At 72.1% G+C, this 48,487-nt stretch carries 41 protein-coding genes and 1 pseudogene (1 of these 42 only partly in view); 24 read left to right on the top strand and 18 right to left on the bottom strand.

Translation table 11 applies throughout. The annotated features are described in order from the left end of the window. Positions 1 to 91: 91 nt before the first annotated feature. Positions 92 to 2,404, bottom strand: coding sequence for a glycoside hydrolase family 6 protein (locus ABZ444_RS30370; protein ID WP_358004048.1), 2,313 nt, complete (start codon positions 2,402 to 2,404; stop codon positions 92 to 94). A 309-nt stretch (positions 2,405 to 2,713) separates the two neighbouring features. Here ABZ444_RS30370 and ABZ444_RS30365 point away from each other — a divergent pair, with 309 nt between their 5' ends. From ABZ444_RS30365 to ABZ444_RS30355, 3 genes are all read left to right on the top strand, one after another. Beyond that, positions 2,714 to 5,659, top strand: coding sequence for a glycoside hydrolase family 48 protein (locus tag ABZ444_RS30365; protein ID WP_358004045.1), 2,946 nt, complete (start codon positions 2,714 to 2,716; stop codon positions 5,657 to 5,659). 11 nt (positions 5,660 to 5,670) lie between these two features. Then, on the top strand, positions 5,671 to 8,151 hold the full coding sequence (locus ABZ444_RS30360; protein WP_358004042.1) for a glycoside hydrolase family 9 protein: 2,481 nt from the start codon (positions 5,671 to 5,673) through the stop codon (positions 8,149 to 8,151). A 68-nt stretch (positions 8,152 to 8,219) separates the two neighbouring features. Continuing rightward, positions 8,220 to 9,812: a cellulase family glycosylhydrolase gene (locus ABZ444_RS30355; RefSeq protein ID WP_358004039.1), complete on the top strand. Its 1,593-nt coding sequence runs from the start codon at positions 8,220 to 8,222 to the stop codon at positions 9,810 to 9,812. A gap of 183 nt (positions 9,813 to 9,995) precedes the next feature. On the opposite strand, the gene ABZ444_RS30350 is transcribed toward ABZ444_RS30355, so the two are convergent. The 5 genes from ABZ444_RS30350 to ABZ444_RS30330 all read right to left on the bottom strand — a co-directional run bounded on the left by ABZ444_RS30350 (position 9,996) and on the right by ABZ444_RS30330 (position 16,513). Further along, the gene (locus ABZ444_RS30350; protein ID WP_358004036.1) at positions 9,996 to 10,517 is read right to left on the bottom strand and encodes a hypothetical protein; all 522 of its coding nucleotides are present in this window, start codon (positions 10,515 to 10,517) and stop codon (positions 9,996 to 9,998) included. After that, positions 10,514 to 11,575, bottom strand: coding sequence for a lytic polysaccharide monooxygenase (locus ABZ444_RS30345; RefSeq protein ID WP_358004033.1), 1,062 nt, complete (start codon positions 11,573 to 11,575; stop codon positions 10,514 to 10,516). The genes ABZ444_RS30350 and ABZ444_RS30345 overlap by 4 nt, the downstream gene beginning before the upstream one ends. Before the next feature lie 300 nt (positions 11,576 to 11,875). Beyond that, entirely contained in the window at positions 11,876 to 13,123 is a 1,248-nt protein-coding gene (locus ABZ444_RS30340) for a serine/threonine-protein kinase (RefSeq protein ID WP_358004030.1), read from the bottom strand. Next, positions 13,110 to 14,081 (bottom strand): LacI family DNA-binding transcriptional regulator, encoded by a 972-nt coding sequence (locus tag ABZ444_RS30335; RefSeq protein ID WP_352358712.1) that lies wholly within the window; start codon positions 14,079 to 14,081, stop codon positions 13,110 to 13,112. The genes ABZ444_RS30340 and ABZ444_RS30335 overlap by 14 nt, the downstream gene beginning before the upstream one ends. 227 nt (positions 14,082 to 14,308) lie before the next feature. Next, positions 14,309 to 16,513 carry a transglycosylase domain-containing protein gene (locus ABZ444_RS30330; RefSeq protein ID WP_358004027.1) on the bottom strand — a complete coding sequence of 735 codons (2,205 nt, stop codon included), beginning with the start codon at positions 16,511 to 16,513 and terminating at the stop codon, positions 14,309 to 14,311. 192 nt (positions 16,514 to 16,705) lie between these two features. On the opposite strand from ABZ444_RS30330, the gene ABZ444_RS30325 reads away from it, so the two are divergent. The 4 genes from ABZ444_RS30325 (at position 16,706) to ABZ444_RS30310 (ending at position 20,814) form a co-directional block, all read left to right on the top strand. Continuing rightward, positions 16,706 to 18,001 carry a cytochrome P450 gene (locus ABZ444_RS30325; RefSeq protein WP_358004024.1) on the top strand — a complete coding sequence of 432 codons (1,296 nt, stop codon included), beginning with the start codon at positions 16,706 to 16,708 and terminating at the stop codon, positions 17,999 to 18,001. A gap of 106 nt (positions 18,002 to 18,107) precedes the next feature. Beyond that, on the top strand, positions 18,108 to 19,277 hold the full coding sequence (locus tag ABZ444_RS30320; protein ID WP_358004021.1) for a hypothetical protein: 1,170 nt from the start codon (positions 18,108 to 18,110) through the stop codon (positions 19,275 to 19,277). Continuing rightward, the gene (locus ABZ444_RS30315; RefSeq protein WP_358004018.1) at positions 19,274 to 20,272 is read left to right on the top strand and encodes a hypothetical protein; all 999 of its coding nucleotides are present in this window, start codon (positions 19,274 to 19,276) and stop codon (positions 20,270 to 20,272) included. Before ABZ444_RS30320 ends, ABZ444_RS30315 begins: the two co-directional genes overlap by 4 nt. 131 nt (positions 20,273 to 20,403) lie before the next feature. Next, a complete protein-coding gene (locus ABZ444_RS30310) occupies positions 20,404 to 20,814 on the top strand; it encodes an STAS domain-containing protein (protein ID WP_358004015.1) in 411 nt (136 codons plus the stop codon). On the opposite strand, the gene ABZ444_RS30305 is transcribed toward ABZ444_RS30310, so the two are convergent. Beyond that, positions 20,802 to 22,208, bottom strand: coding sequence for an NAD(P)/FAD-dependent oxidoreductase (locus tag ABZ444_RS30305; protein WP_358004013.1), 1,407 nt, complete (start codon positions 22,206 to 22,208; stop codon positions 20,802 to 20,804). The genes ABZ444_RS30310 and ABZ444_RS30305 overlap by 13 nt on opposite strands. Before the next feature lie 164 nt (positions 22,209 to 22,372). Between ABZ444_RS30305 and ABZ444_RS30300 the strand changes: the two genes are divergently transcribed. The 4 genes from ABZ444_RS30300 to ABZ444_RS30285 all read left to right on the top strand — a co-directional run bounded on the left by ABZ444_RS30300 (position 22,373) and on the right by ABZ444_RS30285 (position 26,760). Then, positions 22,373 to 23,755, top strand: coding sequence for a hypothetical protein (locus ABZ444_RS30300; RefSeq protein ID WP_358004010.1), 1,383 nt, complete (start codon positions 22,373 to 22,375; stop codon positions 23,753 to 23,755). Beyond that, on the top strand, positions 23,752 to 24,846 hold the full coding sequence (locus tag ABZ444_RS30295; protein ID WP_358004008.1) for a sialidase family protein: 1,095 nt from the start codon (positions 23,752 to 23,754) through the stop codon (positions 24,844 to 24,846). The genes ABZ444_RS30300 and ABZ444_RS30295 overlap by 4 nt, the downstream gene beginning before the upstream one ends. Positions 24,847 to 24,987: 141 nt before the next feature. Then, positions 24,988 to 25,746, top strand: coding sequence for an IclR family transcriptional regulator (locus ABZ444_RS30290; RefSeq protein WP_358004006.1), 759 nt, complete (start codon positions 24,988 to 24,990; stop codon positions 25,744 to 25,746). A gap of 183 nt (positions 25,747 to 25,929) precedes the next feature. Next, on the top strand, positions 25,930 to 26,760 hold the full coding sequence (locus ABZ444_RS30285; RefSeq protein ID WP_358004004.1) for an SMP-30/gluconolactonase/LRE family protein: 831 nt from the start codon (positions 25,930 to 25,932) through the stop codon (positions 26,758 to 26,760). Here the strand turns inward: ABZ444_RS30285 and ABZ444_RS30280 are convergent. Genes ABZ444_RS30280 through ABZ444_RS30270 form a run of 3 tightly spaced genes read right to left on the bottom strand, consistent with a single transcriptional unit; the run spans position 26,750 to position 29,765 of the window. Next, positions 26,750 to 27,565 carry a carbohydrate ABC transporter permease gene (locus tag ABZ444_RS30280; RefSeq protein WP_358004003.1) on the bottom strand — a complete coding sequence of 272 codons (816 nt, stop codon included), beginning with the start codon at positions 27,563 to 27,565 and terminating at the stop codon, positions 26,750 to 26,752. The genes ABZ444_RS30285 and ABZ444_RS30280 overlap by 11 nt on opposite strands. Beyond that, a complete protein-coding gene (locus ABZ444_RS30275) occupies positions 27,562 to 28,482 on the bottom strand; it encodes a sugar ABC transporter permease (RefSeq protein WP_358004000.1) in 921 nt (306 codons plus the stop codon). The genes ABZ444_RS30280 and ABZ444_RS30275 overlap by 4 nt, the downstream gene beginning before the upstream one ends. Then, a complete protein-coding gene (locus tag ABZ444_RS30270; RefSeq protein ID WP_358003997.1) occupies positions 28,479 to 29,765 on the bottom strand; it encodes an ABC transporter substrate-binding protein in 1,287 nt (428 codons plus the stop codon). The genes ABZ444_RS30275 and ABZ444_RS30270 overlap by 4 nt, the downstream gene beginning before the upstream one ends. Before the next feature lie 159 nt (positions 29,766 to 29,924). Here ABZ444_RS30270 and ABZ444_RS30265 point away from each other — a divergent pair, with 159 nt between their 5' ends. The 3 genes from ABZ444_RS30265 to ABZ444_RS30255 all read left to right on the top strand — a co-directional run bounded on the left by ABZ444_RS30265 (position 29,925) and on the right by ABZ444_RS30255 (position 33,017). Continuing rightward, the gene (locus ABZ444_RS30265) at positions 29,925 to 30,893 is read left to right on the top strand and encodes an endo alpha-1,4 polygalactosaminidase (RefSeq protein ID WP_358003994.1); all 969 of its coding nucleotides are present in this window, start codon (positions 29,925 to 29,927) and stop codon (positions 30,891 to 30,893) included. Positions 30,894 to 31,128: 235 nt separating this feature from the next. Further along, on the top strand, positions 31,129 to 32,238 hold the full coding sequence (locus ABZ444_RS30260; RefSeq protein ID WP_358003991.1) for an alanine racemase: 1,110 nt from the start codon (positions 31,129 to 31,131) through the stop codon (positions 32,236 to 32,238). Between the two features lie 14 nt (positions 32,239 to 32,252). After that, on the top strand, positions 32,253 to 33,017 hold the full coding sequence (locus ABZ444_RS30255; protein WP_358003988.1) for an SDR family oxidoreductase: 765 nt from the start codon (positions 32,253 to 32,255) through the stop codon (positions 33,015 to 33,017). Here ABZ444_RS30255 and ABZ444_RS30250 read toward each other — a convergent pair. Both ABZ444_RS30250 and ABZ444_RS30245 read right to left on the bottom strand, forming a co-directional pair. Next, positions 33,003 to 34,085 (bottom strand): STAS domain-containing protein, encoded by a 1,083-nt coding sequence (locus ABZ444_RS30250; RefSeq protein WP_358003985.1) that lies wholly within the window; start codon positions 34,083 to 34,085, stop codon positions 33,003 to 33,005. The two genes, ABZ444_RS30255 and ABZ444_RS30250, sit on opposite strands and share 15 nt — an antisense overlap. Before the next feature lie 104 nt (positions 34,086 to 34,189). Further along, positions 34,190 to 35,791 carry an IucA/IucC family protein gene (locus ABZ444_RS30245; protein ID WP_358003982.1) on the bottom strand — a complete coding sequence of 534 codons (1,602 nt, stop codon included), beginning with the start codon at positions 35,789 to 35,791 and terminating at the stop codon, positions 34,190 to 34,192. A gap of 80 nt (positions 35,792 to 35,871) precedes the next feature. Here ABZ444_RS30245 and ABZ444_RS30240 point away from each other — a divergent pair, with 80 nt between their 5' ends. From ABZ444_RS30240 to ABZ444_RS30230, 3 genes are read left to right on the top strand one after another with little or no spacing between them, the layout of a single operon-like run. Next, positions 35,872 to 37,461: an IucA/IucC family C-terminal-domain containing protein gene (locus ABZ444_RS30240; RefSeq protein ID WP_358003979.1), complete on the top strand. Its 1,590-nt coding sequence runs from the start codon at positions 35,872 to 35,874 to the stop codon at positions 37,459 to 37,461. A 55-nt stretch (positions 37,462 to 37,516) separates the two neighbouring features. Next, the gene (locus ABZ444_RS30235; protein ID WP_358003976.1) at positions 37,517 to 38,365 is read left to right on the top strand and encodes an alpha/beta hydrolase; all 849 of its coding nucleotides are present in this window, start codon (positions 37,517 to 37,519) and stop codon (positions 38,363 to 38,365) included. A 39-nt stretch (positions 38,366 to 38,404) separates the two neighbouring features. Beyond that, positions 38,405 to 39,514: an L-dopachrome tautomerase-related protein gene (locus ABZ444_RS30230; protein WP_358003973.1), complete on the top strand. Its 1,110-nt coding sequence runs from the start codon at positions 38,405 to 38,407 to the stop codon at positions 39,512 to 39,514. On the opposite strand, the gene ABZ444_RS30225 is transcribed toward ABZ444_RS30230, so the two are convergent. Further along, positions 39,511 to 39,717, bottom strand: a complete 207-nt coding sequence (locus tag ABZ444_RS30225; protein WP_358003970.1) for a hypothetical protein — start codon at positions 39,715 to 39,717, stop codon at positions 39,511 to 39,513. The genes ABZ444_RS30230 and ABZ444_RS30225 overlap by 4 nt on opposite strands. A 167-nt stretch (positions 39,718 to 39,884) precedes the next feature. Between ABZ444_RS30225 and ABZ444_RS30220 the strand changes: the two genes are divergently transcribed. From ABZ444_RS30220 to ABZ444_RS30210, 3 genes are read left to right on the top strand one after another with little or no spacing between them, the layout of a single operon-like run. Next, positions 39,885 to 40,307, top strand: a complete 423-nt coding sequence (locus ABZ444_RS30220; protein WP_358003967.1) for a hypothetical protein — start codon at positions 39,885 to 39,887, stop codon at positions 40,305 to 40,307. Next, on the top strand, positions 40,295 to 41,188 hold the full coding sequence (locus tag ABZ444_RS30215) for a hypothetical protein (RefSeq protein WP_358003964.1): 894 nt from the start codon (positions 40,295 to 40,297) through the stop codon (positions 41,186 to 41,188). Before ABZ444_RS30220 ends, ABZ444_RS30215 begins: the two co-directional genes overlap by 13 nt. A 1-nt stretch (position 41,189) precedes the next feature. Beyond that, a complete protein-coding gene (locus ABZ444_RS30210) occupies positions 41,190 to 41,960 on the top strand; it encodes a hydrogenase maturation protease (RefSeq protein WP_357975069.1) in 771 nt (256 codons plus the stop codon). Here the strand turns inward: ABZ444_RS30210 and rfaE2 are convergent. Then, entirely contained in the window at positions 41,932 to 43,395 is a 1,464-nt protein-coding gene (gene rfaE2 / locus ABZ444_RS30205) for a D-glycero-beta-D-manno-heptose 1-phosphate adenylyltransferase (RefSeq protein WP_358003961.1), read from the bottom strand. The genes ABZ444_RS30210 and rfaE2 overlap by 29 nt on opposite strands. Positions 43,396 to 43,585: 190 nt before the next feature. On the opposite strand from rfaE2, the gene ABZ444_RS30200 reads away from it, so the two are divergent. The 4 genes from ABZ444_RS30200 to ABZ444_RS30185 are packed head-to-tail and all read left to right on the top strand — an operon-like array spanning position 43,586 to position 46,472. Continuing rightward, entirely contained in the window at positions 43,586 to 44,689 is a 1,104-nt protein-coding gene (locus tag ABZ444_RS30200; protein WP_358003958.1) for a glycosyltransferase family 9 protein, read from the top strand. Continuing rightward, positions 44,682 to 45,065 carry a hypothetical protein gene (locus ABZ444_RS30195; protein ID WP_358003955.1) on the top strand — a complete coding sequence of 128 codons (384 nt, stop codon included), beginning with the start codon at positions 44,682 to 44,684 and terminating at the stop codon, positions 45,063 to 45,065. Before ABZ444_RS30200 ends, ABZ444_RS30195 begins: the two co-directional genes overlap by 8 nt. Positions 45,066 to 45,116: 51 nt before the next feature. Further along, positions 45,117 to 45,695, top strand: coding sequence for a helix-turn-helix domain-containing protein (locus ABZ444_RS30190; protein WP_358003952.1), 579 nt, complete (start codon positions 45,117 to 45,119; stop codon positions 45,693 to 45,695). 42 nt (positions 45,696 to 45,737) lie between these two features. After that, positions 45,738 to 46,472 carry an SDR family oxidoreductase gene (locus ABZ444_RS30185; RefSeq protein WP_358003949.1) on the top strand — a complete coding sequence of 245 codons (735 nt, stop codon included), beginning with the start codon at positions 45,738 to 45,740 and terminating at the stop codon, positions 46,470 to 46,472. Position 46,473: 1 nt separating this feature from the next. On the opposite strand, the gene ABZ444_RS30180 is transcribed toward ABZ444_RS30185, so the two are convergent. From ABZ444_RS30180 to ABZ444_RS30165, 4 genes and pseudogenes are all read right to left on the bottom strand, one after another. Continuing rightward, complete coding sequence (locus ABZ444_RS30180) at positions 46,474 to 46,950, bottom strand: MFS transporter (RefSeq protein WP_358003946.1); 477 nt, start codon at positions 46,948 to 46,950, stop codon at positions 46,474 to 46,476. Between the two features lie 102 nt (positions 46,951 to 47,052). Further along, positions 47,053 to 47,512 (bottom strand): annotated as a pseudogene (locus ABZ444_RS30175) (MFS transporter); the annotation flags it as partial. 119 nt (positions 47,513 to 47,631) lie between these two features. Continuing rightward, positions 47,632 to 48,021 carry a D-ribose pyranase gene (gene rbsD, locus ABZ444_RS30170; protein ID WP_358003943.1) on the bottom strand — a complete coding sequence of 130 codons (390 nt, stop codon included), beginning with the start codon at positions 48,019 to 48,021 and terminating at the stop codon, positions 47,632 to 47,634. Continuing rightward, positions 48,018 to 48,487: the 3' end of a substrate-binding domain-containing protein gene (locus ABZ444_RS30165; protein ID WP_352358764.1), read on the bottom strand. It continues 475 nt past the right edge of the window; only the last 470 of its 945 coding nucleotides appear in the window; its start codon lies beyond the right edge, outside the window — the gene reads right to left on this strand; the stop codon is at positions 48,018 to 48,020. Before ABZ444_RS30165 ends, rbsD begins: the two co-directional genes overlap by 4 nt.

The following is a 48,487-nucleotide window of genomic DNA, read 5'->3' as shown; positions in this document are numbered from 1 at the left end:
AACGCCCGCGCGCAACCGAAGACCAGCTTCGCCGCCAGCTCACCCATCCGAAGCTGGACCAGTTACCCGGTCAACGTTGCGTGACGGGCCACTAGCTGACCGGCGGGTAGGCGTTCCTGACCAGCTCCCGGAACTGGGCGGAGAACCACTGGCCGGACAGCGGGGCGCCGGCGAGGGCGCCCGACATGTTGTTGCCGTTGAGGTTGTTGCCGGTGTAGGTCGGGTCGCACATCCGGTCGAACTTCTTGCCCTCGTCGTTCGGGATGTCGGTGCTGGCGCCGTCGGACTCGCCCGGCGGCTTGATCCAGACGTAGGCGTCGAAACCGGCCTCGGGGCTGGCCGTCGGCCGGGCGCCGAGGCCCGCGCCGCTCTGGTTGCACCAGTTGCCGGCGTGGATGCGGCGGTCGACGCGTGACTGGTTGACGAAGGTGTTCACGTCCGTCGAGGTGCTCGCGCCGCCCGGACGGGCGGTGCCGCCCCAGCCGTTGCGCGAGGTGTCGACCAGCATGCCGAGCCCCGACTTGAAGCCCTTGTTGACCAGCGCGGTGCGCAGAGCCGTGGCGAAGGTGGACTCGTCCACGTAGTAGTTCCAGTCGACCCACTTGGACTGGCGGACGGACTGGCCGTTCACCATGGTGTTGATCGTGAAGTACGGCTCCTTGGTGGCGGAGTAGTTGGCGGTGTTGACGATGAAGCCGTCCACGCTGTCCACGCCGGCCGTGGTGCCCGCGGCCATGTTGTAGAAGAGGTTCACGGCGGGGCCGAAGTTCGAGTCCCAGCCGAGCCAGGCGTGGTGGGCGGCGTCCACGTAGGTGTAGACGTTGGTGATGGCGTGCAGCTTGTCGAGCGCGTACCGGACGCCGTCGACGTAGCCGCCGGGCCCGTTGGCCTCGGCGCACTTCGGGAAGTTGTTGATGTTGGTGATCAGGTTGGGCAGCGAGTCGGGCTCGATGATCGTGACGATGCGCAGGCCGGCGTACTTGGGGTCGCGCAGGATGTTCGCGATCACGTCGATGTACTCGGCCTTGTAGCGGTTGAAGCCGTTCTCCGCCATCAGCAGCTCGCCGTTGGAGGCCAGCGCCGAGCAGTCGCGGTTGGGCAGGTCGTAGATGACGAACTGCACGGTCAGCGGGGCCGAGCCGTTGAGTGCGTCCTGGGCCACGGCCTCGTCCAGGTGGGCCTGGAGGCCCATGGCGGAGGAGGAGCCGGCGATCGCCGCGATGCGGTCCATCCACACGGCGGTGGAGGTGTTGGCGACGGCGCTGCCGCCGGGCTCGGCCGCGGCCTTGGCCTTCCACTGCGGGTTCACGTAGCCGGTGGCGCCGGCGTACGGGTTCTCGACGTGGCCGGTGGGCGGCTGGCCGTCGTCGTCGGCCTCGGTGGCGGTGACCGTCTTGCCGGTCAGGCCGGTGGCGGCGACCGTGAAGGGACGGGTGCCGTTGGTCGTGTCGGCGTCCTGGGCGGCGGCCAGGGTCACCGTCTGGGCGGTGTTCCAGTTGGCCGTCGTGAAGGTGAGGCTGCCGCCGCCGGAGACGGTCAGGTCGGCGTCCCCGCTGCCCGCCGTCGAGGTGACGGTCACGTTCGCGGACGGCTGCGCGGCCAGCTTGACCGTGTACGCCGCCGTCCCGCCCTCGGGCACGGTCACCGACGTGGGCGTCACGAGCAGCGCCTGCTCCACGACCGCGTCGTCGTCCACCTCGGTCGCGTTGACGGTGGCCGAGGTGACGCCGGTGCCGCCGACGGAGAAGGCCGCCGTGCCCGCGGTGGTGTCGGCGTCCTGGGCGGCGGCCAGGGTGACCGTCTGGGCGGTGTTCCAGTTGGCGGGCGTGAAGGTGAGCGAGCCGCCGGCGCTGACGCTCAGGTCGCTGTCACCGCTGGTCCGCTGGGTGGTGACGGTGACGTTCGAGGAGGGGGCGGCGGACAGCTTGGCGGTGAAGGTGGCGGTGCCGCCCTCATTGACCGCCACCGAGCTGGCGGAGGTGACCACCGAGGGGGTGGTGGGGGTGACGCCGCCGCAGGTCACGCCGTTCACCGTGAAGGAGGTGGGCGGGTTGTTGGTGCCCGTCCAGGTGCCGTTGAAGCCCATGGTGGTGGAGGCGCCGGTGGCCAGGCTGCCGTTGTAGGGCATGTTCGTCGCGGTGACGTGCGTGCCCGACTGCGTCCAGTTGGCGCTCCAGCCGGTCGGGGTGTACTTCTGGCCGGTGCCGGGGAAGTCGAAGCCCAGCGTCCACGAGGTGATCGGGTCGCCGGTGTTCTTCAACGTGATGTTCGCGGTGAAACCGCCCTGACCGGGGCTGCTCGTCCACGAGTTGGCGGAGTAGGTCACGTCGCAGTTCACCGCGGCGCTGGCGGCCGTGGTCTGGCCGACGACGAGCCCGAGGGCCGCGACGCTCGCGGCGGTCATGGTCACGGCCCATCGGCGTGGGCCGCTGTGGAGTCTCACTAGCGATCATCTCCAGAACGTCAGTTTGCTGGGAGCGCTCCCATAGTGAGACGCCCTCCCGGCCCTGTAAATGAGGGCGGCTGTGCGGCGGGCGTTCCCGGGCCGCATGCTCGCCGAATGCCCCGGAAGGTGGATGAAACTTTCATCATCGGCAGCCTGGTGAGAGGAAACGCGGGGGCCGGCGGACGGGCGATCCGTTGACATACGCCGCCGGTCACCCACAATCCCCCTTGGGAGCGCTCCCACACCCCCTACTCCCATGGAGATCCCTTGAAGCACAGACCTCCTTCCCGTCTTGCCCGCCTGTCGAGGCGGCTCGCCGGAGCCGCGACGCTCGTCCTCGCGGCGGGCACGACCACGACCCTCGCGGCGCTGCCCGCGCACGCGGCCGTCGCCTGCGACGTGACGTACACCGCCAACCAGTGGACGAGCGGCCCCGGCCAGGGCGGGTTCACCGCCAACCTGACCCTGAAGAACACCGGCGACCCCATCACCTCGTGGACGCTCGGCTTCGACTTCCCGACCGCGGGCCAGAAGTACACGCCCACCGGCTGGAGCGCCAACTGGACGCAGTCGGGCACGCACGTCACCGCGACCAACATGCCGTGGAACGGCAGCCTGGCCACCGGCGCCTCGACGACGCTCGGCTTCAACGGCACCTGGACGGGCAGCAACCCGAGCCCGACCGCGTTCACCGTGAACGGCGTGCCCTGCGGCGGCGCCAACACCCCGCCCACCGTCGCGCTGACCTCGCCCACCGCCGGCCAGACGTACACCGCCCCGGCCACCGTGGCCATCGCCGCGAACGCCGCCGACGCCGACGGCACGGTCTCCAAGGTCGACTTCTACCAGGGCTCCACGCTGCTCGGCACCGACACCTCGGCGCCGTACGGCTACACCTGGCAGAACGTGGCCGCGGGCAGCTACTCGATCACCGCGAAGGCCACCGACAACGCAGGCGCGAGCACGACCTCGGCCCCCGTCGGGATCACCGTCTCGCCGAACACCGGGCCCGCCCTCGTGGTGAGCCCGGCCACGATCTCCGTGCCGGAGAAGGGCACCGCGGGCTTCGGCGTGAAGCTCTCGCAGGCGCCCGCCGCGAACGTGACCGTCAGCACCGCCCGCACCAGCGGCGACGCCGACCTGACCGTCGGCTCGGGCGGCTCGCTGACCTTCACGCCGGCCAACTGGAACACCGTCCAGAACGTCACCCTGGCGGCGGCGGACGACGCCGACACCACCAGCGGCACCGCCGAGTTCACGGTGAGCGCGACCGGCTACACCCCGGTCAAGGTCACCGCGAGCGAGGCGGACGACGACCTCGGCGGCGACAACGAGTACGTCAAGCGGTTCGTCGAGATGTACAACGAGCTGCACGACCCGGCCAACGGGTACTTCTCGCCCGAGGGCGTGCCGTACCACTCGGTGGAGACGTTCATGGTCGAGGCGCCCGACCACGGGCACGAGACCACGTCCGAGGCCTACAGCTACTACCTGTGGCTGGAGGCGACCTACGGGCAGGTGACCGGCGACTGGGCGAAGTTCAACAACGCGTGGGCCTCGATGGAGAAGTACATCATCCCCTCGACCGCCGACCAGCCGACGAACTCCTTCTACAACCCCTCGAAGCCGGCCACGTACGCGGCCGAGTACAACGACATCAAGCAGTACCCGACGCAGATCGACTCCGGCGTCTCCGTGGGCTCCGACCCGCTGGCCAATGAGCTGAAGAGCGCGTACGGCACCGGCGACGTCTACGGCATGCACTGGCTGCTCGACGTCGACAACACCTACGGCTTCGGCCGCTGCGGCGACGGCACCACCAGGCCCGCCTACATCAACACCTACCAGCGCGGGCCGGAGGAATCGGTCTTCGAGACGATCCCGCAGCCGTCCTGCGACACCTTCAAGCACGGCGGCCCGAACGGCTACCTGGACCTGTTCATCAAGGACGGTTCGTACGCCAAGCAGTGGAAGTACACCAACGCCCCCGACGCCGACGCCAGGGCCGTGCAGGCCGCGTACTGGGCGCAGACGTGGGCCAAGCAGCAGGGCAAGGAGTCGCAGATCTCGGCGTCGGTCGCCAAGGCCGCGAAGATGGGCGACTACCTGCGCTACGCGATGTACGACAAGTACTTCAAGAAGCCCGGCTGCACCAGCACCTCGTGCGCCCCGGGCACCGGCAAGGACGCCTCCAACTACCTGCTGTCCTGGTACTACGCCTGGGGCGGGGCGACCGACTCCAGCGCGGGCTGGGCCTGGCGCATCGGCTCCAGCCACAACCACTCCGGCTACCAGAACCCGCTGGCGGCCTGGGCGCTGGCCAACGTGGCCGAGCTGAAGCCCAAGAGCGGCACCGGCGCGGCCGACTGGAGCACCAGCCTGACCCGGCAGCTGCAGTTCTACACGTGGCTGCAGTCGGCCGAGGGCGCCATCGCGGGCGGCGCGACCAACAGCTGGGAGGGCCACTACGCCACCCCGCCGGCCGGCCTGCCGAAGTTCCACGGCATGACCTACGACTGGCAGCCCGTCTACCACGACCCGCCGTCCAACCAGTGGTTCGGGTTCCAGGCGTGGACCATGGAGCGGGTGGCCGAGCTCTACTACGCCTCGGGCAACGCCGACGCCAAGGCGCTGCTGGACAAGTGGGTCACCTGGGCGATGGCCAACACCACGATCAACGCGGACGGCACGTACCAGATGCCGTCGACGCTGAAGTGGACCGGCCAGCCCGTCGGTGACTTCAGCGCCACGAGCGGCATGCCGCCGGCCAACCCCGGCCTGCACGTGACGGTCGCCGACTACACCAACGACGTCGGCGTGGCCGGCTCGTACGCCAAGACCCTGATGTACTACGCGGCCAAGGCGAACAACGCCGCGGCCAGGACCATGGCCAAGGCGTTGCTGGACGGCGTGTGGAAGAACCGCGACGCCAAGGGCGTGTCGGTGTCGGAGACCAAGACCGACTACAAGCGGCTGAACGACCCGGTCTACGTGCCCGCGGGCTGGACCGGCAAGATGCCGAACGGCGACACGGTCAACTCCAGCTCGACGTTCATGTCGATCAGGTCCTTCTACAAGAACGACCCCGACTGGCCCGAGGTGAACGCCTACCTCCAGGGCACCGGCCCCGCGCCGACGTTCAACTACCACCGCTTCTGGGCGCAGGTGGACGTGGCCGTGGCCCTGGCCGAGTACGGGCGGCTCTTCCCGTGAGAAAGGCGGCGATGATCGCCGCGGCGTCGCTGGTCCTGCCCCTGCTCGCAGGGGTGGGGCCGGTGGCCCACGCGGCCGCGCCCGCCTTCGCCTACGGTGAGGCGCTGCAGAAGTCGCTGTGGTTCTACGAGGCCCAGCAGTCGGGCGACCTGCCCGCCTGGAACCGCGTCTCCTGGCGCGGCGACTCGGGCCTGAACGACGGCAAGGACGCCGGGCTGGACCTGACCGGAGGCTGGTACGACGCGGGCGACCACGTCAAGTTCGGCTTCCCGATGGCCTTCTCGGCCACGATGCTGGCCTGGGGCGGCGTGGAGTACCGCGACGCCTACGCGGGCTCCGGCCAGCTCACCCACCTGCTGAACAACCTGAGGTTCGTCAACGACTACTTCGTCAAGGCCCATCCGTCGGCCGGTGTGCTGTACGGGCAGGTCGGCAACGGCGGCGCCGACCACGCCTGGTGGGGCCCGGCCGAGGCCATGCAGATGAACCGGCCCGCCTACCGGATCGACGCGTCCTGCGGCGGCTCGGACCTGGCGGGGGAGACGGCGGCGGCGATGGCGGCCTCGTCGATCGTCTTCCGTCCGACCGATCCGGCATATGCCGACAAGCTGGTGACGCACGCCAAGCAGCTCTACTCCTTCGCCGACACGGTCAGGAAGAAGTACAGCGACTGCATCAGCGACGCCCAGGGCTACTACAACTCCTGGAGCGGCTACAACGACGAGCTGGTCTGGGGGGCGATCTGGCTCTACCGCGCCACGGACGACGCCGCCTACCTGGCCAAGGCCGAGGCTGGTTACGACAACCTGGGCAACGAACCGCAGACCACGACGAAGTCGTACAAGTGGACGATCGCCTGGGACGACAAGTCGTACGGCGCCTACGTGCTGCTGCACAAGCTCACCGGCAAGCAGAAGTACCTGGACGACGCCGACCGCTGGCTCGACTGGTGGACGGTCGGCGTCAACGGCTCCAAGGTCAGGTACTCGCCGGGCGGCCAGGCCGTGCTGGACCGGTGGGGGTCGCTGCGGTACGCGGCCAACACCTCGTTCGTCGCGCTCGTGCACAGCGACTCGATCACCGACCCGGTACGCAAGGCCCGCTACCACGACTTCGCGGTCCGGCAGATCGACTACGCGCTCGGCGACAACCCGCGCAACTCCTCGTACCTGATCGGGTTCGGGGCCAACCCGCCGAAGAACCCGCACCACCGTACGGCGCACGGCTCGTGGACCGACCAGATCACCAACCCGGTCGCCGGCCGCCACACCCTCTACGGCGCGCTGGTGGGCGGCCCGCCCGACCCCGACGACGTCTACGCCGACAAACGCGACGACTACGTCATGAACGAGGTCGCGACCGACTACAACGCCGGCTTCACCAGCGCCCTGGCCCGGCTCTACAAGGAGTACGGGGGAGCGCCCGCGGCGAACTTCCCGCCCGCCGAGACGCCGGACGGCCCGGAGATCTTCGTCGAGGCCGGTGTGAACGCCTCCGGCACGAACTTCACCGAGATCAAGGCCATCGTGCGCAACCAGTCGGCCTGGCCCGCCCGGGTCCTGTCGGACGGCTCGTTCCGCTACTACTTCACCCTCGACGGCTCGACGACCGCCTCGCAGATCAGCGTGTCGTCGGCTTACACGCAGTGCAAGGCCCCCACGCTCGGCTCGGCCGGCGGGAGCGTGCTCTACGTGAACATCGACTGCTCCGGACAGGCCATCGCCCCGGCCGGGCAGTCGCAGCACCGCAGGGAGGTGCAGTTCAGGATCGCCAGCGCGGGCACCTGGAACCCGGCCGACGACTGGTCGTACCAGGGCATACCGGCCACGCCGGGCGCGACGCCGGTGCGGACGAAGAACGTCACCCTCTACAGCGGCGCCACCAGGATCTGGGGTGAGCCCCCGGGGCCGGAGGAGCAGGACACGACAGCGCCCGGCAAGCCGGGCAGGCCCGCGGTCTCCGCGATCACGGGCACGGCGGCGAAGCTGAGCTGGACGGCCTCCACGGACAACGTGGGAGTGACCGGCTACGACGTCTACCTGGGGTCCACCAAGGCAGGCACGGCCACCGGCACCTCCTTCGACCTGAGCGGGCTCACCCCGGCGACGGCGTACACCGTCTCGGTGGTGGCCAGGGACGCGGCGGGCAACAGCTCGGCGGCCTCCGACGGCACGGCGTTCACCACCGCGAACACGCCGACCGGCGGCTGCGCGGCCACGTTCAAGGTCACCAGCTCCTGGGGCGGCGCGTACCAGGCCGAGGTGACCGTCAAGAACGCCGGCTCCGCGGCCATCACGGGCTGGACGGCCGCCTGGACGTCCGCGAACCAGATCACCCAGCTCTGGGGCGGCAGGCTCACCCAGACCGGCTCGTCCGTGTCGGTCAGGAACGAGGCGTGGAACGGCGGGCTCGCCGCCGGCGCCACGACCACGTTCGGCTTCATCGCCAACGGCACCCCGTCCACCCCCGACCTCACCTGCACCCCCGCCTGAGCCGAGCCCCCGCACCCGCCGCGAAGACGGCGGGGGGCGGGGTTCCCCGGCCCAGTGAAAGGCAGCCCATGCGATCACTGTTCACCGCGCCGGCCCTCGCCGCCGCGCTCGTGGCCGCTTCGTCGATCCTGCCGGGCGCCGCGGCGCAGGCCGCCACCGGCATCCACGTGAGCGGCACGAAGATCCTGGAGGGCAACGGCCAGGAGTTCGTGATGCGCGGCACCAGCCACGCCCACACCTGGTACCCGGCCCAGACCAAGGCGTTCGCCGACATCAAGTCGCTGAAGGCCAACACCGTGCGCGTCGTGCTCAGCGGCGGCCGGTGGAGCGCCAACTCCGCCTCCGACGTGGCCAATGTGGTCTCCCTGTGCAAGCGGAACAAGCTCATCTGCGTGCTGGAGGACCACGACACCACCGGGTACGGCGAGCAGAGCGGCGCGTACACGCTCGACCAGGCCGCCGACTACTGGATCAGCGTCAAGAGCGCCCTGGCCGGACAGGAGGACTACGTCGTCGTCAACATCGGCAACGAGCCGATCGGCAACAACGCCACCACGCCCGGCTGGGCCGAGGCCACCAGGGCCGCGATCTCCAAGCTGCGCGCCAACGGCATCCACCACGCGCTGATGGTGGACGCCCCCGCCTGGGGCCAGGACTGGCAGAACGTCATGCGGGACAACGCCGCCTCCGTCTTCGCCGCCGACCCCGACAAGAACACGATCTTCTCGGTGCACATGTACGGCGTCTACGACACCGCCGCCGAGATCACGTCGTACCTGGACGCGTTCCGGACGGCCGGGCTGCCGCTGGTCGTCGGCGAGTTCGGGTTCAACCACTCCGACGGCGACCCCGACGAGGACACGATCATGGCCCAGGCCGTGAGCCGCGGCCTCGGCTACCTCGGCTGGTCGTGGAGCGGCAACGGCGGCGGCGTCGAGTACCTCGACCAGGTCACCGGCTTCGACGTCACCCGGCTCACCTCGTGGGGGCAGCGGCTGTTCAACGGCGTCAACGGCATCGCCGCGACGGCCAGGCCGGCCTCCGTCTACGGCGGCGGCACCACCGACCCGACCCCGCCGAGCGCCCCCGGCACCCCGGCGGCCTCGAACGTCACCTCGTCCGGCGCCACCCTGACCTGGCCGGCCGCCACCGACGACGTGGGCGTGACCGGGTACGACGTCTACACCTCGGCCGGCGTCCCGCTCGGGACGACGGCCACCACCTCGATCACCCTGACCGGCCTGTCGCCCTCGACCGCCTACCAGGTGCACGTCAAGGCCAGGGACGCCGCGGGGAACCAGTCGGCCGCCTCGCCCACGGCCTCCTTCACCACCCTGGCCGGCGGCGGCGACGGCGGCTGCACGGCCGTGGGGGCCGTCCAGAGCGAGTGGGGCAACGGGTACGTCCTGCAGCCCGTCACGGTGACCAACACCGGCACGACCGCCAGGAACGGCTGGACGGTGACGTTCACGCTGCCCGCGGGCCACACCGTGACCGGCTTCTGGAACGCCGCGGTGACGGTCGGCGGGCGGACCGTGACCGCGCGGAACCTGAGCTACAACGGCACGCTCGCGCCCGGCGCGGCCGCCGCTTTCGGGGTCCAGGCCGGCCGTCCGAACGGCGACACGTCCGTTCCGTCCGGCTACACCTGCGCCGGCTAGCGAAGGAGGAGGTGAGGCCGATCAACTGATCCTGCCCGCGACACCATCCCGCCCGGATGGGACGGACGCGGCCGGCGAACCCCCAGCCGGCCGCGTCCGTTTGCGCCGCCCACCGGCCGTCCCGGCGCGGCCCCGGTCGGCTGTCCACGGTCCGTCGCGGTCCCTGCCCGCCCATCCCGGTCGTCAGCGTGGGTCCTGGGCGTGGGAGAAACGTTCGCGGGCCGCGTCGATGGCCGCCTCGTCCGAGAAGTCGGCGAACGCCTCGTCGTGGTAGCGGGCGGGGATCAGCGCCCGGACCCGCTCCGGATATCCGGCCCCGGCGGCAGGCACCTTCACCTGCGGCGGCACGCCCAGCCGGACGGCGATGGGCCCCGAGGCCCGGACGGACATCGCCCAGTCGCGGCTCTCGCCGACGATCGCGCACAGGTGCCGGGCGTAGACCCAGCGCACCTCGGCCAGACCGGCGGCGTCGGGTGGGTCCGTGCCGAACGGCTCCACCGCGCACACCACCCGCGACCCGAACCCGTGCCCGTGGTCGTGGTGCTCCTCGGGCGTGGCCCGTTCGAGGATCAGCGTCACCTGGGCGGCGAGCTCCTGGTCGAGCCGCGCCGACTCCTGGTGGGCGGCGAACAGCGTCGCCCCGGCCAGCGCCAGGCCGGCCAGGGCGACGCCTGCCGCGATCTTCCCGCGACGTGTTCCGGTCACGGGCTCGTGCAGGTCAGCGCGGGTGCGGGGCTCGGGATCGAGCCGGTGGCGTTGAAGCCGAACGTGGTGGACGCGTTCGGCGCGAGCTGACCGTTGTAGGAGGCGTTCCGGACGGAGACGTTCGGCGGCTGGGCGGACAGCACGCCGTTCCAGGGCGCGCCGTCGAAGCCCTGGCCGCCGGAGTAGGTCCACTTGACCGTCCAGCCGTTCAGTGACGCCGTGCCGGTGTTCTTCACCGTCACCTCGCCCTGGAAGTGACCGGCCCAGCCGGTGTCGGTGGCCTTCCAGGTGGCGGTGCAGCCGCCGGGAGGCGGGGTGACCGTCGGGGTGGAGGTGGGCGTGCCGGAAGGCGTGCCGCCGCCGGGGCCGACGCCGGTGACCTGGCCGTTGCCGCCGTCGAAGACGACGTCGGAGCAGCTGTAGAAGTTCTCGTTGCTGTCGGAGCGGATCCAGTGGGTGTAGATGATGTGCCGTCCGGTCTTGCCGGAGGGGAGCTGGGCGTTCCAGTAGTAGTAGTTGAGCCCGCCGGGGCCGCCGCTGGCGGGCGGGTTGGTGACGCTGCCGAACGACTCCAGGTCCGACCACTTGAGCGGGCCGTCGGGGTTCCAGCCGTTCTTGGTGACGTAGTAGACGAACGTGCCGGGGTGCTGGGCCCAGTTGCTGTGCCGCATCTGGATGCTCGCGCCCGAGGTCAGGTGGGTCTGCGGCCAGTCGGAGCGGACGGCGTTGTAGGCGGTGAAGTCGTAGGGGCCGCCGGTGCCGCCGCTGCAGAGCTGGCCGTCGGGGATGAAGCCGCTGGTACGCCCGGCGCCGTCGGAACGCAGCACGGCGAACCAGTTGTACAGCGGGGTCGCGCCGCTCTGGGCGACGGCCGCCGCGCAGGCCGGGTTGTAGGACTGGATCTGGCCGTTCTCGCGCAGGCCGTCCTGCCAGCACAGGAAGGTCCTGGCGCCGGGGAACATGGACACGCCGTGGGCCCGCGCCTGCGGCGGCGCGATCAGGACGGTGGCCAGCAGGACCAGGGCGGCGGTGAGCGCCGCCGTTCGAAAGTGTTTCATGGGGATTCCTTCGCGCAGGGGAACACAGGAATCTGCCCACGATCAGCCCGCCCGGCCAGCGCATTGAACCATGGGGAGCACCGTCCCGACAACGCGGTGTGAAACTTTCAGCCGATCTTGGTCACGGTTCCCCTGATGGCCCGGCACCGGGCCGGCGGGCGCGGGGCCGGCCGCTTGCCGTACGAGGGGCGACGCCGGAAGTCTGACGGGCCGGCCGGCCCGACGGCGACACCCGGGTGCCCTCGGGGTACGCCTGCGCCTGACCCGGCGGTCGTGAGGGGTGCGGTCCCGCCATACCCCTCAGCCGGGTTCCATGGCCCGGTCGATCACCTTGAGCCTGGCCTCCAGCTCCGCCCGGCAGGCGGGGGCCAGGCGGCCCTCCCTGGCCCGGTCGGCGACCTTGCGCCGCACCTCGGCCGTGCCGGTGACCGCGGGGCCGCGGACCAGCGAGTCGAGCACCTGCTTGAGGTCGAGCACCACGTCCGCGTCGGTTGCGTCACACGGTTCGCCGCCTTCCAGCGAGTCGTGGAAGCCGTCCACGGCCTGCTCCACGGTTACCGACGTGGCCCGGGAGGCCGGCGGCGCGGAAGACGGCGTCGGGGGCCGCACCGAGGAGGGTGTGACCTGCGGCGACAGCACCGGCTCCGGCTCGGACCGCTGGAACCACAGCAGCACGGTGAGCGCCAGCAGCGCCGACCCCGCCACCGTGAGCCCGCGCCGCACCTGCCGGGCGATCCCGGCCGTGCCGAGCGCCGAGGTGAGCGCGGCGACGATCTCCTCGGCCGTGGGCCGCTCCTCGGGCAGGTGCGCCAGGCAGCTCTGGCAGAGCGAGGCGACGCCGTGCGGCACGCCGGTCACCCGGGGCGGGGGATCGGTCCGGCGCGCCGCCTCGATCTCCTCCCACGTCGTCTCCGGGTACGGGGTGCGCCCGGTGAGCATGGCGAACAGCAGCACGCCCAGGGCGTACACGTCCACGGCCGGGTGGGTGGGGGCGCCGAGGAGGCGTTCGGGCGCGACGTAGGGCGGGGTGCCGCGGTCGTCGTCTGGGTCGCCGGCCCAGGCCGCGATGCCGAAGTCGAGCAGCTTCGGGCCGTCGGCGGTGAGCAGCACGTTCTCGGCGGTGACGTCCCGGTGGACCAGGCCGCGGGCGTGCCCGGCCATCAGCACGCGGGCCAGCCGCAGGGCGATGGCCGCCGCCTCGGTCCACGGCAGCGGCCCCTCGGCGATGCGCTCGGCCAGCGGGGTGCCGTCGAGCAGGGGCATCACCACGTACGCGGCCACGCCACCCTTCGCGGTGACGGTCTCGCCGTAGTCGTAGATCTCGATCGAGTCCCGGTGGATGAACCGGGCCGCGGCGCGGGCCTCGCTGCGCACCCGGACGCGTTCGCCGTGGTCGGTGTGGAGCGAGGCGGTCAGCACCTTGACCGCGACCAGCCGTTGCAACGACTGGTCGAAGGCACGCCAGATGACCGACATGCCGCCGTGGGCCAGCGGGTCCAGCAGCAGGTACCGCCGGGCCAGCACGTCCCCCGGCTCAAGCTGACTCACGGATGACCAGTTCCGTGGGGAGGACGGGGTCGATCCCCGTCGCTCCGGTCAGGAGCAGGCGGGTGGCGACCGTGGCGAGCTCCTCGACGGGCTGGCGGATGGTGGTCAGCGCCGGGACGGTGTGCCGGGCCACGGGGGCGTCGTCGAAGCCGATCACGGCGACGTCCGCGGGCACCTTGCGGCCGGCCCGGCGCAGGGCCTGGATCGCGCCGGCCGCCATCAGGTCGGAGGCGACGAAGACGGCGTCGAGGCCGGGCGCGTGGCGTAACAGCCACTGCATGGCGTGCGTGCCCGAGGCCGCGGTGAAGTCGCCGTAGGCCACGGGCACGTCGGGGGCGCCGGCCGACTGCAGGGTGCGGACGAGCCCTTCGAGCCGGTCGCGGGCGGCGGGCAGGGAGGGCGGCCCGCCGATGGCCGCCACGTTCCTGCGGCCCTGTAACAGCAGGTGCTCGGCCGCCTGCCGGCCGCCGTCGAGGTTGTCCACGTCGGCGTAGGGGAGCTTGAGGTCGTGGGGCGGCCGGCCGATGTTGCGGACCGGGATGCCGGCGGTGGACAGCTTGATGGCCAGCGGATGGCGCTCTCGCGCGCCGACGATGAGGACGGCGCCCGACAGCGCGGGGAGCGTGGAGGAGGTGGGCGTCACGGTCGTCACCATGAGGTGGGTGCCGTGCTCGGCGATCACCGCTCCGGCGGCGGACAGGAGCCTGGCGTAGTAGGGCTCGGAGAACAGGCGGGGAAGATGGTCGCAGATCACCGCCGTGACGCCGTCGGTCAGCGTCTTGGCGGCGCTGCCCCTGGGCGCGCGTTGTCGGACGTAGCCCATGCGGGAGACGGCGTCGTAGACTTGCCGGCGGGTCGAGGTACTGACCCGCACCGAGCCCGTGAGGACTCGAGATGCGGTCGCGGGGGAAACCCCTGCAGCGGCCGCCACCTGTGCCAGTGTGGGCTGCTCGGTCATGGAGCACCTCGCGGAAAGATCCTGGGAGCGCTCCCACGTTACCAATGTTTCGCCGCTGTTAATAGGGCCTTTGCAGGGGGTGCGTCCGCGTGTGCGGACGCCCGCCGAATCTGCTCAGGTGGGGGCGGTGATCACCGCCGGAGGTTTTCCCGCCGCAGGTCGATCACGACATATTGACCATCCGTTAGGGGTATCCGGGACGCGCCGGATACCCCTGTCGCCTGTCTCTAGCGCCTGCCCCGCCCGCGGCCGTGACCGTTGCCGTCGCCGTTCTGGTAACCCTGGCCGGGGCCGAAGTCGCCGTCGGGGTTGGGGTTGACGTCGGTGAGGCCCTGGTCCCTGTCGTCGGGCTCCTGCCTGCGAGGGGCGCAGCCCTGGCCGCAGCCGCCGAAGCGGGAGGAGTCGACCGGGGTGAAGGCCGTCGCCGGGGTGCCCTTGAGCGCGGCCTTCATGGTGGCGTTCCAGATCGGGCCGGGGATCGAGGCGCCGAAGACCGAGGAGTAGTACTGGCCGCCGATGGTGATGCCGTTCAGCTTGTGGGTCGTCGAGCCGCGCGGGTCGCCGATGCTGACCGCGCCGGCCAGATCGGGGGTGAACCCGGCGAACCAGGCGGTGGCCTGGTCGTCGGTGGTGCCGGTCTTGCCCGCCGCCGGACGGCCGATGCCGCCGACCGCGCGCATCGTGCCCTTGGTGAAGACGCCGGACAGGATGTTCGCCGCCGCGTCGGCGACCTCGGGGTCGAACGCCTGCGTGCACTTGGGCTTGTACTCGGTCACCTTGCCGTTGCGGTCGGTGATCTGGGTGATGGCCGTCGGCGGGCAGTACTTGCCGCGCGCGCCGATCGCCGCGTAGGCCGTGGCCACGGTCACCGGGTCCATCTCGTTGATGCCGAGCGTGAACGTCTCGAACTCCTGGAGCTTGCCGCCGTCGGAGCGCTTGATGCCGAGCGACTTGGCGGTCTCGACCACCTTGCAGAGGCCGACCTTCTGCTCCAGCGTCATGAAGAACGTGTTCACCGAGCCCCAGGTGCCGGTGGCCAGCGACTTGAAGCCGCCGCCGCCCTCGTCGTTGGTGACGGTGTGGCTCGGGTCGCCGACGTTCTGGCCCTTGCAGTTCTTGAACGCCCAGTAGTTGGGCGCGGTGTAGCCGCTGCCCACGTTGAAGCCGTCGTTGATCTTCATGCCCTGCTTGAGTGCGGTGAGCAGGGTGAACGTCTTGAACGTCGAGCCGGCCTGGAAGCCGACGCCGCCGCCGTGCACCGCGTCGGCCACCACGTTGTACGACATCTCGTGCTTGCGCTTGGAGTTGCCGTACTTGCGGCTGGCGGCCATGGCCTTGATCTCGCCGGTGCCCGGCTTGACCAGCGCCTCGGAGGCGACCGGGTTGTCGGAGGCGTAGACGTGCTTCTTGATGGCCTCCTCGGCGGCCTTCTGCATCTTCGGGTCGATCGTGGTCTTGATCTCCAGGCCGCCCCGGTTGAGGAACTGGGTGCGGGCCTTCTTGGTCTTGCCGAAGGCCGGGTTGCTCAGGATCTCGTTGCGCACGTACATGCAGAAGTACGGGTACTGGCTGGCGCCGCAGCCGCCGGGCAGCGGGGTGCCCTTGTAGCCGAGCTTCTTGGACCTGGCCTCCTTGTGCTGCTCAGGCGTGATCTTCTTGAGCTCCAGCATCCTGTCGAGCACCACGTTGCGCCGGTTGAGCAGTTGCGCGCGGGAGTCCTTGCCCAGGTTGGGGTCGGTCCGATTGGGGTCCTGGACCGCGCCGGCCAGCGTGGCCGCCTGGGACAGCGTCAGCTCGGCCGCCGACACGCCGAAGAAACGCTTGGCCGCCGCCTCGACGCCGTACGCGCCGGCGCCGAAGTAGGCGATGTTGAGGTACTTGCCGAGGATCTCGTTCTTGCTGTACTTCTCCTCGACCGCCATCGCGTAGCGCAGCTCCTTGAGCTTGCGGGCGTAGCTGGCTTCGAGGGCCGCGTTCTTCTCCTTCTCGGTGGTGGCCGAGTTGAGCAGCACCTGCTTGACGTACTGCTGGGTGATGGAGGAGCCACCCTGGGCGATGCCGCCCCTGCTGAGGTTCTTGGCGAGGGCGCGCACGGTGCCCTCGATGTCGATCGCGCCGTGCTCGTAGAAGCGGTAGTCCTCGATGGAGATGATGGCCGTCTTCATGATGTCGGCCACCTGGTCGAGCGAGACGTTCTCGCGGTACTCCTCGTAGAACTGGGCGATCTGGTTGCCCTTGGCGTCGAGGACCGTCGTCTTCTCGGCGAGCGGCGGTTCTTTGAGGTCTTCCGGCTTGATGTTCAGTTCCTCGGACGCCGAGACGAACATCGCTCCGGTGCCGCCGACCGCCGGCAATGCGATGGCCGCGGCCACCACTCCCGCGGCCATCGCAGCCCCGGTCAGGCGCACGATGCTCGACATTCGGGAACCCATGCGGAAAAACCTCCCCATCTCGGCTTTTGGGTGCATCCTAAACCCGCCCATGACCTGCTCTCTGTAAAAAGACGAAGCGCGCGCCGGCGGTGGATGCTTCTACCCCGGGTGAGACGCCGAAGCACGGGATTTGGTTCGCCGTGTTTCCCGTCGGATTCGTTTCCTGTGGGTCTGCGGGGATAGGGCGTGGTCATGACTTCGCACCGAGTGTTGCCACGCGAGCAGGCGCGGGTCCGTGAGCCGGTCACCGCTCCCCGCCGGAGACCGGTCCTGGACGACACCCTGACCCTGCTGCTCGACCCGTACCGCTTCATCGGCGACCGGGCGCGGCGGCTCGGCTCCGACGTCTTCGAGACGCGGCTCCTGCTCCAGCCGACCATCTGCATGACCGGCGCCCAGGCCGCCGAGGTCTTCTACGACTCCGAGCTGTTCGTCCGGGACGGCGCCGCCCCCCGGCGGCTCCAGGCGACGCTGTTCGGCAGGAACGGCGTGCAGGCGCTCGACGGCGAGGCCCACCGGGCGCGCAAGGCCATGTTCATGTCGCTGATGGGCCGGGAGGGCCGCGACCGGCTGGCCGAGCTGGCCGGCCGGCGCTGGCGCGAGCGCATCCGCGCCTGGGAGGGCATGCCGCGGGTCGTCCTGTACGAGGAGGTCAGCAGGCTGCTGTGCCAGGCGGTCTGCGACTGGACGGGCGTGCCGCTGCCGCCCGCCCGGGTGCCCGAGGTCACCGCCACTCTCCAGGCGGCCATCGAGGGCGCCGGCGGGCTCGGCGCCCGCTACCTGCGCGGCCGGTACGCCAGGATCAAGGGCGACCTGTGGTTGTCCGGCCTGATCCGCTTCGCCCGCGACGACCCCGGCCGCTTCGCCGGCACGGTGACCGGCCTGATCGCGGGCTACCGCGACCCCGACGGCACCCTGCTGCCGGCCAGGACCGCGGCCGTCGAGCTGCACAACGTGCTGCGGCCCACGGTGGCGGTGGCCAGGTTCGTGACGTTCGCGGCCATGGCCCTGCACGCCCACCCGGAGTACTACGAGCGCGTCCGCGAGGGCGACGAGCAGTTCGTCGAGCACTTCGTCCAGGAGGTACGCCGGTTCTACCCATTCTTCCCGTTCGTCGCCGCCAAGGTGGCCAAGCCCTTCACCTGGAACGGCGAGCACTTCCCCGAGGGCCGGCGGACGCTGCTCGACCTGTACGGCATCGACCACGACCCGCGCCTGTGGGACCGCCCCGGCGAGTTCCGCCCGGAACGGTTCGCCGAATGGGACGGCGGCGAGTACGACTTCGTCCCCCAGGGCGGCGGCAACCATTACGAAGGGCACCGGTGCCCCGGCGAGTGGATCACCGTGGACCTGATGAAGCTGGCGGTGACCGCGCTGACCCGCTGGATGACGTACGGCGTGCCGGCCCAGGACCTGCGCATGCCGTCGTGGCGCGCCCCGGCCGTCCCCAACAGCCGTTTCGTCATCGAGCAGGTCGAGGCCGTCTGAGATTCGGGCAGCGCCGGGCAAAGAAGCGTGTTGCCGCGCGGGTGCGCGCGCGAGGGTCTGGCAACGTTCACCAGGGCGATTCTTCCTGGCCTTGGTGGAGGGTTTCATGCGTCGTGTCGTGGACGACGAGGAGCAGGTCGATCAATTGGTCGCGGCCGCCAGGGCGTACTGGGGGGACAGCGCGGGCGACACGGGTTGCGTGGTGGCCGAGGCGTTCGACGAGGACGTCCGGGTGGTGGTGCGCACCGTTCTGGTCGCGAAGGCCGTGTGCGGGCTGCTGTCGGCCCGGCTGGTCGTGCTCACCGACCCGCGGTGGCGGCCGCTGGCCGAGGCGTTCGGGGCCGCCGCCGATCTGGGGCCGCCCGACGCGCTCGTCACCAGCCGGATCGACCCGGGCGTGCGCACCGACATCCCGGTCCTGCACGTGCACGGCACGGGGTCGCTGCAGGCGTACGCGCTGTTCCCGGGTCAGACCCCCGTCTCCTTCGGCGAGGAGCTGCCCGGCCGGGTCGCGGAGTTCTTCGAGCGCCAGGTCTGGCCCAACAGGGAGGCGATCCGGCCGAGCGCCGAGCGTACGGCCTGGCGGGTCAAGGAGGGCTACCAGGTCCGCACCGACACCGAACGCCGCCAGCTCCGCCTCTACGGCTGCTCCAGGCTGCGCCTCGACCCCGGCCGGCCCACGGTCACGGTGTTCGGCCACATGCCGGGCCGCGACACCGAGCTGTTCGAGGAGACCGAGCGGTACGCGGAGGCCGAGGAGTCGGCCAACTGGCTGTTCCTCGACCGCCTGCGCTCCGGCCTGCTGTCGCCGAACATCCTGTGGAGCATGACCGACGTCGCCGTCACGTTCGGCGGCAGCGACCTGCCCGCCTTCGGCGTCCCCGTCATCCAGGCCGGCTGGTCGGAGGGCGCCGCCTGCGGGGCCACCCACCTCGCGCGCACGCCGGAGGAGCTGCGCGACCGGCTCGGCGAGGCCGTCGCCGTACACGGCAAGGCGGAGACGATCCTCGGCCCGGAGCAGCGCGAGCGCGCCCGCCTGTGGTTGTGGCTGCGCCGCTGCGGCGCCGACGTGCCGACCCAGATCCTGCCGCGCTGGGAGCTCGGCCCCGACTATCCGCGGGCCCTGGCGGTCGCCCTGCGGCACGCGGAGCGCGACGGCGACCCGCTCTTCGACGCGGTGCGCCGCATGTGGGAGCGCCGCGACCCCGTACTCACCCGATTCGACTTCCAGGACCTGGCCAAGGCCACACTGACCCCCGCGAGGAGCGCCCGATGACCGGAACAGGACCCATCACAGAGCTCGACCCGGTGATCCTGCCCGCGATCCCGCCCGTCCACGTGACCAGCGGGCGGTTCCCCGCGCTGCAGGTGATCGACCGGCTGCACCGGGGCAGCCAGATCGTGGGCAGGTTCGAGACGTCCGGGCTGGTCGGCTTCAAGGTGTCCGCGCAGGGACGGCCGCTGCGGGTGCAGATGTCGCTGTCCATGGACGAGCGGTCGGTCAGCGGCTGGCACACCGGCACGACGGGCCCCGACTTCACGACGCCCCGGTGTGTCCAGATCCGCTCCCAGGGACGCCTGCGCCAGTGCGTGCTGCTGCGCGGCCGCAACCCGCACGCCCGCGTGGCCTTCGACCTGACCCCCGAGGAGATCCCGGACGACGGCCTGATCTGCGTCGAGGCCCTGGACATCATGGAGGGCGACGGCGTCGGCGACGAGGTGCGCACGTTCCTGTCCGGCCGGGTCCAGGCCGACGGGGCGGCCGGGCTGCGGCTGGACAAGATCGTGTTCGAGGAGCCGCCCGCCGTCGACTACGACCCCGACACGCTCGACGGCTCCCGCTGCGAGCTGTCCTCGCTGATCAGCGGCGGTGGCCTGGCCAACGTCAACCGGCAGGGCGTGCGCGTCCTGCGGTCGGGCATGTTCGTGGTCAACCCGGTGCTGCGCGACACGTTCGGGGCCAGCGGGCGGATCACGCTGCGGCTGGGCACGAAGGCGGAGGCGGCCAGCATGATCCCGGCGACCTGGCGGCGGGTCAACAGCGAGCTGCGCTGGCTGCGGCACGCGACCAGGAAGCTCCTCGGCACGGCGGCCCCCACGGTGGAACGCGTCTACAGCCTCAGGGACGGCGTGGCCGGGCCCTTCGGGCAGACCGTCCACGGGAACGTCACCGAGCTCGTCCTGCCGAGCCCGACGGTCTCGCCGTTCCTCGTGGTGATCGAGCGGGTGCCGGGTGTCCTGCCGACGCTGGAGTCCGGCACCTCGGACTAGCGGGAGCTCCGGATCCCTCGACCCGCGTGACCTGCGACAGCCGGGGAAAGTCCGCCGTTTGGCGGGAAAACTGGCGATCACCTGTGATAACGCCGCTCTGAGGGCAGTTGTCATGGGTGGGCGGGAACGGTTTGAGCATCGAGACGATCCGGCATCAGCAGTGCACGGTCATGCGCGCCACGGGTGAGCTCGACCACGCGGGACGGGTCCGGTTCAGCGCCCACATCAACACGGTGTGGGACTGGTCGCCCGGTCCCGTCCTCGTCTTCGATCTGGCCGACCTGGTCTTCTACGACTCCTCCGCCATCGGCGTGCTGGCCACGGCGATGCAGCGGATGGAGGCGGAGCCGGGCGGCCGGATCATCGTGGTCAGCCCGTCCGACCACCTGCTGTCGGTGCTGCGGCTGACGGACCTGCTCTCCCACGTCGAGCTGCGCGGCAGCGTCGACGAGACCGTGGCGGAGCTGACGGTGGGCACCATCGCGCCGCCCGTCCCCCCGCCCTGGCCAGGGGGGACGTCGGACGTCGCCTACAACCCGTAGGTCTCCAGCAGCCGCAGCCAGATCTCGCTCACGGTCGGGAACGACGGCACGGCGTGCCAGAGCCGGTCGAGCGGCACCTCGCCGGTGACCGCGATCGTGGCGGCGTGCAGCAGCTCGCCGACGCCGGGACCGGCGAAGGTGACGCCGAGCAGCACCTTCCTGTCCTCGTCCACCACGGCCTTGGCGCGGCCCCGGTAGCCGTCGCCCAGCAGGTACGCGCCCGAGACCGAGCCGAGGTCGTACTCGACCGCGCGCACCCGGAAGCCGGCCTTCCTGGCCTCGGCCTCCGTACGGCCGACCGCGCAGACCTGCGGGTCGGTGAAGACCACCTGCGGCACGCCGAAGCCGTCGGCGAGGTCGCGCATGGCGGGCAGGTCGTCGCCGTGCGCCCGCGCCGCGATCACGTCGCCGCAGATCCTGGCCTGGTACTTGCCGATGTGGGTGAGCAGCGCGCGGCCGTTGACGTCGCCGACGGCGTAGAGCCAGCCGCCCGGCACGCCGGTGGCCCGCATGCTGTCGTCGACCTCGACGGGCGCGTCGTCGGGCAGGCCGACCGTGTCCAGCCCGATCCCGCGCGTGGCGACCTTGCGGCCGGTGGCCACCAGCAGCTCGTCGGCCTCCAGCGGCGGCCCCTCGGACAGGTGCACGGTCACCTTGCCGCCCGGCTCGGGCCGCTCGACCCTGACCACGTCGGTGTGCAGGCGCACGTCGATGCCCGCCTCGCCGAACGACCGCGCGACCAGCTCGCCCGCGAACGGCTCGATCCGGCCGAGCAGCCCGCCGCCGCGCACCAGCACGGTCGTCTGCCGCGCGCCGAGCCCGTGCATGGCCTGCGCCATCTCGCAGGCGACCACGCCGCCGCCGATCACCACCAGGCGTTCGGGCACCTTCGTCGCGGCGGTGACCTCGTGGCTGGTCCACGGCTTCGCCTCGGCCATGCCCGGCACCGGCGGGACCGCCGCCGTGCTGCCGGTGGCGAGCACGACCGCCTGCCTGGCCGTGAGCACCCGCTCGCCGCCGTCGGGGGTGGTGACGACCACCCGCCGCTCGCCGTCGAGCCGCCCCCTGCCGCGGACGAACTCCGCCGGCACGCCCTCGACCCAGCTCACCTGCCCGGAGTCGTCGTAACGCGAGACCGCCTCGTCGCGCCGGGCGAGCACCGCGGCCACGTCGATCGGCCCGAGCGAGAGCCCGGGCACCCGGGACACCTCGCCGGCCAGGTCGACCGGGCGCAGCAGCGCCTTGCTCGGGATGCACGCCCAGTAGGAGCACTCGCCGCCGGCCAGCCGCTCCTCGACGATCGCGGCGCTCAGCCCGCCGCGCACCGCCCGCGCGACGACGTTCTCGCCCGCCGGACCGGCCCCGATCACGATGACGTCGAACTCCTCAGCCACGCTGCCTCCCCACACTCGTCCTCGATTCGCACTCTTTCATGCCCTGCTCGCGCCAGCCGAGGTGGCCACGGGCATGAACCCTTTCGGCCCGCGACGGAGAGACCGGGTAGATGCCCGCGCCGTCCGGGGGAGCCCGCTCGGCACCCTCATGAAGGAGCTTCCCCATGCCGGCGCCGTCTCCTGTGTTCGTGCTGCCCGGAAACGCCCTGGGGCGGCATCGGGCGCTGCTGGTCGCGCTGGTGCCCGCCGTCGCGCTGCGGCTGCTCGCGATGGCGGGGTACCGGCCCGCGCTGTGGTTCTGGGCGGACTCGTTCTCCTATCTGGAGGCCGCGGCCGACCCCGTGCCCGGGACGTTCCGGCCGCTCGGGTACTCGCTCTTCCTGGCCGCGCTCGGGCCCGGGAAGAGCCTGGCGCTGGTGGCCGCCGTGCAGCACGCGTTCGGGCCGGCGCTCGCCGTGGCCGTCTACGCCCTGTTGCGGCGGCGCGGCCTGCCCGGCTGGGGCGCGACGGCCGCCGTCGCGCCGCTGCTGTACGACGAGTTCCTGATCCTGCTGGAACACATGATCATGGCGGACGCGCTGTTCACCGTGCTGGTCACGGCCGGGATCCTGGCGCTGTCGTGCCGGCTCGCCCGGGTCACGGCGGCCGCCGGCGGCGTGCTGCTCGGCCTGGCCGCCGTCACCCGCACGATCGGGGTGGCCGTCCTCGTGGTGGCCGCCGCCTGCCTGCTGCTGCGCCGTCCCGGGCCGCGCGCGCTGCTCTGTCTGGTCCTGGCGGGCGCGGCGCCGCTGCTCGGGTACGCCTCCTGGATGTGGGCCACCAGCGGCACCTTCGGCCTGACCAAGGCCGACGGCCTGTTCCTGTGGGCCCGCACGATGACCTTCGCCGACTGCACGGTCATCAAGCCGGAGCCCGAGCTGGCCCCCCTCTGCCCGAGGACGCCGGTGGCCGGGCGGCCCTCTCCCGCCCACTGGATGTGGGGGCCCACCCTGGCCGCCGTCCCCGGCGACCGGAACGCGCTGGCCGGCCGCTTCGCCCGCGAGGCCGTCCTCGCCCAGCCCGGCGACTACCTGGCCGCCGTCGGGCGCGACCTGCGGTGGCTGCTGCGCTGGGAGCGCGCCACGGCCAGGAAGGTGTCGGCCGGGAAGACCAATCCGTACTGGTTCCCCTACGAGGAGCGTCCGCTGCGCGCGTCCGTACGGCGGATCGCCGGGGCGTACGAGGGCGGGCCGGCGGACACGCGGATCGTCGAGCCCTACGCGGGCTGGCTGCGGGCCTACCAGCGCTTCGGCTACCTGCCGTACCCGGTGCTCATGGCGCTGCTCGGGGGCGCGCTCGCGGTGGCGGCCGTACGGCGGCGGCCGGACGCGCTGCTGCCAGGTGTGACCGCCGCCGTGCTGGTCGTGGCGCCGTCCTTCCTCAACGGGTACGACGTGCGGTATGTCGTACCGGCTCTCCCGCTGGCCTGCCTGGCCACCGGGCTGGCATCGGGACGTCCGCCGGAGGTCGGGAGACGTTCACCTGCGGGGCCTAGCGTTCGCGCATGACTCCTCACCCCACGTCCGTGGTGTACCGGGCGGCGTCCGAGGGTTATCACACCTTCCGCATCCCGGCCGCCGTCGTGACGGCGGCGGGGACCGTCCTGGCCTTCGCCGAGGGGCGGCGGGGGTCGGCCGGGGACTCGGGGCACATCGACCTGGTGCTCAGGCGGTCGTCCGACGGCGGCCTGACGTGGGGCCCGCTCCAGGTGGTCGCCACGGAACCGAACCGCGGCACGGTCGGCAACCCCGCGCCCGTGGTGCTGGACGACGGCCGGATCCTGCTCGTCACCGTCCGGCAGGGCCCGTCGGCGACGGAGGAGAAGATCAGGCGCGGCCAGGTGCCGGCGGCCGCGGGGCGGCGGGTGTTCGTCCAGGTCAGCGCGGACGACGGGGTCACCTGGCCGGCTCCGCGCGAGATCACCGCCCAGGTCAAGCGCCCCGAGTGGCGCTGGTACGCCACCGGCCCCGGGCACGCCGTCCGGCTCCGGAGCGGGCGCGTCGTGGTGCCGGGCAACCACTCCCTGCCCCCGTCCGGCCCGGACGACGGCACCGAGGGCCGGTACAACGGCGGCCACGCGCTGCTCAGCGACGACGGCGGCCGTACCTGGCGCATCGGCTACGTGGACGACAACCCCGACGGGTACGTCAACGTCAACGAGACCACCGCGACCGAATTGCCCGACGGCCGCCTCTACCTCAACGCCAGGACGGACTCCGCCGCGCCGGGCACCCGCGCCGACGCCCGCTCCTCCGACGGCGGACAGCGGCTCGACCTGCCCTTCCGTCCGCAGGCCGGGCTGGTGGGGCCGGTGGTGGAGGGCAGCGTGCTGTGGTGCGAGCCGCCCGGCGTGCTGCTGTTCTCCGGCCCGGCCGCGCCCGACGCGCGGGCCCTGATGACGGTACGGGCGAGCATCGACGCCGGGGTCACCTGGCATCCCGTGCACACCGTGTCGGGCCTGCCCGCCGCCTACTCCGACCTGGTCAGGGTGGACGACGACACGGTGGGGCTGCTGTTCGAGACCGGCGACTTCGGGCCGTACGAGAGCATCGCCTTCCGGCGCCTCCCGGTCGCCGAGCTCGACCCCCGCCGGGCGTAGCCGCCCGTTCCTTTCCTGAGCGCTGTGCTGACACAGGGCTGTGCTGACTACGCTGAGACAACCACTGTGCGACCGCGTGTGCGGAGTGTTCCGCATTACGCGCTAGCATTCCGATCAGCGGAACAGGCGAGGGAGAGTTCAGTGGCTGAGACCCAGTCCCCTGTGGGGAGCGTCGATCGTGCCCTGCTGATCCTGCAGGAGATCGGGAGGCACAGCAGGGGAGTGACGCTCGACGAGCTGGCCACCAGGCTGCGGCTGCCGAAGAGCTCGCTCCACCGCCTGCTCGGGGCGTTGAAGCACCGGGGCTTCGCGGCCCAGCCGGAGCCGAGCGGGCCGTACTTCCTCGGCACCGAGATGCTGGCCACGGCCTTCCGGTTCTACGAGACGATGGACCTGCGCACGCTCGTCCGGCCGCTGCTGCTGCGGCTGAGCGAGGAGTTCTCCGAGACCGTGCACATGGCCATGCTCGACGGCGGCGAGGTCGTCTACCTGGACAAGGTCGAGGCGGTGCGGTCGATCACCATGACCTCGGTGGTCGGCGGGCGCAACGCGGCCCACTGCACCGGGGTGGGCAAGGCGCTGCTGGCCTGGACGTACCCGACGGACGAGGCGGTCAAGGCGTGGGCCGAGCGCTACGGGCCGCTGTCCACCAGGACCAGGAGCACCATCACGAACCCCGCCAAGCTGGCCATCCACCTCGACCAGGTCAGGCAGCGGGGGTACGCGCTCGACCTGGAGGAGAACGAGCCGGGCGTGCGGTGCGTGGCGGCACCGGTCTTCCTGGGCAAGACCGCGCCGGTGGCGGCGGTGAGCGTGACCGCGATCAAGGACCGCATGTCGGTCGCCCGCCTCGAAGAGGTCGGCCACGGCCTCCGCCGCGCCATCTCGGCCCAGGTCTGACCCCACCCGCAAGACGCCCACCCCCGCACCCGCGACGCTGCCCCCCGGTAACGCCGGGCTTCCGGCCTCCGCGTCGGACGGTGGCGCCGGCTCGTCCCCCTCTCCCCAAAGGGACCTCGACCGGCTACGGTCGGAACGAACGCGGAACTGCATTCCGTATCACGGACCAGAAGGACACAGGGCATGAAGCTGGAGAAGGTCCCCGTCCCCCGTGCCACCCTCGCGGAGGGCCCGAGGTGGGACGCCGCCACGGGCACCCTGCTGTGGGTCGACATCCCCGCCGGCCACGTGCACCGGCTGGACCCGGCCGGCGACGAGCGGGAGACGATCGAGCTGGGGCAGCCGGTCGGCGTCGCCGTGCCCCATGCCTCCGGCGGCCTCATGCTGGCCCTGAGGGACGGCTTCGCCCGGCACGCGGACGGCCGCACCGAGCTCGTCGCCCGGCCGCCCGAGCCCGAGGGCAACCGGATGAACGACGGCGCCTGCGACCGCGCGGGCCGCTTCTTCGCCGGCACCAAGGCCGAGGACGACACCCCCGGCGCGGGCTCGCTCTACCGCCTGGCCCAGGACCGTACGTGCGACAAGGTGCTGGCCGGCGTCACGATCTCGAACGGCATCGGCTGGAGCCCCGACGAGCGCCTGATGTACTACGTGGACACCGCGACCGACCGGATCGACGTCCTCGACTACGACCCGGCGACCGGCACGCTCGACGGCCGCCGGGAGTTCGCCGCCCTCCCGGGCCCCGACGGCCTGACGGTGGACGCCGCCGGCCACGTGTGGGTCGCGCTGTGGGGCGGCGCGACGGTCGTCCGGCTGCGGCCGGACGGGCGTACGGACCTCACCGTGGAGGTCCCCGCGGCCAACGTGACGAGCTGCGCCTTCGGCGGCCCCGACCTCGACGTGCTCTACGTGACCACCGCCTGGGACGGCGGCGCCGGCGGGGAGCTGTGGCGCTGCCGCACGCCCCACACCGGCCTGCCCGCCAACCCCTACCGCGGCCTCACCCCTTGACCGCCCCGGTCAGCGCCTGCACGAACCGGCGCTGGCCGAACAGGAACACGGCCAGCACCGGCAGCGTGGTCAGCACCGTGCCCGCCATGATCGCGGGCCAGTCGGCCCGGTGCTGGCCCTGGAACGTGGTCAGCCCCGCCTGCACGGTGTAGTTCGCCTCGGAGTTGATCACCACCAGCGGCCAGAAGAGATCGTTCCAGGCCGTGATGAACGTGATCACGGCGAGCGCCGCCAGCGCCGGCTTGGCGACCGGCAGCACCACCCGGAAGAACAGCGCGACCCGCGAGCATCCGTCGATCCGCGCCGCCTCCTCCAGCTCCCTCGGGAAGGACTGGAAGAACGACGTCATCAGGTAGATCCCGACCGACGAGCTGAGCTGCGGGATGACCAGCGCCCCCAGAGTGTCCACCAGCCCGGCCTGGCTGAACATCAGGAACGTCGGGATCACGGTGAGCTGGAACGGGATCAGCGCGGTCGCGATGATCAGGACCAGCGTCAGCCGGGAGCCGATGAACCGGATCCGGGCGAAGGCGTACCCGGCCATGCTGCAGAGCACGACCTGGGCCGCCACGATGGCGCTCGACACCAGCACGCTGTTGAGGAACCAGCGGGGGAAGTCGGAGCGCTCCATGACCGTGCGGTAGCCGCCGAGGTCGATGCCCTCCGGCAGGATCGGCGGCGGGAACCTGTTCAGCTCGGCCTGCGTCATGACCGAGCTGAGCACCAGCCACACGAACGGCAGCAGCGTCACCACCGACATCGGCGCGAGCACCAGGTGCCACTTGCTGGGCAGGCGTCGCCTCATCGCACGGCCCCTCTCCGCCGCGCGACCACCAGGCCCACGACGATCAGCAGCAGCGTCCCGGCGAACAGCGTGTACGCCACGGCCGCGCCGTACCCGGCGGCCGAGTAGCGGAAGGCGAGTTGCCAGACGTAGTAGACGATGGTCACGGTCGCGCTGGCCGGGCCGCCCTGGGTCGTCGTCATGACCAGGTCGAAGAACTGCAGCGCGTCGATCACGCCCCAGACCGCGAGGAAGACCGTGATCGGCCGTACGGACGGGACGATGATGTGCCGGAACGTGGCCCACCGCCCCGCGCCGTCGATGGAGGCCGCCTCCAGCACCGCCTTGTCGATCTCCTGGATGGCCGCCAGGTAGATCACCACGGCGAAGCCGAACCTGGTCCAGAAGAAGATCAGCGTGAGCACGTACATGGCCTGTGACGGGCTGCTCAGGAAGCCCTGGAGCGGCAGGCCGAGCCGGCCGAGCACGCCGTTCATCAGGCCGAAGTCGCGGTCGAAGATGTAGCCCATGAGCAGGCCGGCCGAGGTGGCCGAGGCCACGTACGGCACCAGGAAGGCGGTCCGGTAGAACCCGATGCCGCGCACCTTCCTGTTCAGCAGCACCGCCACCACCAGGCCGAAGACCAGCGAGGCGGGGATGTAGAGCACCAGCAGCAGCCCGGTGTTGCGGACCGCCTGGAAGAACACCGGGTCCTGGAACAGCGCCCGGTAATTGTCCAGGCCGACGTTCTCGGGCGTCTTCATCAGGTCGGAGTCGGTGAACGACAGCGCCAGCGCCCATGCCATCGGCACCAGCGCGAACCCGAGGATGATCAGCGTGGCGGGGCCCGCGAACGACCAGCCCGCGACGTGGTCGCCGAGCCCGCGGCTCTTCCTGGCGTGCCGGGCGGCGGGCGCGCCGACGGCGGCGCTGCTCATGAGCCCGGCACCGCCAGCACCGCGTCGGACTTGGCCGCGGCCTCGTCCAGGGCGGTCTTGGCGTCGGCCTTGCCCAGCAGCGCCTGCGCGATGGCCTCGGCGACGAAGGACGACACACGGGGGTACTTGGTGGAGGGCGGCCTGACCCGCTTGGCGTTGGCCAGGTTCTCGGAGATCACCTCGATGCCCGGGTATTTCTGCAGATAGTCCCGGTAGCCGGGCAGCTTGGTGATCGACTCCCTGATGGGCAGCGAGCCCGTGTCGCTCATCCACACGAGCTGCTGCTCGGCGGCCGTCAACCAGCTCAGGAACGCGGTCGCCGCCTTCACGCGGCGCTCGTCGTGCTCGAACACCACCCAGTTGTCCGGGCCGGAGACGGTCTCGTGGTTGCCGTTGGTGCCGGGCAGCCGCGCGACGCCGTAGTCGACCTTGGCCGCCTGGAGGTCGGGCAGGACCCAGGGGCCGGAGAGGAACATGGCCAGCCGTCCGGACTCGAACAGCTTCTGGCCCTTCTCGGCGGGGCTGGAGTCGAGGTAGACCGACTTGTCGTCCACGGCCATGCCCCGGACCAGGCCGAGCGCCTGCTGCCCGGCGGCGGAGTTGAACGCCGCCTTCTTGTGGTCGGGGGTGAGGATGTCGCCGCCCGCCTGCCACAGCAGCGGCCAGAGCCCCCAGACGGCCTCCTCGCCACCGCTGATCGCCCAGGTGGTGCCGAAGACGCCCTGCCGCGCGTCGGTGGTCTTCCTGGCGATGTCGCGGAAGTCGTCCCAGGTCCAGTCGGGGCCGGGGGCCTTGACGCCCGCCTTGGCCAGCAGCTTCCTGTTGTAGAGGACGACCATGTTGTCCACCACGGCGGGGAAGCCGATGACCTTGCCCTGGACGGTGACCGCCTCGCGCTCGTTGGCCCAGAAGTCGTCCCAGCCGACGGTCGGGTCCTTGACGTGGGAGGTGAGGTCGGCGGTCTTGGGGTTCCTGGCCACGTTGGGGGCCCAGGAGCCGTACAGGTAGGCGATGTCGGGGTAGGCGTCGGAGGCGAGCGCGGCAGTGATCTTGGGTAGCATGCCGTCTGCGGTCGCGCCGCCGGACTCGGTGCTGACCTTGATGTCGGGGTGACTCTGGTTGAACCGGGCGACCAGTTTCTCGATCGACTTCGCCGAGGTGTCCTCCTGGCCGTGCCAGATGGTGATCTCGACCGGGCCGTCCGCCCGTTCCTGTCCTCCGCCGCCGCAGCTCGCCGCGGCCAGAGCCAGGGCGACGACGGCCAGGGTCGTACGGGGCCTCATCGGGCGGTCTCACGGATGTGGTGAATGGGTCGTGCCATGGGGTTCCCTCCACAGAGCACGGCGGGCGTGGCGGCCCGCTGCGTGCGGCGAGTATAGTCACGCATCCACGATGCAGACTAGAGTTCCATCAGACGGAATGAGGACGCGAACGTGCGAACCTTGACCCTTTTAGCCCGGCTGGCCGCGGTCGCGGCCCTGAGCTGCGCGACGCTCGCGGCGCTCGCCGCCCCGGCCACGGCCCAGACGGCCGGGGCGGCGGAGACGGCGCAGGCGGCGCAGGCGGGGCCGTGGCAGCCGCCGCTGCAGAGCCGCTGGCAGTACCAGCTCCAGGGCAACGCCAAGTACGCCGCCACCGGCGGCGTCAACGTCGACATCTGCGCGGCCCCCCAGTCGGGCGGCGCCTGCGTCAGGCCGGCGGTGTTCGACATCGACCTCTACGCCGACGGCGACGTGGTGGGCAACAACACCACGCTCAACACCGCGGCGGTGAAGGCCATCCACGCCCGCGGCGCGAAGGCCGTCTGCTACGTCGACGCCGGCTCGATCGAGGAGTACCGGCCCGACTACCAGCAGTTCGTCGCCTGGCACAAGAGCCATGGCAACTCCCTGCTCGGCAAGCCGTTCAGCGCCGAGTTCCCCAACGAGCGCTGGGCCAACGTCAACAACGACCAGGGCCAGCGGGACTTCCTGCTGAAGATGATGGAGGCCCGGGTCGACAAGTGCGCCCAGGCCGGCTTCGACGGGGTCGAGTTCGACGTCGTCAACGCCCACGAAGAGGGCAAGTCGGTCACCGGCTGGACCGTCAGCCCCGCCACCCAGCTCGTCTACAACAAGGCGCTGGCCGACCTGGCCCACCGCAAGGGCCTGTCCGCGGCGCTCAAGAACGACCTCAGTCAGGCGGCCGAGCTGGTGTCCAGCTTCGACTACGCCGTCAACGAGGAGTGTTTCCAGTACGACGAGTGCGGCCGGCTGAGCGTCTTCGTCAAGGCGGGCAAGCCGGTGTTCCAGGTCGAGTACGAGACGGCGCCGTCGTCCTTCTGCCCGAAGGCGGCCAAGCTCGGCATCAACGCGATCAAGAAGGCCGTGGACTACTCGCTGAAGGACACGCCGTACAAGCCGTGCAGGTAACAGGAGCCCCGCCGGTCACGGGCTGAGCGGGGCCCTTGGGGGGTGTCGCGGCCGTTCGTCAGGCCGTGACGCCCTCGACGCTCTGGACGCCCTCCTGCTCCTCGTCGCGCATCGGGCCGAGCCTGATGCGGACTCTTTCCTCGTCACAGAATGCAGTTCCGAAAACCCCGCCATAGCCCCCTAGTTCCGTGTAGCGGAATGGTAGTGCGGGATACGGAACCAATGCTATTTTCTGATGACCTTCGAGAGGGGCGAACCACGCATGTACCCCGAGATCGACACCCCGGCACTGGTCATCGACCTCGACGTGGTCAGGCACAACGTCACCGAGATGGCCAAGGCCGCCGCACGGCACGGCGTCCGCCTGCGTCCGCACGTCAAGACCCACAAGATGCCCGAGCTGGCGTTGCTGCAGCTCGAAGCCGGGGCGACCGGCATCACCTGCGCCAAGCTGGGCGAGGCCGAGATCATGGCGGACGCCGGGATCGACGACATCCTGCTCGCGTTCCCGATCTGGGGCGAGGCCAAGCTGCGCCGCCTGGCCGCGTTGCGCGAGCGGGCCCGGGTGCGGGTCAGCCTCGACTCGCCGGAGGTGGCGGCCGGGCTCGGCCGGCTGCCGGGGCCGCCGATCGAGGTGCTGGTCGAGGTGGACACCGGCCAGCACCGGCTGGGCCGCCCGCCGGGCCGTCCCACCGCCGACCTGGTGACCGAGATCGCCCTGGTCCCCGGCGTGGACGTCGTCGGGCTGCTCACCCTGGCCGGGCACGCGTACCACTCAAGCAGCCCGGAGGAGCTGGCCGAGACCGCCCGCCGCGAGGGCGAGGACCTGGTGGCCACCGCCGAGCTGTGCGCCCGCGACGGCATCGAGCTGCGCGAGATCAGCGTCGGCTGCACCCCGACCGCCCGGCACGTCGCGGGCGTGGCGGGGGTGACCGAGATCCGGCCCGGCACCTACATCTTCAACGACGCCTCGATGATGCGGCTCGGCGTGGCCACGGAGGGCACCACGGCGGCGCGCGTGCTGGCCACCGTGATCGCCAGGCCGACGCCGGAACGGGTCGTGTTCGACGCGGGCACCAAGTGCCTGACCTCCGACGGCAGCGGCATGCCCGACTGGGTCAGGGTGGCCGGGCGGCCGTACGTGCACATGGTGTTCCTCAACGAGGAGCACGCCGTCGCCCGCCTCGACCCCGAGCACGCCGGCGAGCTGCCCGTCGGCACGCGCGTGCAGCTCGTCCCGAGCCACGCCTGCTCGGTCGTGAACCTCTTCGACGTCGCGCACGGCGTCGAGAACGGGCAGGTCACCACAGGTCTGCGCGTCGCGGCACGCGGCGCGGTGCGTTGAGGAAGGACGGCGTCATGCGGGGACTGGCCGGGAAGCGGGTGCTGATCAGCGGGGGCAGCAGCGGCATCGGCGCCGCCACCGCCCGCAGGTTCCTGGAGGAGGGCTCGCGGGTGGTGCTCACCGGGCTGGACGGCGACGAGGTCGGGCGCGCCGTCGCCGAGCTCGCGCCGCTCGGCGAGGTGAGCGGGCTGACCGGCGACGTCAGCTCGGAGGACGACGTCGCGCGGCTGGTCGCGGGCGCGATCGAGGCCATGGGCGGCGTGGACGTGCTGGTCAACAACGCCGGCACCGCCTGGCGGGAGCCGTTCCTGGAGATCACCCCCGGCCACTGGGACCGGATCATCTCGGTGAACCTGCGCGGCATGTTCCTGATGGCCCAGACCGTCGCCCGCCACCTGGTGGAACGGGGGACGGGCGGCGTGATACTCAACATGTCCTCGACCAACGGCCTCGGCGGCGAGGCCGACTACGCCCACTACAACGCCTCCAAGGGCGGCGTGCTGCTGCTGACCAAGACCATGGCCGTCGAGCTCGGCAAGCACGGCATCCGGGTGAACGCCCTGTGCCCCGGCTACATCCGCACCCCGCTGAACGCCTCGATCTCGTCGGGGCTCGCCGACGACTTCGTCTCCGCCTACGAACGCGACCACATCCCGCTGGGCCGGGCCGGGCTCGCCGAGGAGGTCGCCGCCGCCTACGCCTTCCTCGCCTCGGACGACGCCGCGTTCGTCCACGGCACCGAGCTGGTGATCGACGGTGGCCAGCTAGCGATCATGTGAGTCGCCGGGGCGCGGCACCTTCATGGCGATGATCAGGCCGTGCCCGGAGTCGTCGGTACGCAGGTGGGACAGCTCGACGGTGAGCTGCGTCGGCCGGCCGCGGCCGTTGACCGCGTCGAGCGCGACCCTCCTGGCTCCGGCCCGGGTCGTGCCCCCGGCCGGCGTGTCGCGGACGAGCGGGACGATCCGCTCCACCGGCAGCCCCGTGCCCAGCGAGGCCAGCGGACGGCCCACCGCCTCGCCGGCCCGCACCCCCCACAACTCCTCGGCCCCCGCCCCCCAGATGAGCACCCGCATGTCGGCGTCGAGCACCACCACCGCGTCGCCCAGCCCGTGGAGCAGCGAGGCGGTGATCCGGCCGACCGCGTCGAGCTCGGCCGTGCGGGCGACCAGCGCGTCGTTGGCGCGGCGCAGCTCGGCGGCGCGGGCGGTGAGCGCGTCGTTGGCGTGGCGCAGCTCGGCGTTGGCCGAGCGCAGCTCGTCGTTCGCGCGCTCCAGGTCGGCGTTGGCCGAGCGCAGCCGGCCGACGATCGCGGACCAGCGGCCGGGTGGCGGCAGGTTCTCCTGGCGGTCGGGGGTGATGGGCGTCTCGTCCCGTTGCGGCCGCAGCCGGCGGGTGCCGTGGTGCTGCTCGGAGCGGCGGTCGCGGGCCCCGCGGAAGCAGGCCAGGTGGCGGCTGACCGGCCTGGGCGGGCCGGTCTGCTCGTAGATCTCGACGCCGGTCCCGGCCAGGGCCTCGGGCATCGTGCTGAACAGGGGGATCGCGGTGCCGCCGTGCTCGGTCATGAGCGCGATGAGGCGGCACAGCGCGGGCTGGGCCTCGGCGACGGCCAGGTGGCCGCCCTTCTCCAGCATGGCCCGGTGGGTGATCGCCAGCTGTTCGAGGCCGTTCAGGTCGCAGAACCAGAGGTCGCCCGCCGCGACGATCACGTGTTTCACCCGCGAGCGCGGCAGGGGGTCGAGGAAGGCGGCCAGGATGGGGCTGGTCGTCGAGTCGAGCTCGCCCGCCAGGGCGACCACCAGGGTGGTGTCGCCCACGGGCACGAGCCGTACTGAGAGCTGCATCATCGGATTCGCTCCTTCCCTGAACTCTGCGTGATCGGAGATCGACGCGCCGCAGGGTCCGGCTGCATGCCCCATACTCCTCCTCCTGCGGGAAAAGAGCCAGGCGCTCACCGTGCGTGAGCGAGGGTCCAGCAGGCTCCCTGGGTGAGGGGGTTGGGCAGCGTCGTCCAGCTGTCGCCGGGCGGGGCGCCCGCGAGCTGGGCGAGCAGGTGGGCCTTCACCCGGATCCGCTCGCCGAACAGGGCCTCGCGGTCGGCGCGCACGTCGGCGGTGTCGGGGAGCGCGTCGAAGGCCCGCCGCACGGCCTGCGCCACGACGGCCCACAGACGTGATTCGGCGGTCCGGTCGCCCTCTCCCAGAAAGGAGACGAGACTGCCGAACGTGGTGCCGACGAGCGAGCCGAACAGCTTGGCGTGCAGGACGCCTGGGTCGTCGCTGAGCAGCCGGGGGCTGACGGGCGGCGTCCCGAAGCCGTTGCGGGCCAGCCGGGCCGGGCTGATCCGGACGTCGGCCAGGTCGCGGTAGACCAGCTCGACCGGGCGGCCCCGCCGGTCCAGCACGACCAGCAGGTTCTGGCCGTGGGCCTCCAGCGCGACCCCGAGGGCCAGCAGGCCGAGCGCCGCCGCCGTCGCCACGCCGGCGAAGGCCGCCAGCCACTCGCCGGCCCGCTCGCCTCGTGGCGCGTCCCACTGGGCGGGGGCGGTGAGGGCGGCGACGGGCAGCACGGTGTGGCCGGGCACGCGGGGCGTCGGATCGCGCAGCATGACGGACAGGTCGGCGGTGTGCTCGCCGTGCACGGCCCCCGCGGCGCCGGACAGGTAGCGGGCGATGCGCGGACGTCCGCCGAGCCGCGCCGACAGGGCGGTGAGCAGGTCCGACAGGGGGACGCAGTCGCGTACCGAGCCGGGGGAGATGTCCCTGACGCCGGAGGTCATCCGGGTGGTGAACGCCGTCTTGAGGTGCGGGCCGCCGTCCAGGGGCGCGAGGGTCCGTACGGACATCAGCGGATGGCACGGCAACGCCCCGATCGCGTAGGGGCGCACCCCCAGCCCGGCCAGCACGTGCCGGGTCTGCCAGGGGTGGACGGGCAGCAGCAGCCGGTCGCCGTCCATGAGCGAGTTCGGCCACGGCCCGGTGACCAGGCATTCGGCGGCGGGCACCGCCACCAGGTCGAGCGCGACGACGGGCCGGTGCTCCGGCATGTACGCCAGTTGCTCGGCCACCGACACCCCCGGCCGGTTGCGGCAGCCCGGATGGTAGGGATGGCCGTCGACCACGCTCTGCTCGTACCGTTCCGGTCCCGGCTCGCGGAGCGGGGAGGCCGCGCCCGCCCGGGACAACGCCAGGGAGGCGACGCTGTTGTCCAGGTCGGCGACCAGCCCCTCCGCGCCGGGCAGGCCGAGCGCCGCCAGCAGCTCGGCCGGGTCCGGGTACGGCACGCCGTCCAGCCGCAGCACCGGCTCGTCGGCCAGGTCGTACGGCAGCCGGGTCCGGCCGGTCAGCTCGCGGCCGTCCGAGAGGCGTACGCGCAGGTCGTCACCCACGGCGACCGGCTCGGCGAGGCCGGGCAGGGGCTCGCAGAGCAGGCCCCGCCACAGCCGTCCCATGACGGCGGCCCGCGCCCCGGGCAGGGCCGCGGCGTAGCCGGGCGTCAGGTCCGGGCGCACGGCGGCCAGCTCCCTCGCGAACCGCGCCGCGGAATGCCGCATGAACCCCCCCGTATCCAGGAACATGCCCAGGTGAGAACCCTGTGGACACTGATCGGTACAAAAGGGTAGGACAGGTCGCCATGGCATATATCGACGGCCTCCTCCCACCGGCCGGTCCGGCACCCGAGGCGCAAGACCACCAGGCGGCGGACGGGGCCGAGGCCCTCGCGGTGACGGCCCTGCTCAACTGCCTGCTCCGCGAGGTGGCCGAACCCGCGACCGCCGAGGACGGCGTGTGGCTGCTGCCCGCGACCGGGCACACCCTGCACGTCCGCCCCGGACGGTACCCCGGCGCCCCCGCCCTGCGCACCCCCGGCGGCCCGCGCCCGCTCTCCCTGGCCGGCCTGGTGGCGCTGACCGAGGACGAGCTGCGGACGCGCACCGGCCACGCCAACCCGTCCCTGGCCAAGGAGATCATGGAGAGCCGGGACGTCATGGCCGCGCTGCTGTCGGCCCAGCGCGCCACCACCCCGCCCGCCGACCTGTACCTGCGCTCGGAGCAGGCGCTCGTCGCCGGTCACCGCTACCACCCGGCTCCCAAGGCGCGCGGCGGATCAGGCCCGGACGCCTGGCTGCCCTACTCGCCGGAGGCGCGCGCGAGCTTCCCGCTGCCGCTGCTCGGGGTGCCCGCCGAGGCGCTGGTCGAGCAGGGCGACGCGAGCGCGCTCGACCGGCTCGGCCCGCCCGCCCCCGACGGCCTGACGCTGCTGCCCGCCCACCCCTGGCAGGTGGAGCTGCTGGGCGGACTCAAGGAGCTGCGCCACCTCGGCGTCACGCCCGCGCGGGCGGTGGCGACGGCCTCGATCCGCACGGTGTACCTGCCGGAGGCGGACCTGTTCTGCAAGTTCAGCCTGGACGTGCGGATCACCAACGACATCCGCCGCCTGTGGCTGCACGACCTGCGCTGGCTGGGCCTGATCGACGACCTGCTGGGCGTGGCGTTCGACGACCTGCCCGAGCACCGGCCGCGGCCCGCCGTCCTCGGCGACCGTGGTTACCGCAGCCTGGAGCTGGGCGGGGACGGCGGCGAGGCGCTGGCGGTGATCGTCCGCGACGGGCTGGGCGGGCACCTGCGGCCGGGGCTGACGGCGCTGCTGGCCGCGGGGGTCAGCGAGGGCTTCCCCGGCAACCCGCTGGACGGCCTCGACGCCGGCCAGGCGCTCGCGTGGTGGCGGCGTTACCTCGACCACGTCGTGCCGCCGGTCCTGCACGCCTACTTCCGACACGGCGTGGTGCTCGAATGCCACCTGCAGAACGTGCTCATCGGCGTGGACGGGCGGGGCCTGCCCGGCCAGGCGATCTTCCGCGACCACGAGGGGGTCAAGCTGACCGCGGACCGCCACAGCCTGCCCGGCGCCCGCACGCCCGTCGTGAGCCCCGCCTACGGCTGGGAACGGCTGCTGTACTGCCTGGTCGTCAACAACCTCTGCGAGATCGCCGGAGCCGTGGCCCAGCGGCACCCGGAGCTGCGGGCCGAGTTGTGGACCGAGGCCAGATCGGTGTTCGCCGGCTGCGCCGAGGACCACGGCGAGCCCGAGGAACTGCGCGAGCTGCTCGCCGGCGCGTACGTACCCGCCAAGGCCAACCTGCTGCTGCGCTGGCTGGAGGCGGACGGCGCGGACATGCGGTGCGTGCCGATGCCCAGCCCTTTGCGACTCTTTACGCCATAAGCTATCCTCGCCGAGGACAACGGTTTACGGTGTATCGAATTCAGGGAGGCCGCCGGTGACCACGGCGAAGCTGCACGACGGAAGCACCATCGAGACGGAGGTCCACGGCTCGGGCCCGGTGCTGCTCCTGGCCGTCAACCCCAAGCCGGTCGAGGGCGAGGCGGCCGAGGAGATGCGGAAGTGGGGGGCCGACCCCGCGCTCGGCCGCTCGCTCATCGACGGCCTCTCCGACGGCTTCCGCGTCGTGGCCTTCGACTACGAGGGCCACGTCCTCGCCCATCCCAAGCCGGACACGCTCACCCCCGACAACGTGGCGGCCGACATGTTGTCGGTGGCCGACGCGGTCGGGGCCGACCGGTTCGCCTACTACGGCTACTCCTGGCTGGCGCTCAGCGGACTCCAGCTCGCCCTGCGCACCGACCGGCTCTCGGCGCTGGTCATGGGCGGCTACCCGCCGCTCGGCGGGCCCTACGCCGAGATGCTGAAGGTCACCGAGGCCACGTACGAGATGGCCGTCGCGCCCAAGACCGCCACGCCGCCGGCCACGGGGACGGGCGAGCCGGGCGACTGGTCGTCGACCGAGGTGACCCTGAGCGAGGGGCAGGCCAGGCAGTTCGCCACCCTGTACCGGGCGCTGCGCGGGTTCGACGACAGCCAGGTGCGCCTGTCCTGCCCCCGGCTGTGCTTCGTCGGCTCCGCCGACGAGATCGTCTACGACGAGCGGTGGGGCGGCACCCACGTCAGCATCGCCGGGCCGGTGCTCCGCGAGCGGGCCGCCATCGAGGCGCTGGGCTGGGACGTCGAGGTGCTCGACGGGCTCGACCACGCCGGGGCCATGCAGGCGGCGAACGTGCTGCCGATCCTGCGGCCGTGGCTGCAGAAGGCGCTGTTTCTCCCGGCCTGAGCTGGGCAGATGCCCGGCGGGTCCGGGAACGGGGGGAACATGGCGAAGGGGAGCGGCCGCGACGGCGTTCAGCCGGTCGATGAGCCCATCGGGAAGCTGGAGCTCGTGCACGCCTTCGAGTCCGGCCCGATGCCGACCGGCGTCACGGTCTCCCGTGCCGGCCGGATATTCGTGAACTTCCCCAAATGGGGTGACGACGTTCCGGCGACCGTGGTCGAGCTGCGGGACGGCAACGCCGTCCCCTACCCGGACCGGGAGTGGAACACCGAGGCCGACGAGCCGTCGAAGTGGCTGGTCTCGGTGCAGAGCGTGGTCGTCGATCCCATGGACCGGCTGTGGATCCTCGACACCGGCAGCCCGATGTTCCGGCCCACCAGGAAGGGCGGCCCGAAGCTCGTCTGCGTGGATCTGGAGACCGACACCGTGGTCAAGGTCATCATGTTCGACCGCGGTGTCGCCCTGGAGACGTCCTACCTCAACGACGTGCGGTTCGACCTGCGCAAAGGGGTCGCCTACCTCACCGACTCCGCCGACAAGGGGCCCAACGGGATCGTCGTGGTCGACCTGGCCAGCGGGCAGGCGTGGCGCCGGTTGCACGACCACCCGAGCACCAAGGCGGAGCGGCCGCCGGACTTCGTGCCGGTCGTGGAGGGCCGGCCGTTCCTGGAACGGCCGCAGGACGGGCCGCCGTCGCCCGTCCTGATGGGGTCGGACGGCATCGCGCTCCCGGCCGGCGGCGAGCGGCTCTGGTACTGCCCCCTGCTCTCCCGCCGCTGGTACAGCGTGTCCACGGACGCCCTGGTCGACCGCACGCTGGACGACACCGAAGTGGCGGCGACGGTCAGGGACGAGGGCGACAAGGGCGGCTCGGCCGACGGCCTGGAGGCCGACGACGCCGGGCACATCTACCTGACCGACTGGGAGCACAACGCGGTGCTGCGCCGGATGCCCGACGGCACGATCGACACCCTGGTCCACGACGCCCGCCTGCTGTGGCCGGACACGCTGTCGGTGGCCGACGGCCACCTTTACGTGACCGCCAACCAGCTGCACCGGCAGGCCAGGTTCCAGGAGGGGCAGGATCGGCGGCGGTACCCGTACGCGCTGTTCCGGGTGCCGATCGACGCCGGGCCGGTCCGGCTGGTCTAGCGGCGCGGGCGGGGCCGGGCCGAGGCGCCCACGACGACGCCGTACAGCAGGTGGTCGGCCTCCACCAGGGCCGGGCGGCGCTCCACCGGGACGTCGCGGAAGAGCCGCGGCGCGGTCCTGCGCAGGACCGGGTGGCCGCGCCTTTCCTGCGCCGGCTGAGCCTCTTCGGACAGCTCGGGTCGCGTGGGCAGGGTCTGGGTCATGGTTTGCCGCCTTCGTCGACGCGGTATGCCCGCTACGTAGAGGTACTGATCGGATACCGAACGACGCCATCGCTAAACCTCTGCACTGGCCACTTGGGGGGCTTAAGGCCGATGAATGCCGCTAAATACGACAGGTTTCCCGACGGCGTGACCGTCCTGGGGGCGTCATGTCGCTGAACGCACGCATCGGCAGGATCGAGAGCCTGCTCGAACGGGCCGAACCGCCCGCCGTCGAGCTGGCCCAGGCCCTGCTCGACCTCTACGGCGAGGGCCTGACGCGGATCATGGCGGCGGCCGACGACGACCTGGCCGCCCGGCTGGCCGCCGACGACGTGGTCGCGCACCTGCTGCTGCTGCACGACCTCCACCCGATCGACGTGCGGACCCGGGTCGAGGACGCGCTGCGCGGCACCGGCGTCGAGGTGATCGCGGTCGAGGGCGACCTCGTACGCCTGCGGCTCGCCGACGGCGACGGCGGCAGCTCGGCGGACGCGGTGCGCCGGGCCGTGCGCGACGCGGCCCCCGAGGTCGAGCAGGTCGAGATCGTCCGGTCGGCGCCCGGCGTGGGGGCCGGCAGATGGACCACGTGAGGCGCATCGCCCGCGCCGTCCTCTACGGGGGCTACCTGCTGTGGCCCAGCCGCCACTCCGCCCCGCCCGACCGGCGGCGCTGGACGTTCGGCGGCGTGCACCCCGAGTCGTACGGCCGGGCGCACGAGGGCAACCCGTGGCTGACCCAGACCCAGTGCCTGCTGGAGGCCGGCGGCGACGACGTCGTGGACGTGCACGTGCGCTTCCTGCACCTGGTCACCTGCGAGGTGGCCGTGCAGCGCGAGGGCGAGCTGGTCTGCGTGCCCGAGCTGACCGTCGGCGGCGCCCGCCACCTGCCCAGGGAGGAGGCCAAGGAGCGCGAGGTGGCCGAGACCGGGCTGCGCCTGGCCGACCTGCTGGCCTGCCCGGCCGGGATGGAGATCGACGTGCCCCCGGGCCAGCGGGCCGAATGGCTCGACGGCGAGGGCGTGCTGCTGCGCGGCTGGGAGGCGCTGAGCGGCCGGGCCGAGGTGTTCGCCGAGCGGCTGCGCGAGGGCCTGTTCCGGCTCACCGTCCGGGTGGCGAACACCAGCCCGTGGCAGGGCGACTCGCGCGCGGAGGCCATGAAGCACACCCTGATCTCCGCGCACACGGTCGTGAGCTCGCCGGGCGGCCGGTTCGTCTCGCTGACGGAGCCGCCCGAGGGGCTGCGCGCGCTCGCTGCGGGCTGCCACAACATCGGCACCTGGCCGGTGCTGGTGGGCGAGGAGGGCGAGCGGCACACGATGTTGTCGGCCCCGGTCATCCTCTACGACCATCCCAAGGTCGCGCCGGAGCGCGGCACGTTCGACGACATGGAGATCGACCAGCTCCTCGACCACTGCGCCGCGCTCACCCCGGAAGAGCTCATGCGCCTGCACGGCACCATGCGGGAGACGTGACATGGACACTCGGTACCCGACGGAACGGCCGGGCCCGGCCGAGGCGATCGTCGACGGCGTGCGGCTGGCCCCGGGCAGCCGGGTGCGCCTGCGCCCGAAGAGCCGCGCCGACATCCTCGACCTCGCGCTCAACGGCCGCCTCGCGGTGATCGAGAGCGTCGAGCGGGACGACGACGGCGGCTTCCACGTCGGCGTCACCCTGGCCGGCGACCCGCTGCGCGACCTGGGCGAGTCCAGGCTGCCGTGCCACCGGTTCTTCTACTCGGCCGAGGAGCTCGAACCCGTCGGAGGAGGCTGCCGCCCGCGCGTCCTGGTGGCCGGGATCGGCAACGTCTTCCTCGGCGACGACGGCTTCGGCGTCGAGGTCGTGCGCCGGCTGGCCGACGACGACCTGCCCGCCGACGTGCTCGACTTCGGCAGCCGCGGCCTCGACCTGGCCTACGCGCTCCAGCGCGACTACGAGGCCGCGATCCTCGTGGACGCCGCGCCGCGCGGCGAGCCACCGGGCACGCTCACCCTGCTCGAACCGGACATGCCCGGCCTGGGCGGCATCGCGGCCGAGAGCCACGGCCTCGACCCGGTCAAGGTGCTGCGCATGGCGCGCGAGCTCGGCCGGGTGCCCGCGCGGGTGCTCGTGCTGTGCTGCGAGCCGGCCCGGCTGGTCACCGACGACGTGCTGGTGGAGCTGAGCGAGCCGGTGCGCGGGGCGGTCGAGGAGGCGGTGCGGATGGTGCGCTCGCTGGTCATGGACGTGCTGGCGGAACGGGCCTGATCCCGTCCGGCTCGCCGGGCACCGAGCGCATGCGGCCGATGATGGCGGTCGTCGAGCGGTCGGGCAGGTAGTCCAGCACCAGCACCTCGCCGCCGAGCGAGCGCACCAGCGGCGCCTCCGGCAGCATCTCCGGGGTGTAGTCGCCGCCCTTGACGTAGATCTCCGGCCTGATGAGCCGGAGCAGGCGTTCCGGGGTGTCCTCGTCGAACTCGGTCACGTAGTCCACGTCGTTCAGGGCGGCCAGCACCGACATGCGGTCCTCGCACGGGTTGAGCGGGCGTCCCGGGCCCTTGAGCCGGGTCACGCTGGCGTCGCTGTTGACCGCGACCACGAGCACGTCCCCGAGCTGCCCGGCCTGCTCCAGGTAGCTGACGTGGCCCCGGTGCAGCACGTCGAAGCAGCCGTTGGTGAACACGATGCGCTCGCCCCTGCGCCGGTGCTCGTCCAGGAGCTGGGCCAGGCGCTCGGCCGCCTGCACGGTGCCCTCCTGGCGGCGCAGGGCGCGCAGCAGCTCGTAGCGGGTGCAGATGGACGTGCCCGCGCGGCGGACGACCACGCCGGCCGCGGCCTGGCCCGCCTCGGCGGCCTCCTCCGGCGTCGCGCCGGCGGCCAGCCAGAGCGAGAAGGCCGCGGTGTAGGTGTCGCCCGCGCCGGTCGCCATGTGCTGGGGCGCGGGCCGGGCGTAGGTCCGGTACGGCGGACAGCCGGCCCGGTGCAGCAGCGTGCCCTCGCCGTCCAGGGTGGTCACCACGATCCGGGCCCCGGTGGCGGCCAGGATCTGCGCGGACCGCGCCATCAGGTACGCCGGCCGGTCGGCCGCGGCGTCCACCTCGCCGAGCAGGCCCACCACCTCGGCGTAGTTGGGCAGCACCGCCGCCGGCGCGCACTCGCCCCAGGGCGCGACCGCGTGCGCGTCCACCACGAGCAGCGGCAGCCCGGCCAGCGCCCGGCGCACCGCCGGGGTGAACACGCCGCCGCCGTAGTCGCAGGCCACGACGACGTCCGCGCCCGCCACGGCCGCGGAGACGCGGGCCAGCAGCTCGCGTTCGGCCTCGGGCGGGATGACGTCGAGGTCCTCCTCGTCGTAGCGGGCGGTGAGCTGGCCGCTGGTGACCAGCCGCCGCTTGTGCGCGGTACGCCGCCCCGGCACCGCCTGCAGGTCCGTCTCCACGCCGAGCAGGCGCAACGCCTGGACGAGCTGGTCGCCGCAGGGATCGTCGCCCACGACGCCGACGAGCCGGACGCGGGCCCCGAGCGCCGCCAGGTTGGCCGCGGTGTTGCCGGCCCCGCCCGGCGCGTCCTCGACCGCCTCCAGGCTCATCACGGGCACCGGCGCCTCCTGGGCCAGCCGCTTGGCCGAGCCGTGCAGCCACGAGTCGAGCATGACGTCGCCGACGACGACCGCGCTGACCGTCTCTTCCCTCAGGGTGCCCATAGAGGGCGAGTACCTGTAGAAGCCCAGCTCAAACGCATAACGGCTCAAATAGGTTCGTCCGAAACCGAAGTTATGGGCCATCCCTGCCGGGTAGCCGGGCCGCTATGTACGGCCCTTCGGACACCGGGCTGCTGCCCAGGCGGGCCTACCGCCTGGAGCTGCCGACCACTGTCGCGGACAGGAGCGCGGAATGCTACGACTACATGCCGGGGACCCCATGACGGCCCGGCCCGGCCTGGTCGAGGGCGTGCGGAGCATCGCCGTCCTGCGGGCCAACGCGATCGGCGACTACCTGGTCGCGCTGCCGGCCATCGAGGCGATCAAGCTGGCCTACCCCGACGCCCGGCTCACCCTGCTCGGCACGCCGTGGCACGCCGAGTTCCTGTCCGGGCGGCCCGGGCCGGTGGACGACGTGGTGGCGCTGCCGCCGATCACGGGGGTCTCGACGTCGGAGACCGGCTACGCGGTGCCCGGCGGGGCCCGCGCCGAACTGCGGGAACGGGCGTTCGACCTGGCGGTGCAGATCCACGGCGGCGGGCGCTTCTCCAACCCGTTCCTCCGCTCGCTCGGGGCGCGGGTGACCGCCGGGCTGCGTTCCCCGGACGCCGAGGAGCTGGACCGGTGGGTGCGCTACACGAACTTCCAGCACGAGACGCTGCGCTTCCTCCAGGTCGCCGACCTCGTCGGCGGGGTCGCCGGGCAGCTCGAACCGGTGGTCGCCGTCACCGGCCGCGACCGGGCGGAGCTGGCCGAGTCGTTCGGCGAGCCGCCGGCCGGGCTGGTCGCGCTGCATCCGGGAGCGACGGACCCGCGGCGGCGCTGGCCCCCCGAACGTTTCGCCGAGGTGGCCGACCGGCTGGCCCGGCCCGTCGCGGTGACCGGGAGCTGGGCAGAGAAGGACCTGGTGGAGGCGACGGTCGCGGCCATGCGCGGGCGCGCGCACCCGGTGATCCCGGTCGTCGGCACGCTCACCCTCGGCGGTCTGGCCGCCCTGTACGAGCGCTGCGACCTGGTGGTCGCCAACGACACCGGCCCGCGCCACCTTGCCGCGGCCGTCGGCACGCCCACCGTCGCGGTCTACTCGTGCGTCAACGTCATCAACGCGGGGCCGCTCAGCACGACCGCGCACCGGCCGCTGATCTCCTGGACCACCCGGTGCCCGACCTGCGGCGCGAGCGGCGTGGACGTGGAGGCCGAACGCTGCGAGCACGACGGGACGTGGGTCGCCGACGTCTCGGTGGACGGCGTGACAGAACAGGCAGAAGACCTACTGAAGGGAAACCGAGATGACTGACCAGGCCGTGCTGGACGAACTGCAGGAAGCCCTGGACGAGGCGTTCCAGGGACGGGACCGGGTGGCGATGCGCGAGGTGTACGCGCGGGTCTCCGCGCACGTGCACATCCCCGCCGACATGCTGGCCCATCTCAACGAGGTGCCCGAGGGCAGCTACTCCAGGGAGGAGATGGCCGAGGCGATCAACGACGTCATCAGGCGGCGCGGCGAGCAGGACAGCCTGGGCCTGCTGAGCATCCCGCGGCAGCGGCCGGTGGAGGAGACCGCCGCCGCCGAGCGGGCCGTCGCCGACGACACGCCGCTCGAATACCTCAACCCGCCCAAGACCCGGCCGGACGACGGCCAGGCCCCGGAGTTCCGCGAACCGGGCGCATAGAGGAGCCCTCCTAATTAGACCGTTCGTTCTTGAATGTGGTAGCTTCGCCGGGTGGCACGGAGCAAGGAGTTCGATCCCGAGGTCGCGCTGGACCGGGCGCTCGACCTGTTCTGGGAGCGCGGTTACGAGGCGACCTCGATGGCCGACCTGGTGGAGCGGCTGGGGCTGGCGCGGGCCAGCATCTACGGCACCTTCGGCGGCAAGCGGGAGCTCTACGTCAAGGCGCTGGAGCGCTACCTGGCCCGGCGCAACGTGGTCGAGCCGCTGGCCCAGCCGGGGCCCGCGGTGCCGGCCGTCCGCGCCTTCCTCGACGCGTACGTGGCCGAGATCCTCGCCGACGAGCTGCGGCGCGGCTGCATGGTCGTCAACACGGCCGTGGAGTTCGCCTCCCGGGACGCCGAGCTGGCGCGCCGGGTGACGGCGAGCTGGGCCGAGCTGGAGACCGCGCTGGCCGCCGCGCTGGTCCGCGCCCGCGCCCAGGGGGAGATCCCCGGGTCGAAGGACCCCTACGCGCTGGCCAGGTTCCTGCTCGTGCTGCTCCAGGGCCTGCGCGTGCTCGGGCGGGCCGACCCCGACCCGCGCCGCCTGCGCGACGCGGTCGAGCAGGCCATGGTTGCCGTGCAAATTTGAGACCGATCGTTCTAGGAGTTTGTCGTGTTCGAAGGAAAAGTCGTGCTTGTCACCGGGGCCACCGGGGTCGTGGGCCGGGCCGCCGCGCTGGCGTACGCCAGGAAGGGCGCGTCCGTGCTGGCCGCCGGGCGTGACACCGGGCGGCTCGGCGCGGTGGTCAAGGAGATCGAGGCGGCGGGCGGCCGGGCCGCCGGCTTCACCGCGGACGTCACCGACTCGGCCTCCGTCGCCGCCATGGTCGAGGCCGCCGTCACCCGCTACGGCGGGCTCGACGTGGCGCTGAACGCCGCCGGCGTGTTCGGCATGCTGGCTCCGGTGGCCGACTACGACGAGGACACCTGGGACACCGTGCTCGCGGTGAACCTCAAGGGCGTGTTCCTGTCGATGAAGCACGAGATCGCCCACATGCGCGAGCACGGCGGCGGCGTGATCGTCAACGTGGCCAGCAACCTGGGCGCCCACTGGCGACTGCCCGGGGCCGCCGCCTACGCCGCCTCGAAGGCCGCGGTGAGCCATCTGACCCGCACCGCCGCCCGCGACCACATCGCCGACGGCGTCCGCGTCAACGCCGTCAGCCCCGGCCCCATCGACTCGCCCATGTCCACGCGCCCCGGCGAGACGCCCGCCGAGCGCGACGAGCGCATGCGCGACGCCCTGCCCATCGGCCGCGTCGCCACCCCGGAGGAGATCGCCGCGGCCGCGCTGTGGCTGTCCTCGCCGGAGTCCAGCTTCGTCGTCGGCCAGGACCACGTGATCGACGGCGGCGCCACGGCCTGACTCAGCCGGCGGCGGCCGGCGTACGGGTCTCCTTCATGGCCAGCACCGCCACCAGGCTGATCAGCCCGACGCCGGCCATGTACGCCGACACCGACAACGACGTGCCGGTCGACTTCTGCAGGGCCGCCGCGACCAGCGGGGCGAACCCGCCGCCGAGCAGCGCGCCCACCGCGTACGAGAAGGAGACCCCGCTGTAGCGGTAGCGGGGCTCGAACATCTCGGCGAACAGCGCCGACTGCGGCCCGTACGTCGCGGCGAGCCCTACGTTGAGCACCACCACGGCGACCACCATCAGCGCCGCCACCTTGGTGTCCACCAGCAGGAAGAACGGCACGGCCCACACGACGAGGAGCACCGAGCCGGCCAGGTAGACCGGCTTGCGGCCGATCCGGTCGGACCAGATCGCCGTGGCCACGATCCCGGCCAGCCAGGTCAGGCTGCCGATGATCACCACGACGAGCATGAGGTTCCTGCTCACCTTCAGCACCTGGGTGCCGTAGGACAGGAGGTAGGCGAGGCCAGCCCCAGCTCGCGAACTGCGCCTCCGACAGCCCGGCCGTCACCGCGACGTACACCAGTTGCGCCAGGATCAGCCCGGCGGGCACGCCCACCTGGGAGTACAGCCCGTAGCGGCCGCGCTTGCCGGGCGGGGCGTGCTCGACGGCCAGCAGCGCCGCGCCGCCCCACTCGCCGCCGGCGCTGAGCCCCTGCAGCAACCGCAGGACCAGCAGCAGGATCGGGGCCAGCACCCCGATCTGGTCGTAGGTGGGCAGCAGCCCGACGCCGACCGTGGCCGCGCCCATCAGCAACAGGGACGCGACCAGCATCGCCTTGCGCCCGAGCCGGTCGCCGAAGTGCCCCCACACCAGGCCGCCCACGGGCCGGGCCAGGAACCCGACGCCGAGCGTGGCGAACGCGGCCAGGGTGCCCGACGCGGGCGAGAGCGGGGAGAAGAACTGGGAGCCGAAGACCAGCGCGGCGGCCGTGGAGTAGATGAAGTAGTCGTACCACTCGATCGTGGTGCCGACCGCGCTCGCCATGGCGACGCGACGGAGTTGGGCGGGATCCGGCTCTGCTGCCTCGTGGGTCATGGCGCCTCCCTCGACGCCAGAGTAGATCTTCCTCCGCCCGCTTCCCAGTGGCCCGGGCCAGGCGTCCCCTAGAACGCCACCCCGCACCGCAGGATCACGTTCGCGTACGGCGTGGCCTCCCCCGTGCGGACGGCCAGCCGCACCCCCGCCGACAGTCGCTTCAGCTCCTCGTGCGGCACGTACGCCAGCCCCGGCAGCCGGGCCGCGAGCAGCTCGGCGCAGCCGGGGTTGCCCGCGTGCACCTCCTCGGCCGCCGTGGCCCCCTCGACGACGAGCTCGGCGAGCAGCCCGTCGAGCACGTCGGCGAAGGCCGGGATGCCCGGCAGGAAGGCCAGGTCGACGACCCGCACGCCAGGCGGCACGGGCATCCCGCTGTCACAGACCAGCACCTGGTCGGTGTGGCCGAGCCGGGCCATGGCCCCCGCCAGCTCGGCGTTCAGAATCCCCGCGCGTTTCACTGGAAGTCCGCGACGTTCTCCTTGGTCGCCACCTTGACGGGCACGGCCACCGTCTTGTCGATGGTCTCGCCCTTGGCGGCCTTGACCGCGGCCTGCACCGCCTGCTGGCCGAGCAGCGACGGCTGCTGGGCGACGCTGGCGGCCAGCGTGCCCGCCTGCACCGCCTTCAGGCCGTCGGGGGTGCCGTCGAAGCCGACGACCTTGACCTGCTGGCCCGCCTTGGCGCCCAGGGCCTTGATCGCGCCCAGCGCCATCTCGTCGTTCTCGGCGAAGACGCCGGTGATGCCGGGGTTGGACTGGAGCATGTTGGTCATGACGTCCAGGCCCTTGGTGCGGTCGAAGTCGGCCGGCTGCTTGGCCACGACCTTGATGTTCGGGTACGCGGCGATGCCCTCGGCGAAGCCCTGGCCCCGGTCGCGCGAGGCGGACGTGCCCGCCGTGCCCTGCAGCACGACCACGCTGCCCT

The organism is Nonomuraea sp. NPDC005730, assembly GCF_040630865.1.
Classification (GTDB): domain Bacteria; phylum Actinomycetota; class Actinomycetes; order Streptosporangiales; family Streptosporangiaceae; genus Nonomuraea.
The sequence above is the reverse complement of the archived record's forward strand: the minus strand, read 5'-3'. Positions and strand labels throughout refer to the sequence as shown.

What these genes read in the sequence shown, in the direction of transcription:
- ABZ444_RS30335 (WP_352358712.1), bottom strand. Translation starts at nt 14,081, where the DNA reads ATGACCGAGCAGCCCACACTGGCACAGGTGGCGGCCGCTGCAGGGGTT.
- ABZ444_RS30285 (WP_358004004.1), top strand. Translation starts at nt 25,930, where the DNA reads ATGAAGCTGGAGAAGGTCCCCGTCCCCCGTGCCACCCTCGCGGAGGGC.
- ABZ444_RS30245 (WP_358003982.1), bottom strand. Translation starts at nt 35,791, where the DNA reads ATGCGGCATTCCGCGGCGCGGTTCGCGAGGGAGCTGGCCGCCGTGCGC.
- ABZ444_RS30225 (WP_358003970.1), bottom strand. Translation starts at nt 39,717, where the DNA reads ATGACCCAGACCCTGCCCACGCGACCCGAGCTGTCCGAAGAGGCTCAG.
- ABZ444_RS30325 (WP_358004024.1), top strand. Translation starts at nt 16,706, where the DNA reads ATGACTTCGCACCGAGTGTTGCCACGCGAGCAGGCGCGGGTCCGTGAG.
- ABZ444_RS30330 (WP_358004027.1), bottom strand. Translation starts at nt 16,513, where the DNA reads ATGGGTTCCCGAATGTCGAGCATCGTGCGCCTGACCGGGGCTGCGATG.
- ABZ444_RS30195 (WP_358003955.1), top strand. Translation starts at nt 44,682, where the DNA reads ATGACTGACCAGGCCGTGCTGGACGAACTGCAGGAAGCCCTGGACGAG.
- ABZ444_RS30230 (WP_358003973.1), top strand. Translation starts at nt 38,405, where the DNA reads ATGGCGAAGGGGAGCGGCCGCGACGGCGTTCAGCCGGTCGATGAGCCC.
- ABZ444_RS30280 (WP_358004003.1), bottom strand. Translation starts at nt 27,565, where the DNA reads ATGAGGCGACGCCTGCCCAGCAAGTGGCACCTGGTGCTCGCGCCGATG.
- ABZ444_RS30300 (WP_358004010.1), top strand. Translation starts at nt 22,373, where the DNA reads ATGCCGGCGCCGTCTCCTGTGTTCGTGCTGCCCGGAAACGCCCTGGGG.
- ABZ444_RS30250 (WP_358003985.1), bottom strand. Translation starts at nt 34,085, where the DNA reads ATGATGCAGCTCTCAGTACGGCTCGTGCCCGTGGGCGACACCACCCTG.
- ABZ444_RS30370 (WP_358004048.1), bottom strand. Translation starts at nt 2,404, where the DNA reads ATGACCGCCGCGAGCGTCGCGGCCCTCGGGCTCGTCGTCGGCCAGACC.
- ABZ444_RS30315 (WP_358004018.1), top strand. Translation starts at nt 19,274, where the DNA reads ATGACCGGAACAGGACCCATCACAGAGCTCGACCCGGTGATCCTGCCC.
- ABZ444_RS30275 (WP_358004000.1), bottom strand. Translation starts at nt 28,482, where the DNA reads ATGAGCAGCGCCGCCGTCGGCGCGCCCGCCGCCCGGCACGCCAGGAAG.
- ABZ444_RS30210 (WP_357975069.1), top strand. Translation starts at nt 41,190, where the DNA reads ATGGACACTCGGTACCCGACGGAACGGCCGGGCCCGGCCGAGGCGATC.
- rfaE2 (WP_358003961.1), bottom strand. Translation starts at nt 43,395, where the DNA reads ATGGGCACCCTGAGGGAAGAGACGGTCAGCGCGGTCGTCGTCGGCGAC.
- ABZ444_RS30200 (WP_358003958.1), top strand. Translation starts at nt 43,586, where the DNA reads ATGCTACGACTACATGCCGGGGACCCCATGACGGCCCGGCCCGGCCTG.
- ABZ444_RS30255 (WP_358003988.1), top strand. Translation starts at nt 32,253, where the DNA reads ATGCGGGGACTGGCCGGGAAGCGGGTGCTGATCAGCGGGGGCAGCAGC.
- ABZ444_RS30270 (WP_358003997.1), bottom strand. Translation starts at nt 29,765, where the DNA reads ATGAGGCCCCGTACGACCCTGGCCGTCGTCGCCCTGGCTCTGGCCGCG.
- ABZ444_RS30355 (WP_358004039.1), top strand. Translation starts at nt 8,220, where the DNA reads ATGCGATCACTGTTCACCGCGCCGGCCCTCGCCGCCGCGCTCGTGGCC.
- ABZ444_RS30360 (WP_358004042.1), top strand. Translation starts at nt 5,671, where the DNA reads ATGATCGCCGCGGCGTCGCTGGTCCTGCCCCTGCTCGCAGGGGTGGGG.
- ABZ444_RS30215 (WP_358003964.1), top strand. Translation starts at nt 40,295, where the DNA reads ATGGACCACGTGAGGCGCATCGCCCGCGCCGTCCTCTACGGGGGCTAC.
- ABZ444_RS30240 (WP_358003979.1), top strand. Translation starts at nt 35,872, where the DNA reads ATGGCATATATCGACGGCCTCCTCCCACCGGCCGGTCCGGCACCCGAG.
- ABZ444_RS30220 (WP_358003967.1), top strand. Translation starts at nt 39,885, where the DNA reads ATGTCGCTGAACGCACGCATCGGCAGGATCGAGAGCCTGCTCGAACGG.
- ABZ444_RS30295 (WP_358004008.1), top strand. Translation starts at nt 23,752, where the DNA reads ATGACTCCTCACCCCACGTCCGTGGTGTACCGGGCGGCGTCCGAGGGT.
- ABZ444_RS30320 (WP_358004021.1), top strand. Translation starts at nt 18,108, where the DNA reads ATGCGTCGTGTCGTGGACGACGAGGAGCAGGTCGATCAATTGGTCGCG.
- ABZ444_RS30345 (WP_358004033.1), bottom strand. Translation starts at nt 11,575, where the DNA reads ATGAAACACTTTCGAACGGCGGCGCTCACCGCCGCCCTGGTCCTGCTG.
- ABZ444_RS30260 (WP_358003991.1), top strand. Translation starts at nt 31,129, where the DNA reads ATGACCTTCGAGAGGGGCGAACCACGCATGTACCCCGAGATCGACACC.